This window comes from Micromonospora sp. NPDC049230, from assembly GCF_040647875.1.
GTDB lineage: Bacteria > Actinomycetota > Actinomycetes > Mycobacteriales > Micromonosporaceae > Micromonospora.
Genome location: NZ_JBEZCZ010000008.1, coordinates 1 through 56,702 on the forward strand (window position 1 = coordinate 1; position 56,702 = coordinate 56,702).

Sequence of the window (56,702 nt, forward strand, 5' to 3'; positions counted from 1 at the left end):
GACAACCCGGTGGCGCCGCCTCCGGTGCGCAACGACACCCCCGGGTCGGGGTTCTGGGACATCCCGATCGACGAGGTCTACGTGGTCAACGCCACCCGCTGGCGGCAGGGCCGGTCACTGGTCGGCGAGCGCCTCGACGACCGGGCGGGACAGCGCGCGGCGGGCCGGCAGGACCGACGCGAGCAGGGCGGCCAGCACCGCGACACCAAGGATCAGCCCGAGCTGGCCGACCGGCAGCACCAGGTGGAAGTCACCGCCGAGGCGGGTCAGCAGCGCCATCGTGGAGGCGCTGACGCCGGTGCCCAGCCCGACGCCGAGCACCGCGCCGACCAACGCCATCAGCACCGCCTCGACGGCGAGCACCGCCCGCATCCGCCCCCTGGTGAGCCCGACCGCCCGCAGCACGGCGTTCTCCCTGGTCCGCTCGACCACCGACAGGCTCAGCGTGTTCGCCACGCCGACCAGGGCGATCACCACGGCCAGGCCGAGCAGCGCGGTGACGAAGGCGAGCAGCATGTCCACGGTGCCGGTGAGCATCTTCTTGTACGCGCCCTGATCCATCAGGTTCACCGTCGGGTAGTTGCCCAGCACCGCCTCGATCGCGTCCCGGGCCCGCTCGGCGCTCACCCCGGCGGCGGGGTCGATCTCGGCCAGGAAGCCCCGCTGGCCGGGGAAGAGCGCGGCGAAGTCCGCGTCGGACATGTCGATGACGTGGCCCGCGGGTGCGCCGTCGGTGGACGAGTCGTCGGTGACCACGGCCGCCACCTGGAACGACCGGTCCGCGACGGTCACCGGAGAGCCGACCCGCAGGCCGCGTGCCTGCGCCAACTCCCGGTGCACAAGCACCTGGCCGGGCCCGACCCCGGTGGCGTCGCCGGCCAACACCTCGCCCAGGGTCCGGGCGACGAGCGCCGGGTGGGCCGCCCGGATCTCGACGTCGGCGACGACAGTGTGGCGCTGCTCGTGCACCACACCCAGCTCGGGGCGGGCGGCCAGCTCGCCGGTGAGCGCGGCGGGGAGGTTCTGACCGATTCCGCTGACCACGAAGTCCGTCCCGATCTGGGCGTCCACGCTGCGTTCGATGCCGTCCTTGGTGCTGCGCGCCCCGACCATGAACGCCGACACGAGTCCGATCCCGATCACCAGCGCGGTGGCGGTCGCGGCGACCCGCCGCGGGTTGCGGACCGTGTTCGCCACCGCCAGCGCGCCGGTCGTCCCGAGGACACGGCGGGCCGGCCAGCCGAACACCCGGGCCAACGCCGGGACGAGCACCGGCCCGAACAGCACGATCCCGAAGAAGGTCAGCACCCCGCCGGCCGCCACCAGCACCAACTGGCCGGCGCTGGCGGCACCGGCCAGCGCGGCGACACCGAGGGCCAGCAGCACCGCGCCGAAGGCCAACCGAACCCGACCGGCGCTCCGGCTCGGCTGCACGGCGGCGTCGGTGAGCGCGGCCACCGGCGCGATCCGGGTGCCCCGCCAGGCCGGGAGCAGGGCGGCGCACACGGTGAGCGCGGTGCCCAGCAGCAGGCCGGTCAGCACCGTCGAAGCGGTCACGGTCAGGCCACTGGTGCCCGGCACGTCCAGGTGCGACATCAGCAGCCGCATTCCACCGGCGAGGCCCACCCCGAGCAGCACCCCGAGCGCGGAGGCGACCAGACCGAGCACCGCCGACTCCAGCACGGCGGCCCGGAAGACCTGACCCCGGGTGGCGCCGATCAGGCGCAGCAGGGCGGTGCGCCGGGTGCGCTGGGCCAGCACGATCGCGAAGGTGTTGGCGATCACGAAGCCGGCCACCACCACGGCGACCCCCACGAAGATCAGCAGCAGCATCCGGAACTGGTCCGCGTTGCGGACCGCCTCCTCGACGGCCTCGTCGAGGATCCGCTGGCGACTCTTCACTGTGCCGTCGCCGCCGACCACGGCACGCACCCGCTCGGTCACCGCCGCGACGGAGGCACCCGGCCGGGCCGCCACCAGGATGCGGCCGTAGCCCCGCTGGCCGGTGAGGGCAAACGCGTCCGGCCCGACCAGGCCGACGAACGGGCCACCGATGTCGCGGACGGTGCCCGCCACGTCGACGGTCCCCACCAGGGTGTACGGGCGGGCCGCACCGCCACTGCCGCCGACGCGGACCTCGGAGCCGAGCGGGAAGCCCTCCTCGGCGACGGTCGGCGCGTCGAGCACCACCTCTCCGACCCGGTCGGGCAGCCGACCGGCGACCACGTCGTACGAGCGCACGGCCTGCTCGGTGGGGATGGCCACGAGCATGGTGAAGCCGAGCACCGGACGACCGTCGGAGCCGAGGAGCCCGCCGGTGTCGGTCAGCTCGCCGTCGGCGGCGGCCACCCCGTCGACCGCACGCACCCGGTCGACCAGAGCCGGGGACAACACCTCCGCGCCTGTCGCGTAGACGCCCAGGTCGGTGTGCCGGTCGAAGGTGCCGGCCCGCTCGTACGCCCCGTCGCGCATCCCGTCGACGAAGATCATCGTGCCGGCGACGAACGCGACACCGAGCACGACGGCAAGTGCGGAGAGCAGCATGCGCAGCGCCTCGGCACGCAACGAGCGCAGGGTCAGGCGGATCATGCGGGGCTCCCGGTGCGGGTGGCGGATCGGACCCCTCCGACGCTATGGCCGGAACCGGTCGGTTGATCTCCACCGGAGTGCTCGACCTGCGTGCGCCCCGGGTCGCGCCGCACCGGCCGCCCGCTACGACCCAGGTCGTACGCGGCGTCATCCGCCGGGCGTCACCAGGCCGCTCTCGTACGCCAGGACGACCGCCTGAACCCGGTCGCGCAGGTGGAGCTTCGCCAGGATCCGACCGACGTGGGTCTTCACCGTCGCCTCGGCCACGTGCACCCGGGCGGCGATCTCCGCGTTCGACAGGCCCTGCGCGACGAGCAGCAGCACCTCCCGTTCCCGGTCGGTGAGCTGGGTGAGGCGCGGGTCGGCGCTCGGGGCGGCGCCGAGTTGCCCGGCGAACCGGTCCAGCAGCCGCCGGGTGATCGACGGCGCCACCACCGAGTCGCCCTGGGCCACCACCCGGATCGCGGCCAGCAGCTCCTCCGGCGGGACGTTCTTGAGCAGGAACCCGCTCGCCCCGGCCTGGAGTGCGGCGAACGCGTCCGCCTCGGTGTCGAAGGTGGTCAGCACCAGCACCCGGGGCCCGCCGGCGGGCCGGTCGGCGCAGAGCCGCCGGGTCGCCTCCACCCCGTCCATGGTGGGCATCCGGATGTCCATCACGACCACGTCGGCCTCGGTGCGGGCGAGCACCCGCAGGGCGTCCGCGCCGTCGATCGCCTCCCCGACCACCTCCAGGTCGGGCTGGGAGCCCAGCACCATCCGGAACCCGGCGCGCACCAGCGCCTGGTCGTCCACGATCACCACCCGGACCGTCATGCCGCGATCACCTCCGTCGCCAGGTCCGACGGTAGCGGTAGCCGGACCTCGAGCTGCCAGCCCCCGGCCGGTCGGGGGCCGGCGGTGAGGCTGCCGTCGTACACCGTGACCCGCTCCCGCATGCCGAGCAGACCGTGACCGCCGGACGGCGCCGGGCTGACCAGCGGGCGGCCCCGGCCGTCGTCGCGCACCCGGACCACGACGGCCTCGGGGGTGTAGGTGAGGGCAACCTCGACGACGGCGCCGACGCCCGCGTGTTTGAGGGCGTTGGTCAGTGCCTCCTGCACCACCCGGTAGACGGTCAGCTCCAGCCCCGGCGGCAGGGACGGCTGGTCGCCGGTGACGGTGCTGCGGATGTGCAGCCCGGCGTCACCGAAGCGGGTCAGCAGGTCGGGCAACTCGGCAAGCGCCAGCCGCCGGTGCTCCGGGTCGGCGGCCACCGCGAGTTCGTCGTCGCCGGCCGGGCCGGCGTCGCGCAGGACGCCGACCAGCCGGCGCATCTCCTCCAGCGCCGCCCGGCCGGTGTCCGCGACGACCTTCACGGCGGTGCGGGCCTGGGCGGGGTCCCGGTCGAGCATGAACCGGGCGCCGTCGGCCTGGACGATCATCACGGCCAGGCTGTGGGCGACCACGTCGTGCAGCTCGCGCGCGATCCGGGTGCGCTCCTCGGCGACCGCCGCCCGGGACTCGGCCTCCCGTTCGCGTTCCAGAGTGGCGGCCCGCTCCTCCAGGCTGAGCACGTAGAGCCGGCGGGTCCGCACGTTCAGCGCGACAAGCCACACCGCGCCGGTGACGAGCGCGTACCACAGCGCGGTGACCCACCAGCTGATGACACCCGGGGTCTGCACGGCGGCGAGCACCACGCCCACGGCGGCGGCCGCGCCGGCGAGCACCGCGGCGCGCAGCCGCTCGCCGTACTTCACCACGCTGTAGAGCGCGATGAGGACGGCGACGTCGAAGGGCAGCGGGCCCCACCGGGCGATCACCTGCACCAGCCCGAGCGCCGCGACCACCACTGTCACTGCGCCCGGGTGCGCGCGGCGGAACAGCAGCGCCACGGCCATCCCGACACAGACCAGCGCGGCCGCCCAACCGCCCGCCAGGTTCGCCGCGCCGGCCAGGCCGATGAGGGCCACCGCCGCGGAGACGGCCACGTCGAAGGCGAGGCTGCGCAGCGGGCGACCGACCATCGTGCGTCTCACGGTCACCCAGCGTACGTGCCGCGAGAGGCGGCCCCGCGCCTCGGCCGGGTCGGCTCGTGCGCGCTCCCGGCCGGCGCGGCTCAGCGGGCGAGAACCTCGCGCATCCGGTCGATCTCGACGGTCTGCTCGGTGGCGAGCGAGGTGGCGTACTCGTTGAGCGTCAGGTCGGAGCCGACAGTGAGCAGGTTGGTGGCCATCTCGATGGCGCCCTCGTGGTGCGCGGTCATCATCCGGACGAAGAGCCTGTCGAAGTCCGGGCCACTGGTGGCGGCGAGCTGCCGCATCGCCTCGGGTGACTGCATGCCGCGCATGGTGTCGTGGTCGTGCCCCTCGGTCTGCGCCGGGAGGCCGCGAGTCTGCAACCAGCCCCGCATCATGCCCATCTCCGGCCCCTGGCTCGCCTGGATGCGTTCGGCGAGGGCGCGTACGTCGGGATCGGCCGCGCGGTCGGCGGCGAGTTCGGCCATGGCGAGGGCCTGCGCGTGGTGCGGGATCATCATCCGGACGAACAGGACGTCCAACGAGTTGTGCGGCGCGGGGCCGGCGTCGCGGACCTCGTGGGCGGCGCGGGTGGCCGCCGCCTCACCGGGGCGGCCGGGCGCGATGACGGTCAGGTCGGTGGGGACCGGGCTGACGGTCGGCGTGGGTGACGCGGAGGCGGCCGGCGCGGCGCCGTTCTCGGTGTCGCCGCCGGAGCGGTGCACGACGACAGCCACGAGCGTGAGCATGAGCGCGAGTGTGACGCTCGCCAGGGTTCGTGCGCGCCGGTTGGTCATGGGCCACTCCCTGGAGTCGAGGTCACCGCGATGCTATCCATTGACGAAGGCACTTTGATGTGACCTGGATCACATCGACGTTCATCGTCGGACGGTAAGGTGTCGACAATCATCTCCCCCTTGCGAAGGGCCTCGCCGATGATCAGACCTCACCTGCCACGCCCACGCCAACTGCGCATCGTGGCGCTCGCCACGACCGGCCTCCTCGTCGCCAGCGCGCTCGTCGCTCCGGCGAGCAACGCCCAGGTGGCGCCGCCGTCGGCCCCCACCGCCAACGCGATCCCCGGCGTCGACGAGATCGTCAGCAGCCCCAACCTGCGGCAGATCGCCAACGTGCCGAAGGTCGCCCCACTGGACGCGACGAACAGCGACATCGCCTTCCAGGGCAGGTACGCGTTCGCCGGCAACTACAACGGCTTCGTCATCTACGACATCTCGCGGCCCAGCGCCCCGACGGTCACGGCCCGGGTGCTCTGCCCGGGGTCGCAGAACGACATCTCCGTCCACGGCGACCTGCTGTTCCTCTCCACCGACTCGTCGCGCAGCGACGACTCCTGCACCAGCACCACGCAGGGGGCGAACGTGAAGGAGTCCTGGGAGGGCATCAAGGTCTTCGACATCAAGGACAAGGCCAACCCGCGCTACATCAAGTCCATCGAGACGGCCTGCGGCTCGCACACCCACACCCTGGTGCCGGGCAAGGACCGCAAGGCCATCTACCTGTACGTCTCGTCGTACAGCCCGCGGGCCGACTACCCGGACTGCCAGCCCCCGCACGACTCCATCTCGATCATCAAGGTGCCGCTGAAGAAGCCCACAGACGCGGCGGTGGTCGCCACACCGAACCTCTTCCCGGACGGCGGCTTCCCCGGCAGCGAGACCGGCTCGGCGACCGCCGGTTGCCACGACATCACCGCCTACCCGTCGAAGGACCTCGCCGCCGGCGCCTGCATGGGTGACGGCATCCTGCTCGACATCAAGAACCGGGAGGCGCCCCGGGTCATCAACCGGATCCGGGACACCGTCAACTTCGCGTTCTGGCACTCGGCCACCTTCAACAACTCCGGCACCAAGGTGGTCTTCACCGACGAGCTGGGTGGTGGCGGGGCGGCGACCTGCAACGAGGCCATCGGCCCCAACCGGGGCGCGGACGCCATCTACGACATCACCGGCCGCGGTGACGCCCGGACGATGACGTTCCGCAGCTACTACAAGATCCCGCGCGTCAACGCGGACACCGAGAACTGCGTGGCGCACAACGGCTCGCTGGTGCCGGTGCTCGGTCGGGACATCCTGGTCCAGGCGTGGTATCAGGGCGGCATCTCGGTCTGGGACTTCACCGACTCGGCCCACCCGAAGGAGATCGCCTTCTGGGAGCGCGGCCCGCTCTCGGCAACCTTGCCCGTCGGTGGTGGCACCTGGTCGGCGTATTACTACAACGGCCACATCTACTCCAACGACATCGTCAAGGGCCTCGACGTCCTGGAGCTCAACGACTGGCGTACCTGGTCGGCGAAGCTGACCCGCTACAACGAGCTCAACGTGCAGACCCAGCCCAGCTACCTCGGCTGGTAGGCACCGCGCGGCACACACCGGGCCCGGTCCTCCGATCCGCGGGGGCCGGGCCCGCTCGCGCGGTGGGACCCGTCACCTCGACAGGGGTTGCCGAACGCCCGGTCGGCAGCTGTGCCAACGTGAGCAGACGTGAAACCCGCAGCCCCGCCCGAGCCGTCCGTGCGTTGGCGCCCGCACCCGCTCGACGTGGTGGCTGTCGTCCTGGCGGTGGCCGGCGCCGGCTGCGCGCTGAGCGGGCTGCTGCCCCGGGCGGAGACCACCGCCACCCTGCACCGGATCCTGCCGCTGCTGCTCTTCCTCGGCACCGTGATCGTGCTCGCCGAGCTGACCGCCGTGGCCGGCGTCTTCGACGTGCTGGCCAGTCGGCTGGCCATCGCCTCCCGGGGCAGGTGGGCGGCGCTGTTCCTGCTCTGTGGTGGCCTGGCCACGCTGACCACCCTCGTGCTCAACCTCGACACCACCGCCGTGCTGCTCACCCCGGTGCTGCTCGCGTTGGCCCGCAACCTGCGCGTCCCGGCCGCCCCGCTCGCGGTCACCACAGTGTGGCTGGCGAACACCGCAAGCCTGCTGCTGCCGGTGTCGAACCTGACAAACCTGCTGGCCGCCGACCGGGTCGGGCTGACCCCGTTGGCGTACGCCGAGCGGATGGCGCTGCCGCAACTCGCCGCGGTGGCGGTCACCATGGCGTTGCTCTGGTACGCGTGGTGGCGGCGGGACGGGCCGGTCGGCGGACGGTTCGTACCGCCGGCCCGGCGCGTGCCGGCCGACGCGGTGCTGCACCGCGTCGCGCTCGCCGGCTGCCTGCTCTTCATCGCCGGCATCCTCGCCGGGGTGGAGATCGGTCTCGCCTCCACCGTCGCGCTCGCGTTGGTGCTCGTCGGGTTCGCCGTCCGATCCCCCGCCACGCTGCGCCCGCACCTGGTGCCGGTACGGCTGCTGCTCTTCGTCGTCGGCCTGTTCCTGGTGGTGCAGACCCTCGGCCAGCACGGGCTGGACGACCTGGTCGCCGGCCTGCTCGGTGCCGACGGCGGTGCGCTCGGCGCGCTGCGGGCCGGCAGCACCGGGGCGGTGCTGTCGAACGCCGTGAACAACCTGCCGGCCTACCTGGCCGGCGAGGCGGTGCTGCCGGCCACCGACCACACCCGCCTGCTGGCGCTGCTGATCGGCACCAACGTCGGCCCGCTTGCCGCTCCCTGGGCGTCGCTGGCCACCCTGCTGTGGTTCGAGCGGTGCCGGGCGGCCGGGGTGGCGGTGCCGTCGACCCGGTTCGTGCTGACCAGCACCCTGCTCGCGGCGACCGGCACGCTCGCCGCGGTCGGCGCGTTGCTGCTGGTGAGCTGAGCCCGCTCCGACCACTGTCGAATGGTTCTCACCCTGTTGCGACGTATGACCGCCCCCGTCGTGTTATCTACCTGAAGCGCGAGATGACCGTTTATGCTGGGTCGACACCGATTCGAGTAGGAGACCCGATGACATCGCACCGCGAACTGGACACAGTCCCGACGGCCGCTTCGGACTACCGGCCGCCGACGATCCAGCGCCTGGGCACCCTCGCCGAGCTGACCAAGGGCGGCACCGTAGGTCCGGACGACGGCCTGGGTGGCGGCGGCGACGGTTCGCTCTGAGCCGTCGCCGCCCGACGTCGTGGGAGCACCGCCGTTGCTCACGATCCGCCGGGCCCAGCGTCGGTTCGGTCGTCGGGTGATCTTCGCCGACCTGGACCTCGACGTCCCGGTGGGAGCCCGGGTGTTCCTGGGCGGCAGCAACGGATCCGGCAAGACCACGCTGCTGCGGTGCCTGTCCGGCACGCTGACCCTCAGCGCCGGACAGGCCACCGTCGGTGGCCACCCGGTCGGCTCACTGCCCGCCCGGCACCTGACCAGCGTGTGCCTCGCCCCGGAACAGGGCCTCTACGAGACACTGTCGGCACGGGAGAACGTGGCACTCGTCGCCCGACTCCGGCTGCCCCGGCGAGCCGTCCGCGCGGCCGTCGCCCGGGTCGAAGCCGAACTGGACCTGGCCGGCTACGCGACGGTCCCGGTGCAGCGGTGCTCGGCGGGGATGCGGGCCCGGGTCAGCATCGCGCGGGCTCTCGTCGCCGATCCCGCGCTGCTGCTGCTCGACGAGCCGGGCCGCTCCCTCGACGAGACGTCGCGGGAGCTGTTGTGGCAGGCGCTCGACCGGCGACCCGAGCTGACCTGCGTGATCGCCTCGCACCTCGCCGACGACCGGGACCGGTGCCAGTCCGCCCTGACCCTCACCGGGCAGCCGACGACGCCGCCGCACACCGCGGCCACGTCGTGACGTCGACCAGCGGGGCCGCGTCGTGACGTCAGCGGGCTCGGCCGCGACCACCAGCCGGCCGGTCGGTCGCCGGGCCGCTGGCGCCAGTCCGCTCGCGATGATCCTCGCCCTGGTCCGCCGCGATCTCGGCGACCCGCGACAGTTCCGGCTGCCGCTGCTGCTGGACCTCGCCTTCGGGGTGGTGAACCTTGTCGTCTTCCTGTTCATCTCCCGGGTGCTCACCCCCTCGTCGGGCACCGACCTCGCCCACGCGGCCAGCTACTTCGACTTCGTGGCGGTCGGCATCACCTTCCTGCTCGTCCTGCAGGCCGCCACCACGCAGCTGACCGGTCGGGTGATCCGGGAACAGCGCAGCGGGACACTTGAGGTGTTGGCCGCCCAGCCGATGCCGGTCATCGCGCTGACCATCGGGACCGCCGGCTACCCGTTCCTGTTCGCCCTGCTGCGCTCCTGCGTCTACCTGGCGATCCTCGGCACCGTGCTCGGCCTGCACACCGGCCGCGCCGACTGGTGGGGAGTCGCGGTGCTGCTGATCGCCGGCACCGCGTCGGTGCTGGGCATCGGCATCGCGCTCGCGGCGTTCACCGTGGCCGTCGGGCACGGCGACGCCGCCGCCCGACTCTTCGTCGTCGCGCTCACCTTCGTGTCCGGCACGTACTTCCCGGTCTCCGAACTCCCCGGCCCCCTGCCCGAGCTGACCGCGGTGCTGCCCAGCCGGATCGCCCTGGACGGCCTGCGCGCCGCGCTGGCCGGCGGCGACTGGGCCGGGTCGGCCGGCGCGCTGCTGGGTGCCACCGCACTGCTGTTGCCGGTGTCGAGCTGGGCCTTCGCGGGGGCGCTGCGGGTCGCCGCCGGCCGCGGCGCCCTGAAACGCGATTGAGGTACGACATGCTCCGTCCGACACCGTTCGACCTCGCCACCGGAACGCTGCTCGGTGTCGCCGCGCCGCCACCACGTCGACCTGTCCCGGCCGGCGTACCGGACCCGTTGGGCGCGCTCGACACCGCCGTGCTGGCCGGTCTGACCCGCCCACCGTGCGTGGTCAGCTTCTCCGGCGGGTTGGACTCGTCGCTGATCCTGGCGGTGGCCGTCCGGGCGGCCCGCCGGGAAGGGCTGCCCGGCCCGGTCCCGGTCACCTGGCGGTTCACCGACGCCCCCCGGGCCGACGAGTCGGACTGGCAACACCGGGTGATCACGGCGCTGGGGCTCGGCGGTTCGTGGCAGATCCTGCGGGCCGCCGACGAGCTGGACCTCATCGGGCCGGTGGCCCGCCGGCTGCTGCACCGCCACGGCGTGGTCCATCCGGTCAACCTGCACCTGCACCTGCCCATCGCCGAGCTGGCCACCGGCGGCGCACTGCTCACCGGTGCCGGCGGTGACCAGATCCTGGCCGGGTGGCGTCGCCCACCGGCGGCCTCGCCGCGCGCCCGCCTGTGGTGGCTGCGGCACGCCGCGCGTACCCGACAGGGGCCGGCGGAGGCGTTTCCGTGGCTGCGCGCGGAGGTCGCCCGGGAGGCGCACCGCGCGCAACGCGCCGAGCAGCGTGCCGAACCGCGCCGCCTGCGGCAACGGATCGCCTGGCACACCCGGCGCCGGGACCTGCGGATGACCTGCTCGGCGCTGAGCACGTTGGCCGCCGAGCACCGGGCGACGGCGATCCAGCCGCTGCTCGACGAGGGTTTTCAGGCCGCGTTGGCGCTGCGGTTCGGCGGCCACCGCGGGATCGGCCGGGACCGGTTGCTCGCGGAGATCGTCCGGGGAGCCCTCCCGGCCGAGGTCACCGCGCCCCGCCGCAAGGCCCGATTTCTCGAGGTGTTCTTCCGGACACCGACCCGGGAGTTCGTCAGCTCCTGGGACGGCTCCGGCGCCGATGAGGAGCTTGTCGACCCGGAGGCCCTGCGGGAGATCTGGTCGCGTTGGCCGATCCCCGGCGGCACCGCCAGCCTGGTCCAACAGCTCTGGCTGGCCGCCAACCCGCCCGACCCCGCCGGCCAGCCGGAGCGTTCCGCTATCGACATGGAGGTCACGCCGTGACAGAGCAGGAGATCGTGCACCGGGTCGACCCGGACCGGGTGGCCTGGCGGGTCGCCGGCGAGGAGGTCGTCGTGCTGGACACCAGCAACTCGGTCTACTTCGGACTGGACGCCACCGGCGCGCTGCTGTGGCAGCGACTGGTGACCGGCGCCACCAGCACCGAGCTGGTCACCGCACTCGTGCAGACCGCACCGGTGGACCGGGAGCGGGCCCGCGCGGACGTGGCCGCGTTCCTGGCGGACCTGCGCGGGCACGGGCTGCTGGTCCACCGGCCCTGACCGGCTCCGTCGGCAGGACGCGACGACAGGTCACGCCGGGCGGGTTGACGCCGCGCCCGCCAGCGGTCAGCCGTGATCGCCGCGTTGCGCCGCGCGTACCTCGTTGAGCGCGGCCGGGAGCCGCCCGACGTTGCGGGCCAGCCGGGCCAGGTGCGCCAGCAGCAGACCGACCGGGCCTCGGCGGGCCAGCGGGCTGGAGTGCCGCATGGACGCCGGTGTCGGAAACAGCCGCGGGCCCAGGTGCCGCAGCCGGTCTGCCACACCGGGCAGCTCGGCGAGCTGTGCGATCGTCAGGGCGGCCGGTGAGGACCGGTGGGCCCGCAGCCACAGCGCCGGCGTGCCCTGCCGGGGCAGGGCCAACGTGGTGGCCAGGGCCGCGCCCGCCGGCGTCAGGCGCAGACCGAGCGCGAACGACGGCAGCGCCCCGGCCCGCTTGGCGAGGCCGGCCGCCGATCGCCAGGTGTCGACGGGTAAGACCTCGAGCGCCCGCAGCAGGTCGGCACGCGGCCGGTCGGAGCGGCCGGGCGCGGCGGCGTGCAGGGCCACCAGCAGGGCGGCGCCCGCCTCGTCCGGCACCGCGACCAGGCCGCCGGCCAACCCGATCCGTCGCGCCGAGGCGGACAACCCGGTCCACAGCGCCTCCGGATCGGTCACCCCGTGGAAGCCGCGGTGCAGATCGATGGTGAGCGACAGCGGGCCGGGCATCCGCCACGGTCGCTCGTACCAGTGCGACCGATGGTCGGGGCGACCCTCCGGGAGCGCGCTGTGGCAGCCGAGGTCGGCGAGGGTCCGCTGTGCGAGGTCGAACGAGGCGGGGGCGACCAGCAGGTCGACGTCGGTGTAGAGCCGGTGCCGCTCCTGGCCCAGCCGGCGGGCCAGCCCCGCCCCCTTGAGCAGGATGGCCTCCACGCCGCGGGCGGCCAGCGCCTCGGTGACCCGGACCGCGGCCGTGTCGAGGCTCAGACAGCGGACCGCCGACGGCAGGTCGTTCACCGGGTCGCTCCCACCGCCGAGCTGGTGGCCACGGTGTCGACCACCAGCCGGTAAGTGTCGTCGAGGGCGGCCCAGTCGCGCGGCCGGGTCAGCTCCCACGCCGGCAGGGCGGCGAGCGACAGCAGCGCGCCCGGGTCGGAGGGCAGTTGCCCGAACGACCGCCGGCTGGCGAGCCGAGCCAGCAGGGCGGCGGCGGGCAGCCGGGTCAGGGTGACCGCGTCGCCCCAGCGCGGGAACAGCCAGCCGCCCAGGGGAACGTGCGGCGCGATCGGGGGCAACCCCACCCGCAGCCGGTCGCCGGCCCGGACCCCCCGGGCGGGCAGCGCCACCCCCGGCACTGGGTGCCGCAGATCGACGCAGCGCGGGCCGGCGAAGGCGTCGACTCCGTCGACGACCAGGATGTCGTCGGTCAGGACCGAGACATCCCGGGCGGCCAGGGCGGCGAGCAGGCTGCTCTTGCCGGCGGTACGCGGGCCGAGCACCGCCCAGGCGCGACCGGCGAGCACGAACGCGCCACTGTGGAACGTCTCCCGCCCCGCCCACCTGTTGACTGTGGTCGCCACCGGCGCGAGGTACGGGTGGGCCAGCACGTCCGGGGCGAGCGGTGGCCCGTAAAAGGTGGCGGTGCCGCGCAGTCGGTCCACCGAGAGGGTCCGCCCGTCGGCGAGGATCCGGGTGCTCCGGCGGTCGTCCAACGGCACCGGCGGCGGTGGCGGCACGTCGAGCTGGTCGACCCGCACGGCAGGCCACCCGAGGGCCCCGCCCTCGGCCGGGGGCAGCTCGGACGACTCGTCCAGCCCGTGCACCCGCAGCCCGTAGACGCCGCGTCCGGCTGTCGGCATGATCTCCCCGCTCATCGCCTACTCAACGATCATGGGCAACGGCACGGTGCGGGTGGCGCTCGTCGTGACGCGCCACCCGCACCCCTGTTCGCTGGGCGTCAGCGGAACGTGCCGCTGTCGATCGTCAACTTCTGCGACTCCTTCAGCCGCTTGGCGTCCGCCGCGCGCTGCTTGGCCGCCTTGGCGTCCTTCGCCGACGGCGCCACCGTCGGGACCGTTCCCCCGCCGAGGGCGTCCACGTCGTACGCCACCCACCACGAGCCGGGGGTGTCCACCGCGAAGGTCAGTGCGACGTGCACCGACGCACCCGGCGCCAGACCACCCAGGTCGAACGGGATCGTCAGGGTGGTGCCCAACCCACCACCCGGCGGGCTTGTCGCTGGCGAGTCCATGGACAGGTTGCGCGACAGGAGCGTGCGGCCGTCACTGATGATGATCGGGGTCGTCGGGTTGGTCGGGTTGACCACCCTCAGGTTGGAGTGCAGCGCGGGCGACGGCCCGCCGGGGTACGGCGCTCCGTTCTCCGCACTCAGTGACGTGATCCGGATCCTGGCCTGGGTGATCGCGGCGTTGGACCGGTTGGTCAGCGTCCGCCGGATCACCAGGCTGTTCGCGGTGCGGACCCGGTTGGGAGCCGCCGACGCGGCCACGTTCGGGTCGAACAGCGTCGACTGGATGGACGCGTTCTGCTGGTAGGTGCCGAGAGTGTTCTGCGGCGACGGGCTGCCGAGTGTGGACGGGACCCCGTTGATCGGGCCGAGCACTGTGGCGACCAGCCGGAAGTCGGCCTGGTTGTTGGCGGTGTCCTGGAGGTTGCTGGCCACCCGCAGTCGGTTCCACGCGTGGGGCACGAACGGCGGCGCGTTGAAGGCGGGCAGTGGTGGGCCTTCGGAGAAGCCCGGCGTCGAGCCCGCCCGGTCGGTGACCGTGTTCGCCGCGTCCGGTGCGACAAGCCGCAGCCCGCCCTGGCCGAGGCTGGGGACGATGAGGTCGGGCTGGATGTTGAACAGGGAGTAGTTGGTCGCCGCGATCAGATAACCGCGTCGGGGACCCAGCGGCCGGGCGGTGCCCGGGATGGTGATGGACAGCCCACCGGGCGCCTCGACCTTGAAGCCGGCGATCGGCAGGTTGATCGAGGTGCTGTTGACGACCGAGACGAACTGGTCGGTGAGCCCGCTGATGCCGGACTGTGCGAACTGGTCGATGACCACCTGGCGGGGCGCCGCCGAGACCTCGACCGTGATCTCGTTGGACACCGCCTCACCCAACGGCCCGGTTCCGTCGTACTGGGCCCGGAACTGGTTGTGCCCGAACGCCGGTACGTAGATCTCGAAGTTGGCCACGTTGAGGGCCAGCGGGAAGGTGCCGAGTGGGGTCTCCACCCCGTTGGGCAGCTCGTCGATGAGGGTGACGCTGCCCTCGGCGACGCCGGGCCCCACGATGACCTGGAACTGCACCGCCGTACCGAAGGTGGTGGCGTTCGTGGAGGCGGTCAGCGTGGCCACGCTCTCGGCCTGGACCAGGATGCGGATGGCGCGGGTGGCGCTGCGGCCGTTGGCGTCGGTCACCTTCACCGTCGCCGGGTAGGCGCCGACCGCGGTCGGTCGGCCGGACAGCAGGCCGGAGGCCGCGTCGAGGGTCAGGCCGGGCGGCAGCGAGCCGGCGGACAACCCCCAGGTGAACGGCGCCGTGCCGCCCACCACGTTGAGCTGCTCGGCGTACGGCGCGTCGACCTCACCGAGCGGCGGCGCGGGGAAGGTCAGCGTCGGCGCCAGGTTGACCACCAGCACGATCAGCCGGGTGCCGGTCTGACCGTTCGCGTCGACGACCCTGATCACCACCGGGTATTCCCCGGGGGTGTTCGGTACGCCCGAGATGCCGTTGGTCTGCGGGTTGAGCAGCAGCCCCGGTGGCAGGACGCCCGAGGCGACGGACCAGGTGAACGGGGGCACACCGTGGGTGATGTTCAGGGTGGCCACGTAGGCGATGCCGACTGTCGCCTCGGTCGGGTGGTCGAACAGCAGCGTCGGTGACACGTTCGCGATCACCTGATCGGACAGTGGCGACTCGGGGCCGGTGCCCTCGGCGGTGTGGGCGGCCACGGTGAACCGGTAGGGGGTGGTGGGGACGAGCCCGGTGACGGTGTTGGTGGTGGACGGTCCGAAGGTCTGGGCGGGCTGACGCACGCCGTTCACCCAGGGCGTGACGATGTAGTTGGTGATCGGTGAGCCGCCGTCCGAGCCGGGCGTCCAGCTCAGCAGGGCCGTCGCGGTGTCGGCGGTGACCGCGGTGACGGTCGGCGCGGCCGGCAGCGCCATGATCTTGGCACCCGTGGAGGGCTTGCTGGCCGGGCCGGTGCCCTCGGCGTTCTTCGCGGCGACGGTGAAGGTGTAGGTGGCCCTGGCGGTCAGACCCTCGATCTTCCGGGTGGTCGTCGACTCGTCGAAGGTGACGGTCTTCGCCTTCTTGCCGTTGCGGTACGCGGTGACCACGTACCCGCTGAGGGCCGAGCCGCCGTCAGCCGGCGCCTTCCAGTTCACAGTTGCCGTGCCGGCACGCCAGGACGCGGTGGGCCGGGCCGGCGCGGCCGGTGGCTGCGCCGGGGCGGCCAGCTCGGCGATCCGCTGCGTGGCGGCGGCTGTCGCGGCCACCGCCGTTACTGGTGTGGGGGTGCGACTCGGGGCGCGAGCCGAGGCCGCCGTGGGGGCGACGAGCAGACTGACGATCAGCGCCAGGATTGCGGCGCATGCCGTGACGGCCCGTGGACGGGCACGGAGCACTGGGGACATGAATGGTTTCTCCCTCTCCCGGGGATGCGGGCCACCGCGAACGGGGGAAGGAGGCAGGCGACCGGCTGATGGTCCTCGGCGGCCACGCGCCCGCTGCCCCCGGCCGCAGGGCGACTGGCGGAAATCCGACCGGCACTCACGGAATGGATTTCGCGTATTGAGTGACGGATCTCTATCAACTCCTACCAGTTTTCCCAGGTCAGGCCACATTCGGACGGGGAAAGTGTCCAGCCGTGGGCGGAGGCTGTCCGAATTGCGACTGCCGTCGCGTCCTTTTGCGGCGGACGCGACGGCAGGGCCGCGTCAGTCCCGGTGCACCGCGAGCTGAAGCTCGGTGACACCCTGCTCCGGCTGCTCCGGGCAGTAGTCCAGGTACACCTCGCGGGCGAAGCCGTCGGCGCGGTAGCCGTTGTCGTCGATCCAGCGGGCGAGCACCTGCATGCTCTGGTCGGCGTCGTCCATCGCGCCATGATGGACGATCGTCGCGGCGGCGCCCAGCGCGGGCAGGTCGCGTACCTCGACATCGACACCTGTCGACGCGCCGACGGCGACGGTGACCCCGGCGTGCACCAACACCGCGTCGCCGTCGCCGTCGGGCTCGTACCAGGCGATGGTCGGCCCCACCGGGGTGATCCCGGCGGCGGCCAGCCGGCGGAACAGCTCCGGGTAGAGCGGCCCGATCACCGGGCTGATGTCCTGGCTCTGGTAACTCGACGCGACAGCGGTCAGCTCCGCGACCCGCACCGGTGCGATCTCCTTCAGGATGACGTCCTGGGTACTCATCGTGCCCTCCGACTCGATCATCCGGAGCCTCGCCTCGACCGCCGCCAGCCGGGCGGCGTCCGCGGCCAGTCGCTCTTCCAACTGGGTACGACGCAGCCGCAGCATGCCGCGCAGCTCGACCACGTCGACGGCGTCGTCGACGATGACCCGCACCTGCTCCAGGGTGAGGCCCAGCTCCTTCAGGGCGATCACCCGGTTGAGCCGGCGCAGCTGGTCCGCGCGGTAGAACCGGTATCCGGTGTGCCTGTCGACGGCGGCCGGCCGGAGCAGCCCGATGCTGTCGTAGTGGCGCAGCATCCGCACCGACACCCGGCCCAGTCGGGCGAAGTCTCCGATGGTGAACATGGTCCCCTCACGCTCGTCCCTGACACGGTGTCAGAGTCAAGCGTCGGGTCAGCCGCTCGACGAGCGGCGGGCCGGGCGCGGGCCGACCAGCCGGCGGACCATCGGCGCGGCGTTCCACCTGGCGGCGCCGACCAGGTCGCGGGCGTGCTCCAGCACCGTGTAGTCGGGCCGGTCGAGCCCGTCGGCGATGGCCCGGTCGAGGTCGTTGCCACACCGGCTCAGCACGCTGTCGAAGTCGCGGCGCACCGGCTGCTGGAGGTCGTAGCCGAAGGAGCGGTGCAGCCGGGCGAAGAGCGGCTTGTACAGCCGGACCCGCTCGTGCAGGCCGGACGAGTACGACATCGGGTTCTTCGGCCGGCGCAGGACGTAGTCGGGCAGCACGTCGGCGAACGCCCGCCGGACGATCCACTTCTCCTGCCCGTCGCGCACCTTCAGACCCAACGGCAGCCGCATCGCCAACTCCACCACGCTGAGGTCGAGAAACGGCACCCGCGCCTCCACCCCGTGGGCCATGGCGGCCCGGTCGACCCGTTGCAACTCGGTCCGACACAGATTGCGGATCCGGTGCAGGAACAGCCGGCGCGCCGCGGTCGGGCCGACCTGGCGGTACATCGGATACCCACCGAACAGCTCGTCGGAGCCGTCGCCGGTCAGCACCACCTTGATCCCCAGGTCACGCAGGCGACGGAAGATCGGCACCGACACGACCGCGTTGATGATGTCGCCGTACTCGGTCAGTTCGCAGATCCGGATCGCCTCGCGCACGTCGGCGAGCCGGATGTCGCGCGGACGCAGCTCGACCACGACGTGCGGCACGTCGAGGTCGGCGGCGAGCCGCCGCGCGTACGCGACGTCGGGGCTGTCCGCGACGCCCACCGTCACCGCGACGCAGTCCGGGTGGATGTCACGCACCTGGCGCAGGATCAGCGAGCTGTCCAGCCCACCGGAGAGCACCACCCCGACGGTCAGGTCGGTCTCCACCCGCATCCGGATGGCGTCGCTGAGCGCCGCACGGACGAGCAGGCGGGCCTCGTCCGGGTCGTCGACGACCGGCAGGCCCGCGCCGATGGTGAGCAGGTCGACGTACGGGTCCAGGCGGACGTGCCCGTCCGCCTCGGCCCAGCCGTGGTGCCCGGGTGGCACCTCGACGATCGGGGCGCCGTGCCCGACGAGCGCCTTGACCTCGGAGGCGAGGTGCAGACAGCCGGGCCGGCGGGACCAGTACAACGGTTTGACCCCGAGCGGGTCGCGGGCCAGGTAGGCCCGGCCGGTGGCCCGCTGCACGACGGCGAACGCGTACTCGCCGCGCAGCCGGGTCACCGCCGCCTCGCCCCACTGCTGGAACGCGGCGAGCAGCACCTCGGTGTCGCTCTCGGTGCGGAACGCCTGACCGAGGCGTGTCAACTGCGCCCGCAGCTCCCGGTAGTTGAAGATCTCGCCGTTGAAGCAGAGCAGCCAACTCTCGTCGGTCGACGTCCACGGCTGCACCGCCCGGTCCCGGTCGACGACGCGCAGGCGGCGGGTGCCGGCGAGCAGCCCGCTCTCGCAACGGGTCTCGGTGACCTCACCGCGCGGGGCCAGGACGGCAAGCATCCGCCGGAAGGTCGTCGGGTCGGCCTCGGGGCCGATGCTCAGGGCGATGCCGCACACCGGCTCAGACCCCCATCTCGGCCTCGTACGCCTGGCGCAGGCGGCGGCGGGCGACGGGCGCGAGGCACAGGTGCCACGCCTGCCCCTCGTCGATCACGTTGATCTCGCCGGCCTCCTGCCGGGCCAGCAGCAGCTCCGCGAGGGCCTGGCGCGCACCGAACCGCTCGAACCAGCTCAGCTCGACGTCCACGGAGTAGCCCAGACAGTGCCCGCTGGGCAGCATCGCCGCGTAGCCGAGGCGTCGCAGCCGGTACTGGTGCTCGGTGCTGCGGACCAGGCTGGTCACGAACAGCGGCGGGGTGTGCGGCGGCGCGGCGGCGGCGAACTCCCGCGCGAGGTCGTTGAGCAGCGCCACGACCTCCCGGCGGGCACGCCGAAACAGCAGGCCGGCGGTCTGCGGGGCGGCGTCCGGACGCAGCCGACGGCGCAACCCGCGGGCGGCGCGGCCCAGCAGGGTGGCGGGCTGCTCCTGGTAGCGGAACCGCAGCAGGTCGCGGCGACGCAGCCACTCCAGGTCGACAAGCTCCGCGCTGCCGTTGACCTGCTCGTCGGTGCGGAACGTCGGGGCGTCCTGCCACCACAGCACGTCGATGCGGGAGAGCAGGTAGATGCGCACCAGCGCGCTGAGGTCTCGCGCCGAGGTGCGCTCGTTCGGCTGGTAGCGGGCCATCTCCAGCAGCAGCGTCTCGCGCGCCCCGAGCAGCCCCTGGGGGGTGGCGTCGAGGACGGCGGCGAGCGCCGGCTCCCGCAGGCGCTCGTCGATCAGCACCTGGCGGGCCCGGGTGCTCGGCGCGTCGGCCAGGGCGCCCACCTCGACGAGCAGTTCGGCGACGGCGACCCGGTAGGCGGCGAGGTCGGGCTCGGTGGCGGGCCGGCGACGGGGGGTCGTGCCGGAGGGTCGGCGGCGGGCCGGCGCGGTGGGCGAGACGGGCGACCCCGGCTGCTGACCCGGACTACGGCTGGGCACTCGCATGACGGGGGTCCCTTCTGGCACTGGGTGGATCGCCCTGAACACACCGTAATCAGCCGGACCGGACCAGATCGAACAATCCTCCGATTCACCCCGAAAAGAGCCGGACATCGCACCCGACTATGCGCCGAACGACGGAACGCGTCGTACCAGCGCGTGATCAGACGCTGACGGATTGCCGCCATACTTCGTGAATGGCTGACGACATCGCAACGACACGATGGGCGGGGGCGGCTTCCACCTCGATGGCGGCGAACGACCCGGTCGACGGGGCGAATCCCTTCGCGACGACCGCACTGCGGACCGCGCTGGTGATCGTCGCGCACCCGGACGACGAGGCTCTCCTCTGCGGCGGCACCATCGCCCGCATGACCCGGGCCGGGATGGACGTCCACGTCGCCTCCCTGTCGCGCGGGAGCCAGGGCAGGGACAAGGCGTTCGACGCCTGCTGCGAGATCCTCGGGGCAACCGGCGAAGTCGGCGACCTGGATTCCAACGACCTGCGTACCGACGGGGATCTGGTCACCATCACGGATGCGTTGATCGACGCTCGCCGCCCGGATGTCGTGATCACCCACGGCCCCGGTTCCGGGCAGAACCAGGACCACAACGCGATCTGTCACGCCGTACGGATCACCGTCAGCCGCAGCCGTCATCCGACGATGCTCCTCCTCGGCCACCCGACCTTCGCCACTACCGACTTCCGCCCGACCTTCTTCGTCGACGTCACGAACGTCTGGTACGCCAAGATCGAGGCGCTCGCCGCGTACCGGCAGATTCTCGACCGGGACTACATGAGCGAGGAGTACCTGCGGGTCAAGAGCCGGTGGTGGGCACAGGTGGCGGGCCGCGAACGAGGGCTGTGCGAAGCCTTCGAGATAGGCCTGTGGCGTCCCGCGCCGGCCTAGCCCTACCGCCCGGCCACCACGATCCGCCGCGCCCCGCCCCGTTCCGCCGCGCCGCGCCGCGCCGCGCAAAGATCCGCGCAACTTCGGTGAAGTTGGTGCCTCAGCACGCCAGGACCCAGCACTTTTCCCGACGTTGTACAGATCCTGCCGCCGCGAGTGGGTGGCGCCGGGGGCAGCAACTAGGCGAACGCCAGGACGAGGCCCGTCACCGTGGCGACGACGGTGAGCCCACCGACCAGATAGATCCAGCCGGCGTTGAGCCCGATCCCCTTGCCCTCGAGCTTGTCCAGTCGGCTGGCCAGATCGGCGAGGTGCTTGGCCTGGCTGTCCCGCACCACCTCGAACTCGACCCTGGCGATGAACGTCTTGGTCTGGTCGGAGAGGGTCTGCCGGAACTCGTTGACGCTCTCGAAACGTTTCTCGGTGGCGATCTCCGCCTTCGTCACCGCCTTGTCGGCCGCCGCGAGACCCAGCCCGACATGTGCCGCCTGCGCCTCGATCTTGGTGGTGAGGTTCACCAGCTTGGCGTCGAACAGCCGCTCGATGGCGTTGAGATGCTGCTCCATCCGCCACTCCAACAACTGACGGGCGTCATCGGCCGGGTCGCGGCTTCTCGGGGCTGATCGTTCCCTGTTCACTGGTCGACCTCCTTCCCTGCCGATGCCCCCCAACGGTCCTGTCCATCGATCATCACTGCCGACGGGGAAGGAGGCTGATGCGAGCCCACCATAAGCCCGACAGCGAGCAAAAGACCAGGTCAGGGCTCATATGCGACAACTACGATCCCACGTTGCGGCTGCCTCTCGGCGGCGGAATCGACTCGCCGACAGGTATCAATGGAGCTGTGACACATCGCCCACTCCCAGGGGCCACCGCTTCCGACAGCCGGTGCCTAGAGTCGGCCCATGAGCACCGACGAAGACGTTCGGGCCTGGCTGCGCCGGCAGGGGGCCGAACAGATCACACATCCCGGCGGCAACCTGTACACCCACCTGTGTCGAGTCAGCCAACGACTCGCCGTGCTGGGCTGCGGCGGTGACGTGCAAGCCGCAGGCCTCACCCACGCCGTCTACGGCACCGACGGGTTCGACCTCGCCCTGCTGGATTGGGCCGATCGCGCAGTGCTGCGAGATCTTGTCAACGAACTGGACGTCATCGAGCAGGATCCCACGGTGGCCGACCGGCACGGCGCGTACTTCCGGGACGTTTTCGTCTCCTGGGCTCCGCTGGCCTCTGCACAGGTCATTCGCGATGCGCAGCGGGTCCTGCGGCCGTGACGCGCGGGCCACATTCGACAGCATCCACCCCCGGCCGCGTGCGAGCCGTCTATCCCGGCAGCTTCGCTCCCCTCACTCCCGGCCATCTGGACGTGGTGGACCGGGCACGCGCCCTCTTCGACGACCTGGTCGTGCTCGTCGCGGTCAACAGCGGCAAGCATCCGGGCACCGACCCGGAGCGGCGGGCCGCCGCCGTTCGGGCCAGTCTGCCCATCGAGTGGACCTCCGTCACCGTGGCGGCCTGGAGCGGGCTGACCTCCACCTACTGCCGTCGCCACGAGATAGCGGTGCTCGTCCGCGGCCTGCGTAACACCACCGACCTGCGGGCCGAGTACCAACTCGCCGCGATGAACCAGTCGCTGGGTGTCGCCACGGTGTTCCTGCCCGCGCGGCCCGACCTGGCCGCGGTGTCCTCGACCGCGGTACGCGCGCTGGGCACGCTGCCGTCGCCACCGGGGTCGTAGCGCAGCCCTCGCCACCAGTCGGGCGGGCTCGGGCCGGTGACCGTCGCGACGATCCGCCGTACGTGGGGCCCGGTCCCGCTATGACCTCAGCCGAGCCGGGTCAACGGGGTCACCGTCCGATCCGTACCGTCATAGCTGCGCGCGCCGACGAAGTCGCCCGCCGGGCGCTGCCCACCGCTCACGGCGCGGGCCCGGCGCAGGTCCGCGTCGCGGAACCGCAGGGCCAGGCTCAGGTGTGGCACCCACTCCCCCGGCGCGTGCCACGGCCGCTGCCCGTCGGCCTCGGCGAGCACGTCCCAGACGGCCGCGTGCAGCGTGGTCAGGGCGGGCGTCGGTCGCACGAGCCAGACCAGCGGGGCGCTGCCGTCGAGGACGACGACACGTTCGAGGGTGACCGGCACCGGTAGCGCGGCGTCGAACAGCTCGGCCAGACGGTGCGCGACGCCGGGCGGGAAGTCGTCCACCGCCGCGAGCGTGAGGTGCGGCCGGTTGGTCGGGTGGATGTTGCGGGCCAGACTGGGCAACCCCGCCGCCGCCAACCGGCCCCAGACCGCCCGGACCGCGACGTCCAACCCGGGCGAGCAGACCAGTTCCACGGTACGCACCCGCCCACGCTAGCCCGGCGGCCGGCGTCACCCGTCCAGCCGTCGCCGCGCCGACCTGCCCGCCCGCCTCGCGCGACGGGGCAGCCAGAGCCCGCCGACAACCAGCGCCACGATCACCAGGAGGAGCAGCCAGCGCATCTCGGCCTCCGATCCAGGACGCCCGGCAGACCCCGGGAGTTCGCTCCTGATTGCCCGGCCACTGGCCCCTTCCAAACACTTCCGGGTCGACGGTGGAGATCACCCGATCCGGATCACCTGCCTCCAGGTTCTGGCCGAGGACGGTGGCCAGCAGCCGCATCGCCTGACACCCCGGTTCCGGCAGATCGGTCAGACCGCCTAGGACGGCGAGCAGGGCGGCCCGAGCGGAGTTCAACGCGACCTCGAAGATCCGGTCCGGCCGTCCGAACGACGCAGCCGTTCCCGCATGTCGACCAGCACGGTGTGGACGAACCCAACCCGACCCGCAGCGTCCCAACCGCCCACCGGCGCGGTGTAACGCCAGCGAGCGTCGAACGTGAACCGGTCCACCGCCTCCGGGTCCGACACGCTGATGCCTGTGGGTCATCTTGATGACTCACAGGCATCACGCTCGTTGGGGATACCCCGGTCCGCCCCCGCCCCGCTCATGATCCACACAAGTTCGGGGAAACTGCTGCCTCAGGCGTCCCGCAGGCAGCAGTTTCCCCGAACTCGTGCGGATCTTGCGAGGGCGGGGCGCGCTCGTGGGCGCGGCTCGCGGGGTGCGCTCGTGGGGTTGTGCCGGTCGGCGCAGCGGGCCGGACGGCGTAATGAAAGGCTTGGCACATGAGTTCCGCACCTGCACAGCACGACGCACCGACCGACGCACCGATTGACGCCAGCCCCGGCGGCACCGACGAGGTGAGCGCCTTCACCGACCTCGGGCTGCGCGCCGAGTTGCTGGGCGCGCTCGCCGCCCTCGGGTACGAGGAGCCGACCCCCATCCAGCGGGAGGCGATCCCGCCGCTGTTGGAGGGGCGGGACCTGCTGGGTCAGGCGGCCACCGGCACCGGCAAGACGGCGGCGTTCGCGCTGCCGCTGCTGAACCTCATGACGCCCCACCGCCGCGACGGCGACCCGGTGGCGCTGGTGCTGGTGCCGACCCGGGAGTTGGCGGTGCAGGTCTCCGAGGCGTTCCACCGCTACGGCAAGGACCTCGGCGCGCGGGTGCTGCCCATCTACGGCGGGCAGCCGATCGGGCGGCAGTTGCGGGCACTGGACAGCGGTGTCGACGTCGTGGTGGCCACCCCGGGGCGGGCGCTCGACCACATCGCCCGGGGCACCCTGCGCCTGGGCGGGCTGGCCACGGTGGTGCTCGACGAGGCCGACGAGATGCTCGACATGGGCTTCGCCGAGGACATCGAGGCGATCCTGGAGCACGCTCCGGCGCAGCGTCAGACTGTGCTGTTCTCGGCCACCATGCCGTCGCGCATCGACGGGATGGCCCGGCAGCACCTGCGTGCACCGGTCCGCATCGAGATCGGCCGGGAGCAGACCGTCGCGGGTGAGGCGCCCCGGGTGCGGCAGAGCGCGTACATCGTGACGCGGGCCCACAAACCGGCGGCGCTGGGCCGGGTGCTGGACGTGGAGTCGCCCACCGCCGCGATCGTGTTCTGCCGCAGCCGCGAGGAGGTGGACCGGCTGACCGAGACGATGAACGGCCGGGGCTACCGCTCCGAGGCGCTGCACGGCGGGATGAGCCAGGAGCAACGCGACCGGGTGATGGGCCGGCTGCGGGCGGGCACCGCCGACCTGCTGGTGGCCACCGACGTGGCGGCCCGGGGGCTGGACGTCGAGCAGCTCACCCACGTGGTCAACTACGACGTGCCGTCCGCCCCGGAGTCGTACGTGCACCGGATCGGTCGGGTCGGGCGGGCCGGCCGCGAGGGCGTGGCGATCACCCTCGCCGAGCCGCGTGAGCACCGGATGCTCAAGACCATCGAGCGGGTGACCGGCCAGCGGATCACCATCGACAAGATCCCCACCGTGGCCGACATGCGTACCCGCCGGTTGGAGCTGACCCAGGCGGCGCTGCGGGAAAGCCTGCTGGAGGACGACCTCGACCCGTACCGGGTGATCGTGGAGACGCTGACCGACGAGTTCGACCTGATGGAGGTCGCCCTCGCCGCCGTGAAGCTCGCGCACGAGGTGACCTCGCCGGGCGCCGACGACGAGGAGGAGATCCCGCAGGTGCCGGTGCGCGCTCCCCGCGAGGGTCGACCGGAGACCGGCGGCCGGGGCGGCGACCGGCGGGGCGGGGGCCGGCCGCGATCGGGCGGCGGCAACACCGTCCAGGTCTTCGTCGGCCTGGGCCGCCGGGCGGGGGTGCGTCCGCAGGATCTGGTGGGTGCGATCACCGGGGAGACGGGGATCCGTGGCCGGGACATCGGCTCGATCGAGATCGCCGATCGGTTCTCGCTGGTGGAGGTGCCGCAGGGGGTGGCCGACGAGGTGATCTCCGGGCTGCGGCAGAGCACGATCAAGGGCCGCAAGGCCACGGTGCGCCGCGACCGCGGGGGCGACGAGCGCTGAGCACTGAGCACACCGCCGGCGACCGCCGGGGTACGACGGTCGCCGGCGGTGTGGATCAGAAGGAGTACGGGCCGAAGCGGCCCCAGGCCACCACCGCGGCGAGCACGAGCAGCACCGCACAGGTGATCGCGCCCTGGATCTCCGTGCGACGCTCGGCCGCCGTGTCGCGCTTCTTCCTGTCGCGCAGGTGCACGGCGATGCCGCCGATCATGACGATGACCAGCCCGACGGCGGCGAGCGGGGTGAGCACCGTGGCGATGCCGGTGAGTGGGGGCAGCACCAGCCCGACGGCGGCCAGCAGCTCGACCGCGCCGAGTGCCTTGACCTGGGTCGGTGGGACCGGGTCGACCCACCGCATCTGCTCACGCAGTTTGTCCTTGGCTTGGGTCAGCTTGGCGAAGCCGGCGCCGGCGAAGGCGACGGCGAGCAGGATCTGGATGATCCAGAGCACCAGGTTCACGGGGGTTCCTCCAGGGGACCGCCTCGCGGCGGAGAGGCAGTTGAGGGCTCACGCGGCACAGTAGACCTTTGCCCGCGTACCCGAGAACCCCCGCCGTCTCGAAAGACGGCGGGGGTTCCTGTGGTCGCGGCGTCAGACCGTGAACAGTGCCGGACCGTCCAGCGCCTCGACGTCGGCCGGGCGCAGCGCCAGGGCGAGCACGTCGGCCACGTCGGCCAGGGTGTGCACGGTCAGCGCCTCGCGCACCTCGGTCGGCAGGTCGTCCAGGTCGGGCTCGTTGCGCGCCGGGATGATCACCTCGGTGAGGCCGGCCCGGTGTGCGGCGAGCAGCTTCTGCTTCACCCCACCGATCGGCAGCACCCGACCGGAGAGCGTCACCTCGCCGGTCATCCCGAACTCGGGGCGGACCGGGCGGCCGGTGACCAGTGACGCCAGGGCCGTGACCATGGTGATGCCGGCGCTCGGGCCGTCCTTGGGCACCGCGCCCGCCGGGACGTGCAGGTGGATCCGCCGTCCCGCCAGGGCGTTCGGGTCGATGCCGAGCCGACGCCCGTTGGAGCGCAGGTACGACAGCGCGATATGCGCCGACTCCTTCATCACGTCGCCGAGCTGGCCGGTCAGGGTCAGCCCCGGCTCGCCCTCCATGCTCGTCGCCTCGATGAAGAGCACGTCCCCACCGGCGCCGGTGACGGCGAGGCCGGTCGCCACACCGGGCACCGCGGTGCGCTCGGCCGACTCCGGGGTGAACTTCGGTCGGCCGAGGTAGCCGGTGAGGTTGTCGGTGTCGACGCGTACCGGGGTCGGGTCGGTCGCCAGCGTCACCGCCACCTTGCGCAGGATCTTGGCCAGGGCACGCTCGAGTTGCCGGACACCGGCCTCGCGGGTGTACTCCCCCGCGATCAGCGCGAGCGCCTCGTCGGCGACGCCGACCTCGTCGGCGGTCAGCCCGGCCCGATCCCGCTGCCGGGGCAGCAGGTGGTCGCGGGCGATGGCGACCTTCTCGTCCTCGGTGTAGCCGTCCAGCGTGACCAGCTCCATCCGGTCCAGCAACGGGCCGGGGATGGACTCCACCACGTTGGCGGTGGCCAGGAACAGCACGTCGGACAGGTCCAGGTCGACCTCCAGGTAGTGGTCCCGGAAGGTGTGGTTCTGCGCCGGGTCGAGCACCTCCAGCAGGGCGGCGGCCGGGTCGCCGGCGTAGCCGGCGGAGACCTTGTCCACCTCGTCGAGGAGCACGACCGGGTTCATCGAGCCGGCCTCGCGCAGCGCGCGGACGATCCGGCCGGGCAGAGCGCCCACGTAGGTGCGCCGGTGACCGCGGATCTCCGCCTCGTCACGGACACCGCCGAGCGAGACCCGGACGAAGTTGCGCCCGAGTGCCCGCGCCACGGACTCGCCGAGACTGGTCTTTCCCACTCCGGGAGGGCCGGCGAGGGCGAGCACCGCGCCGGAGCCGCGACCGCCGACCACGCCGAGGTTGCGCTCGGCCCGCCGGTTGCGCACGGCCAGGTACTCCAGGATGCGGTCCTTCACGTCGGCCAGGCCGGCGTGGTCGGCGTCGAGCACCGCCCGGGCCGCGGCCAGGTCGGTGTTGTCCTCGGTACGCGTGCCCCACGGCATCTCCAGCACCGTGTCGAGCCAGGTACGGATCCAGCCCGCCTCCGGTGAGGCGTCACTGGCCCGCTCCAGCTTGCCGACCTCGCGCATGGCCGCCTCGCGGACCTTCTCCGGCAGCTCGGCGGACTCGACGCGGGACCGGTAGTCGGCGGAGCCGTCCGGCTCGTCCTCGCCCAGCTCCTTGCGGATCGCGGCGAGCTGCTGACGCAGCAGGAACTCCCGCTGGGACTTCTCCAGCCCCTCCCGGACGTCACTGTTGATCTGCTCGGTGACCTCCTGCTCGGCCAGGTAGTCCTTCACCCAGCCGACAAGCAGCTCCAACCGGGCGGTGACGTCCGGCGCGGCGAGCAGTTCGTTCTTCTGGTCCAGGGTCAGCCAGGGTGCGTAGCCGGCCGAGTCGGCCAGCTCGGACAGGTCGGTCATCCGCTCCACCGCGTCGATGACCTGCCAGGCGCCGCGCTGCTGGAGCACGGAGGTCACCAGGGCGCGGTACTCGCGGGCGAGCTCCCGGGCGCGGCCGGCGGGAGCGGGTTCGTCGAGTTCGGTCGCCTCGACCCAGAGCGCGGCGCCGGGGCCGGGCACGCCGGAGCCGATCCGGGCCCGGGACAGGCCACGGATGACGGCCGCGGGCTCACCCTCGGGGAGCCGGCCGACCTTCTCGATGGTGGCGACGACGCCGACCGGGCCGTACTCGCCGTCGATGCGCGGAACGGCCAGCAACTTGCGGTCGCCGGTCGCCCGTGCCGCGTCGATCGCGGACTGGGTGGTCGGGTCGAGGGTCACCGGGATGACCATGCCGGGCAGCAGCACGGCGTCGGTCAGGGGAAGTACCGGAAGAGTTGCCATCGAACACCTGCTATCGCGTTGAGTTGAGCGTGTCTCACTCAAGTAACAAAGCGTTCCCCTTGTTCCGGCTTGTGACCCAGGCCACTCCCGCTGCGTGCCGGGTTCCGGCGTGCGTGCGGGTCTGGGCGTGCGTGCGGGCTCCGGCGTGCGGGCTCGCCGATGGATGATCGACTCGGCTTTCTTGACATCGGGGCGTCCGGAGGGGGCGGGATACCGCGACTCCATGAACGCGAGTGGATCATGCCCGGCGGCCCGCCCAACTCCCCTCGTTCGGTGCGTACCCGGGGTCGACCTCGACGGCGAGGAACGGCGGCTACCGCGGACGATCGCCGCCGGCCGCGAGACCGTCGACATCGCCGAAGAACTGCACGTCTCGGAACGGACGGTGAAACGGATGACCGCCGCGTCGCCGCACAGGCTGCGGGTGTCCAACCGGGCCGAGGCGGCCGCCGTGGCCGGGCACACCGGCCTCCCCGACGATTGCCGCCCCACCGATTTCCGGTTTTTCTCGGTAACGAACGGAATCACGACGCGCCGAATGGGGCGCATATTGTTGCGGAATACACCGCTGATAGGTCAGACTTTGGACACATCCCGCCGCACACAGGGAGTAATCGGCAATGGCGAGAAAAGTAATCACGGTCCTGACCGACGACCTCGACGGCGGCAAGGCCGACCGGACGGTCGAGTTCAGTCTCGACGGCGTGGCCTACACGATCGACGTCTCGGACGAAAATGCCGGCGTCTTGCGCAAGGCCCTGGATCCGTACATCAATGCGGGCCGGCGGATCGGCCGCGGCCCGGTGGAGAGCGCCCGATCGATCCGGAGGCCGGGGCGACCCACCGGCGCCGGAATGGATCGGGAGCAGAACCGCGCCATCCGGGAATGGGCCGTCAACAACGGCTACAAAATTTCCGAGCGTGGCCGGATCCCGGTCGAGGTCGTCGAGGCGTACAAGGCGCGCTGACGCGCGGGTCGCCGACGGGGTTGCGCTGGACACGGCGAGGCCCCGTCGGATTGTCCCGGCACGACATGACGGTGGCCGGTCACCCAGGGTTTTCGCCCCGGGTGACCGGCCACCGTCGGTCGTGCTGGGTCAGTTGACGTCGATGCGTACCGAGTCGAACGCGGGGGTCTGGTTCGCCCGCTCCATCATCGGCAGCCGGTGCGAACCGTCACCGGCCCAGACGGAGCACTGCGCGGTGCCCGCCTCCGGCAGGCCCGGAATCTGGATCGTCACCTCGTCGGGCTGCGCGCCACCGCGGCCGTCCTCGGTCGCGACGAAGAAGGCGGGCACCTCCTGCGGCTCCGGCGGGGTGGTCAGGCTGTCCAGCATCCGGCACGCGGTATGGAAGTGACCCCGGACCAGGCCCTGGGCGTTGAGCAGCGAGCTCTCCACGTAGTAGCCACCCTGACCGGCGGCCAGGAAGCGGTCGCGGACCAGGTTGCGGGTGCTCACCCGCAGGGTGAACGCCTGGTTGCGGCCGACCTGGTCGGGGAACTGCGTGATCAACAGGGACGGGTTGTTGGCGGCGGCGCCGACCTCGCCGAACTCGGTGCTGACGCAGCGGTTGCCGATCTGGAAACCGTCGTGCGGCTGGAGTCGGCTCTCGTCGCAGTCGTTGGCCAGCACGCCGAGCCCGGCACCGGGGGCATTGCCACCGTTGTTGTTCCCGCCGCCGTTATTGCCGCCGCCGTTGTTTCCACCACCGTTGTTGTTGCCGCCACCGTTGTTCCCGCCGCCGTTATTGCCGCCCGTGTTGCCGGTCGGCTGCACCTGGCAGTCGGCGAGCTGCGCCAGCCCCTGCGGTCGAGGCCCGACCCGGTCGATCGCGGTCGTGATCCGGTCCAGTACCGCGCGCCGCTTGCCGGCCAGCGGTTGCAGGATCGCGTTGCGGATGAAGGCCTCACCCTTGTTCCCCTCGGCGGCCAACCGGCGGTCCGCCTCGGCGATCTGGGCCTGCAACTGGGCGAGGCCACGATCCACCTCGGCCCGCGCCTGGGCCGGCACCTGCGGCAACTTCGCCGTCACGTCCGGACAGGCGATGGCCGTTCCGGTGCCCACAGTGCCGTCCTTGCCGTCCTCACACTCGGGAACCGACTGCTGCCCGTCACCCCAGTGGTTACGCACCCAGCGGCCGTTCTGCCAGGTCCGGCTGGTCGAGGCGCCGCCAGCCGGCGCGGTCGAACCGGGGCTCGGCTCCACGCACTGCCCGGCAACCGGACGAGGCTTATTTGTCCGCCGGTCCTGGGCCGACGAAATCTGGGTCACGGCGACGACTCCGCCGAAGACCACGAGCGTGCCGACAACGGCCAGCAGACGCTTGCTCCGCGCGTTGCCGGATGACCGGCGCGCCCGTGTGGACCTGCGCATCGAATTGCTCTCCTTCTCGATCCGGTAGTGGATTCCTGCCCTCGGCGGACCGACGGATGTGAGATCGCACGCCACGGTGGCGAGCACCGCGACCTACCCGGTAATGCGTCGATGGCCGACGATGCCCTTTCCGCACCGTCTCCCGCGCCCGTAGACGCGGATGGGGAGATCCTGTTCATTCGCGCAGGAGTACGGGCCGGCGACCGGGAAGGTTCAACCGTTGCGCAGGAAATTGCCGGGACCGGAGACGGAGCCGATCACGGGCAGGAACCAGCAGGTGGAACGGGCGCCGTCAGTCGGCGCAGAGGTGGTCGAAGGCGAATCCGCCGACGAGTTCGTGGCGGCGTCGACTCAGCGCGGCGATCCGCGCGGTCAGTTCGGCACGCGGCAGCAGGTCCGTGCCGGCGTCCGCCCGCAGCCGCTCCCCCACCGCGACGGTGGCGAGATCCTCGGCCAGTCGGGCCGCGTCGATGCCGCACGAGAAGCGTTGCTCGGTCACCGAGACCTCCTCGACGAGGCAGGCGTCGGGGCGGACCTGCACCCAACTCCACCCCTGCGCCGGCCCGTCGGCCCAGCGCACGTGCAGCCCGCGCACGATCGGGTCGGCCACCCGACCCGCCACGTACGCCTCGACCGCCGCCGCCCGGGTCAGCGCCCCGAGGTCGTTGACCGGCCCGGTACGGCCGTCCGGCAGCCGACCGAGGATGTCCCGAAAATTCACCGGGGCCGGGTCGTCGCCGACGACTGTCACCCCGGCGGCGCCGGCCGCGTAGGCGCGGGCGTCGATCACGTACTCCACCAGGCGTCGGCCGTGCTCGGCGGCGCGCAACGTCGGCGATCCGATCCGCAGCACGGGCAGGCCGACGGCCGCGCTCACCGCGTCCTTCAGTCGCTCGACGCGCTGCTGCGCGGAGCCGGCGGACGCGACCGGGCCGATCTCCACGGCGACGACCGCTCGGCCGGTGTCGGCGGCGCAGACCACGAAGTCGAAGCTGGCACGGCTGGCCGAACTCCACTGGCTGCCGGTGACCCCAGGCGGGCGGCCCTGGACCAGATCGCTGAGCCGGCGGGCCGGATAAACCCGGAGGCCGGCGCGGCTGAGCGTCGTCTCGCGCCCACCGTCGGCGGGCAGCGCCCGCAGCCAGCCGCGGTCGTCGCTGCCGATGCTCGTCATCTGCCTGATCCATCCGCCGGTCGGTCGAGCCGCGCCGAGTCTAGGTGCTCGATCATGGGACACCCACTTTGAATGTGACCTGTATCACAGGCGAGTGACGTTCCGGGGGCGGCCGGCGGGTGTATCCAGCGACCGCCGGTACCGAACCGGCCGGAGGTGACCATGTCGCGTCAGCAGTTCGGCTTCCTCGCCGGGTTCCTCGCCGTGGCGGTCTGGGCACTCGCCGGCATCGGCGTGACCGCCGTCGCCGTGCTCGCCGGCCTGCTCGGCTGGTTGGTGGCCCGGGTGCTCGACGGTGACCTCACGGTGACCGGTCTCGGCGACCGCCGCATCGAACCACGGCGACGCCGATGACCGGCCGCCCGTCCGACGCCGCGACTGTCGCGCGGATCGCGGTCCAGGCCGCCGGCCTGGTGCCGGGCGTCTCCGTCGTCCGTCCGGCGGCGGTCCGCCTCGACGACCGGTCCGTCGGACTCGACCTGCACCTGATCACCTGGTACGGGCACAGCGTGCCCACCATCGCCGAGACGGTCCGGGCGGTGGTCGCCGACCGGGTGGGCGCCACCACCGGCCTCCGCGTGGCGGCGGTCACTGTCACCGTGGACGACCTGCTCGTGCCGGGCGTCGACGTCTCCGCGGCCCCCGCGGCCGAGGCCGGCTGAGATGCGCACCGTCAACCGGGTCGCCTCGCTGCTGCTGGCCACCGCCCTGCTCGTCGGCGGGGCACTGGCAGCCGTCCAGGCACTCCTGCTCGCCCTGGACCGGTCGGCGCCGCTGGACACCACCGGCTGGTTCGACGCCCTGAGCGGCACCCGGTGGCGTGACCCGACGGTCCGGGCGGTGGCCGGCGGCGCCGTACTGCTGGGACTTGTCACCCTGGTCGCCCAACTGCGTCCCTGGACACCTGTGCGGTTGCGCACCGACGACCACGACGGCTGGCACCTGCACCGCCGCAGTGTGGAGCGGCGGCTGGCCGACGCGGCCGGCGCGGTGCCGGGCGTACGCCGCGCCCGGGTGCGGGTCCGACGGCGCGGCGGGCAGTGGCGCCCCCGGGTGCGCGCGACAGGCGATCCGGCGGCCCGGGCGGAGATCGAGTACGCGGTGCGCCAGGAACTGCACCGGCTCACCGCGCCCCGCCCCGGGCGCATCGACGTCCGGCTACAGCCCCGCCGGCGCCCGGCATGACAAACGCCGGCCACCGCCTTCTGTGGACGATCGTCGCGCTGCTGCTGGTGGCGGGCGGTGGCGCGGCGCTGGCGGCCGGCAACGGCACCCTGCCCGGCGCCGATCCACAGGCGACCCTGCTCAGCGCCGGACTGCTGGACCGGTGGCGGACGGCCACGCCCTGGAGCACCCTGGCCGCGGCGGTCGGCGGGCTACTACTCGCCCTGGCCGGGCAGCGCCTCCTGACCCGGGAGGTGCGGCGACCCGCCGGTACGCTGCGCGGCACCCTGAGTCACCCCGGGCGACGACCGGGCCGCACCCGACTGACCACCGATGTCCTCACCGACGCGCTGGTCCGCGACCTGACCGCCAACCCCGCGGTACGCCGGGCCCGGGTGGTGCTCACCGGCGAGCCGCCGCACCCCGACGTGTGGATCCGGGTGGACCTGACGGCCGACGCGGCGACCGCCGGTGTACGCGAGCACGTCCGCGCCGCGGTCCGCCGGTTCGCGGCGACGACCGACTGCCAGCCGGCGCACCTCGACGTGACCGCCCGCATCGAGCCGGGCCGGCCCTGACCCGCGCCGCGAGCCGGAGACGGCGGCGTTTCCCGGCGTACCGTGTGCCCTGCTCTCCGGCCGACACCCCATCTGGCACGGCCCGTCCCTGGCCGAGGAGCTGTCCCGGCCGGTGCTGGGCGACCGACGCGGGCCGGTCGGCGGCTCAGCCGTGGACGCCCGGGCGGCGCGCGGCCACGACGCTGGCCCCGATGGAGACCACCAGGGTCAGCACCACCACCGCCAGTGTCGACCAGACCGGCAGCTTGCCCACCGGCGTCTCGGCCAGGACGAGCTTCAGTCCGGCGAAGCCGAGCAGCAGCGCCAGCCCGTAGCGCAGGTAGCCGAAGCGTCGCAGCAGGCCGGCGAGGCAGAAGTAGAGACTGCGCAACCCCAGCACGGCGAACGCGGTAGCCGTCCAGACCAGGAAGGTGTTGGTGGTGATGGCGAGGATCGCCGCCACCGAGTCGATGGCGAAGACCATGTCGGTGGCCTCGATGGCGACGAGCGCCACCAGCAGCAGTGTCGCCACCCGTCGGCCGGCCACCCGGGCGGTGAACCGGTCGTCGTGGTACCGGGCGTCGGTGGGCACCAGCTTCCGGAACAGCCGGACCACGACGTTGCGGTCCGGGTCGACGTCCGGTTTTCCGCGTACGGCCAGCCGCCAGCCGGTCCAGATCAGGAAGGCGCCCAGCGCGAATCCGGCCCAGGTGAGCCGGTCCAGCAGCTCGGCCCCGGCGAAGATGAACAGCAGGCGGAAGACGAGCGCCCCGACGACACCCCAGAACAGCACCTTGTGCTGATAGCCCGACGGCACCTGGAAGTAGCCGAAGAGCAGGGCGAAGACGAACACGTTGTCCACCGAGAGCGCCTTTTCCAACAGGTAGCCGGAGAAGTACGCGATGGCCGGATCGCCGCCGAGGCCCCACCACACGACCAACCCGAACAGCAGACCCGCGCCGACCCACACGGCGCTCCACAGCAGCGCCTCGCGGAGCCCGATGACGTGGTTGTCCCGATGCAGCAGCACGTCCACGGCGAGCAGCACGGCGATCACCGCACCCACGCCCGCCCAACCCCACAGCGGCACCGCAACCGTCACCTCAGCCACCAACGCCCCCGCCCGCCCCCGCGCCCCCGCCCCGTCGATCTTGCGCTTTCTGCCCCGGTGAAGAGTGCGAAACGCGGCAAATAGGCGACAGGAAGCAAGATCGACGCGTGGGTGGGGTTCGGCGGGTCTGGCGGACATTGGTGGGGGGTGATCCGGCAGGATCGAGGGTGACCGGAAACATCAATCGACACGGCAGGAGATCCCCGCATGAACCAGGCAGCAGGCGCCCGATCCGGCAAGCCCGAGGTGGGTCCGATCGAGGGTGCGCCGCCGGCCGACCTCGTGATCGAGGACATCACCGTGGGCGAGGGGCCGCAGGCCCAGGCGGGCCAGTTGGCCAGCGTGCACTATGTCGGCGTGTCGCACTCCACCGGTGCCGAGTTCGACTCGTCCTGGAACCGGGGCGAGGCGTTCGAGTTCCCGCTCGGCGGCGGTCAGGTCATCGCCGGCTGGGACCGGGGCGTCGTCGGCATGCGCGTCGGCGGCCGTCGCCGCCTCACCATCCCGCCACACCTGGGGTACGGCGACCGCGGTGCCGGCGGCGTCATCAAGCCGGGCGAGACGCTCGTCTTCGTCGTCGACCTGCTCGACGTGCGCTGACCGAGGCTCGGGGGTCGTCGGCGCGTGCCGGCGGCCCCACTGCCGTCCTCGAACAACGACCGGGCTCAGGGGCCGACGGCGGTAGCAGCCCTCGAACGGCGATGCGGCTCAGGGTCGACGGCGCGCCGTCAGCGGCCTTCGAACAGCGACAGGGCTCGCGGGGCCGCGGGTCAGGCGGCCAGTCGCAGGTTGGCTGGCTCGACCGCCGGGCGACGGGCGGCCTCGACGACCCGGGCCGGCTCCAGAATCGGCATCACCCGGTGCAGCCCGGTGGCACGCAGCACCCGGGCCACGACCGGGCTCGGGTCGACCAGGACCAGCTCACCACCACACGCCCGGACCCGCAGGTGCGCGGCGAGCAGCGTGCGGACGCCGGCGGCGGAGAGCAGCCGCAACCCGGACAGCTCCACCTGGATCACCGGACGGGCCGGCACGGACCACAGCGCGGACCGGAACGCGGCCACCGTGGCGATGTCGACCTCACCGGCCACCCGCACGAGGACCACCTGGTCACCCACGCTGACCTGCACGTCGAGCCGGTCGATCCGTTCTCCCATGCCGAGAAATCTAGCCTCCCCCACCGACAGTTTCGGCCTCCGCGGGAGTGATTCCGGGTACGCCCAGGGTCTTACCCCGAGGTGCCCCCCGTCCCCCTCGGGGTAGGGGCCGGGGCCCAGCTCCGCACCGTGCCCCGACCGGGCCGTGCGTTGATCGACTCCAGCTCCAGGAAACCGGGGTGTCCGCGGCAGCCGGACGCCACGACGGCACGGATACCGTGTCGATCATGGGCGGCGGTCGGCGCCGGCGGTGGAGAATGGGCCGATGCTGCTCCCTCGGCCCCGGCCGCCACTGCTGATCCGGCCCGTCCGCGAGCCGGCCACCGTGCCTCCGCCGCTGACCGGGGCCTGGGCTCCGACGGACCGGCGGCTCGACCGAGCCGAGGTGCTGCCCCTCCCCGACGGCGCCGTCGGCCCGGAGGACGTGCTTGTCGACGACGCCGGCCGGGTGGTCAGTGGCGACGAGGACGGCCGGCTCTGGTGCTGGCCGGTGGACGCCCCGGTCGGCACCCACCCCCGGCTGCTGGCCGAGACCGGTGGCCGACCGCTCGGCATCGAGGTGGACGCGTCGGGTGAGGCTCTGGTCGTCTGCGACGCGTACCGCGGTTTGCTGCGGGTGACGCCCGACGGCGCGGTACGCGAACTGACCGGGGCCGCGCCCCTGGTGCACCTGGCCAACAACGCGACGGTGGCGCGCGACGGCACCATCTACTTCACCGACTCCTCCGACCGGTTCCCGGTGTCGCACTGGAAGCGGGACCTGCTGGAGCATCGCCCCAACGGTCGGGTGCTGGCCCACCATCCGGGCAGCGGCCGCACCGACGTGGTGACCGACGGGCTGTACTTCCCCAACGGGATCGCGCTGACCCCGGACGAGTCGGCGCTGATGCTCGTGGAGACCAGCACCCACCGCCTGCTCCGCGTCGAACTGGGCGGTGGCGTCCGGGTGCTCGCCGACCTGCCCGCGTACCCGGACAATCTGTCCGCCGTCGGCGACGGGACGTACTGGATCGCGTTGCCCAGCCCGCGGGTGCCGATCGCCGAGCGGCTGCTGCCGCACCCGCGACTGCGTCAGGTCGCCGCGTTGCTGCCCGACGCGTTGCAGCCGCAGCCGCGCCGCTACGGGCTGGTCGCGCTCGTCGACGGCGCGGGCGCGGTCCGCCGGACGCTGCACGGCCCGACCGGGCACTACCGGATGATCACCGGGGTACGCCAGCACGGCGAGCGCCTCTGGCTGGGCAGCCTGATCGGGTCCGGGGTGGCCCGCGTACCCCTGGACTGACAGGCCCGGGCCGGCCCGCGTGGTGGCGGGCCGACCCCGGGTGTCGGTGCCGGGTGTCTCAGCGGCCGCTGACCGAGGGCGCCGGGGCGGGTGAGCCGCCGGCCACCGCGCCCGGGTGCGCCGGGGGGACCGGCGCGGGTTTGAGCCCGGGCGGCACCGGCAGGGCACTGCCCCGGGCGAACTCGTCCCAGCTCACGTTCCACGCCGTCCAGCCGTTGCCCGGTTGCAACTCCACCTCGGTGCCCTTGACGGTGATCAGGTCACCGACCTGCGTCACCCCCATCAACCAGTCGGCCGCGGTGGCGGAGACGTTGGCGCAGCCGTGCGAGACGTTGGTGCTGCCCTGGTCCCCCTCCGACCACGGCGCGGAGTGGATGAACTCGCCACCCCAGGTGTAGCGCTGGGCGTCGTCGACGTCGACCACGTAGCCGCCGTTCGGCTCACCCCGGGTGTCGAAGGTGGTCCGCTCGTGCTTCTCCATGATCACCATCTTGCCGCTGGAACTCGGCGTGCTCGGTTTGCCCAGGCTGACCGGGATCCGGCGGATCTGTTTGCCGTCGCGCAGCACCGTCATCTGCTTGGTGGCGTTGTCGATCTCCAGCGCGAGCTGGCGTCCGATCTTGGAGGTCGCGGTCCGCTCGGCGTCGCCGACCCGGTCCTTGCCGATCGGCAGGCCCTCCAGCCCGGCCCGGACACTGATCGACGTCCCCGGTTTCCAGAAGTCGGGCGCCCGGTAATAGACCTGACTTCCGTCTTCGAGCCACGACCAGGTGCCGGGCTGCGGAGGATTCGTCTTCACGAACAACCGTCGCTGGACATCCGCTCTGGCCTCTTTCGGAATTGCCGGGTCGAACGCGACGGTTACCGGCATCGCCGTGCCGTACGTCCGATTACCCACGAAATAGAGAGTGCTGGTGATGTGCGGTTTGGTCGATGTGGCCATGGTGGTGAACGTGGTGGTGCGGGTGGTGGTGGCACCGGAGTCCCCGGTGGCGGTCACCTCGGCGGTGTACGTCCGCCGTGGTTGCAGCGGCCCCTTCGGCACCCACCCCGAGCCGTCCTCGCGCGGCTCGGCGTCGACCAGCTTGCCCTTGTCGTCGGTGAGGCGTACGCCGGTGACCCGGCCGCCCTTGACCACGGTGCCCACCTCGGCGCTGACCGGAACGTCGCGGGCCTTGTCCCCCGGTGTCACGGCGAGTTCCGGCCCGGCGACGTGGTGCTTGGCCGAACCATTCGCCGTCTCCCGGTCGGCGGTGCACCCACCCAGGACGAGCGGTGCGGCTGCGATGGTTACCGCCAACAGCGTCAATCGCCGCCTAGACGTCATGTTCAGTCCCCCCGTTTTCGACTTCCCTCCGCCACATTCTCGCCCGCTCGACAGGGGCGTCCACGGCATTCGGAAATAATCGCCCGCGCATTTACCGACGCAATTTCCGGCAATGTTCCGCTTGTTGGAACAGCGGCTGGAGCGACCGCTGTCGGGCCCTTTGCCCTGCTTGCGCGACCCCAGGCCGGCTGTCCGGATGACGGCGTCTGCGGGGGATGCGACGTGAACGGGGCGTGCGAGCGGTCCGCTTTCGTCGCCCGATGGGAAACTTCTGCCGAACGCGACGAAGCTTTGCCTTCGTCCGAGGGCAAGGGTAAGGTCACCTTCCAGATAGAGGGTTGCCCATTAGTCGATCAGCTTGCCGCCACTCTGCCGGGTTCGCTGTGTTCCGCCCCCACGGGGGGCTGGGCCGCACCGGCGCGTCGTTCTCACCGTCCAGCCGGAGTCCGCCTCCGGCCGGTTCGGCGCGCCCGGGTGACGGCAGCCAGGTCGACCGCCGCCGACGGCGTACCTGCCGTCAGGAAGGGACCACCACCATGGATCAACAGCTCAACCGTCCGATATCGGCGTCCGAGTCGATCAGCCGGCGCGGAGTGCTGCGCGCCGCGACCGTCTCCGCCGCCGCCGCCGGCGCCGCCGGTCTGCTCGCCGGCCCGGCCACCGCCGCGCCAGCCGGGCAGTCCCAGGGCCGACGTCGGGTGCCGGTCGACCGGATCAGCATCCAGCTCTACACGCTGCGTGACCAGCTCGCCGCCGACCTGCCCGGCACCCTGGACGCGCTGCGCCGGATCGGCTACCGGCGGGTGGAGCACGCCGGATTCGTCGGACGCACCGCCGCGCAGTTCCGGGCGGCGCTCGACGAGGCCGGGTTGCGGTCCACCTCCGGGCACACCGGCATCCCGCAGCCCTTCGACGCCGCCACCTGGGAGCAGTCCCTCGCCGACGCCAACATCGTGGGCTGCGAGAAGATCGTCCACCCGTACTTCGGTCGGGACGCCAGCGGTCAGGCGATCCGGGACCCCAACGTCTACCGGGCCCTGGCGCGCGACCTGAACAAGGCCGGCCGGTTGGCCGAACGCGCCGGGCTCGACTTCGGCTACCACAACCACCAACTGGAGTTCGTGCCGTTGACCGACGGCTCGACCGGCTTCGAGATCCTCACCGGGCAGACCGACCCGCGCCTGGTCCACTTCGAGCTCGACCTCTACTGGACGTGGCGGGGCGCGCACGACCCGGTCGACGTGATCCGGGCCAACCGCGGCCGGATCCGCCAGGTGCACGTCAAGGACCTCGACGTCGAGGGCGGTTTCGCCGACCTCGGCGACGGTGTCGTCGACTTCGGCCGCATCTTCGCCCACGAGCGGGAGGCCGGCATCGAGGAGTACATCGTGGAACGCGACGACGCGGGCACCACGCCCCGCTCCCCCGCCGACGCCCTGGACACCGCTCGGGTCGGCTTCGACTATCTCGCCTCACTTCGGTACTGAAACACCGCTGGCCGGCGTCGGCGCTCAGCTCCAGTCGCTGTCGACGTGGTTGTCCCGCCAGCGTCCGCCCACCGGCGGGGTGTCCAGCAGCATCCCGTCGCCGACGTTGCCGGCCAGGTCGTTGTCCTCGACCCGGCAGTCCACACAACTGCCGCGCTCGGTGATCCACAGCCCGTGCGTCTGGGTCTGCTCGTCGTGGTTGTCCCAGATCCGGTTGCCGCGGACCGTTGCCGAGTCGAACGCGGCGTCGATCGTGATCCCGGCCCGCCGCTGGGGTGCGGGAGACAGTTCGTATCCGCAGCCGGGCGGCGGCACGTCCCCGCTCCAGGCGGTGAACCCGTCGGGGCGTACCGGGGCGAGGGTGAGTTCGTCGCCGGTGTTGGAGGCGACCATGGCCACGGCGCGTCCGACCCGCAGGACCTTGCCCCGGTGCCCGTCGTGCGGCCAGTTGGCCGACCGGTCCACCAGGCACCGCTCGCTGTAGCGGACGGCGTCGCCGATCCCGCCGGCGCCCTGGGCACACTGCCGGCCGTTGTTGCGGATCCGGTTGTTGAGCAGCACCGCGTCGGTCATCTGGTGGTCGATCCGGACCGCGTCCAGGCCGTTGCCCCAGAACTCGTTGCTCTCGATGACGACGTCCCGGACCGAGCCCTGGTAGCCGCGTCCGAGGTTGTGCGCGTGGTAGCCGTGTCGACCGTTGCCGCTGATCCGGTTGCCCCGCACCGTGTACGGGCCGGGGCTGTTGCCGATGCTGACCCCGTCGCGCATGTTGCCGTCGATGACGCAGTCGGTGAGCAGCCCACCCCGACCGGCCACCGACGAGGTTCCCTGCGCCGACACGTCGAAGCCGGTCTCCAGGTTGCCGGTCATGGTGCAGGCCGAGACGATCAGACCGTCGGCGCCCCAGTCGGAGATGCCGAACCGGTTGCCCTGGCTGTGACAGCCGATGATGCGGTAGCCGCGCGGCGGCGCCCAGAAGTCCTTCTGCAACTCCAGGAAGATTCCGTTGGTGCCGTTGGCAAGCGTGGTGCAGTTGGCGATGGTCAGCCGCTCCACAGTGCCCCAGCCGCCGATGCCGACCCCGATGCCGGCGCCGCCCATCTGCTCGCCGTTGTCCAGTCGGCCGCAGCCGACCACCACCACGCCGTCGATCAGGGAGTCCTGGAGGAAGTCGCAGCCCAGCCCGGTGGCCGCCGTGTGGTGGATGTAGAGGTTGCGGAACACCCCCCGCACCACGTACTGGAGACCGAGGCCCTTGGCCAGGTAGTTGTACTCGGCCATCGCCACGCCGGAGCCGTCGATCTGGAAGTCGGAGAAGGTGCAGTCGGCGATGTGCCGGTCCCGGTCGGCACCGTGCTGCACTGTGGTCCAGAAGGCCAACGGTGTCGGATCGGCCCGGTTGCCCTCGTTGCTGAGCATGAACCGGGTCGCCGCCGGGCCTGCCCCGACCAGTGACACTCCGCTGCGCCACACCGTGCCCGCGTCCCGGATCGAGTAGATGCCCGGCGGGCAGTAGATGACCCGGGCCCGCCCGTCCGAGGCGTACCCGGCGCCGAGACGGTCCACGAGGGCGGCAAGCGCCGGTTGGTCGTTCGTGGCGCCGTCGCCGGTCAGCCCGTACTCCAGCGCGTCGCAGTAGAGGGGCGCGCCGGCCGAGGCGGGCCGCCGTACCCGGACCGAGTTCAGTAGCAGTTCGTTCGCCACGGCCACGGGCTGGCTCCCTTCGACGCGTTCGGTGCGCTCCGGCGGGGCCGACTTCCCGATCACACCGCCGGGAAACCCCCGGCACGACGACCTGCCGGGGAAACCCGGACGCGCGCCGGCCCCGGCGCGCCGCAGGGGGCAGCGCCGGGGCCGGGGCACGCGGCTCAGACGGCGGCGATCAGCAGCGCGGGGCGCTCCACACAGTCGGCGACGTGCCGCAGGAAGCCACCGGCCACCCCGCCGTCGCAGACCCGATGGTCGAAGGTGAGGCTGAGCTGTGTCACCTTGCGAACCGCGAGTTGCCCGTCGACCACCCATGGCTTGTCCACGATCCGCCCGATCCCGAGCAGCGCCGCCTCGGGGTGGTTGATGATCGGTGTGGAGCCGTCGACGCCGAACACCCCGTAGTTGTTGAGGGTGAACGTGCCGCCGGTCAGCCGGGCCGGTGGCAGGCTGCCCGCCCGCGCGGCGGCGGTGGTCGCCGCCAGTTCGGCGGCCAGCTCGGCGGTGGTGAGTCGCTGGGCGTCGCGCAGCACCGGCACCAGCAGACCCCGGTCGGTCTGGGCGGCGATGCCGAGGTGCACGCCCGCGGACTGGACGATCTGCTGCGCCTCGGTGTCGACCCGGGCGTTGAGCTGCGGGAACCGGCGTAGCCCGCTGAGGCAGATCCGGGCCAGCAGGGCCAGGATGCTCACCGGCGCGTCGGGCGTCGCCGCGTTGATCGCGGCCCGGGTCTCCAGCAGCCCGGTGGCGTCCACGTCGACCCAGATGGTCACCTCGGGGATCTCCCGCCGGCTGCGGGAGAGCTTGTCGGCGATGACCTTGCGAACGCCGGTGAGCGGCACGATCACGTCGCCGTCCCCGGACGGCACCGGCACGGCGGGCGCGTCCGGCACGGCGGCGAGCCGGGCGGCGGGCACGGTCGGCGCCGCCTCCACGTCGGCACGGCGGATCACCCCGCCGGGCCCGGAGCCCCGCACCGCGTTCAGGTCGACACCACGCTCCCGGGCCAGCCGCCGCACGATCGGCGAGATGACCAGGGCGGTCGGCCGTACTGGGTCCCCGGGCGCGTCGCCCGCGCCCGGGGAGCCGCCGGCAGCCGCGCGGATCCCACCGGTCGGAGCGCCACCACCGGTCGGGGCAGCACCGGTCGGGGCAACACCACCGGTCGGGGCAGCACCGGTCGGGGCAACACCACCGGTCGGGGTAGCACCGCCCGTCGCGGCGGCACCATCGGTCCGCGCGGTGTCGGTCGGCGTGGCGTCGGCCGGTTCGGGGGCGAGCGTCAGCCGAGGTCGGCGTCGACGGCGGGTGGCGCCGCCGTGGCCGGTGCCGTAGCCGATCAGCACGTTGCCGGAGCCGGCCCGCTCCTCCTCGCGGTAGGTGGCGTGCCCGGCGGGCTCGTCGCCGCCGTCCAGCGGCGCGATGGTGATCAGCGGCTGGCCGACCGGGCGTACCTCACCGGCCGCGCCGTGCAGGGTGACGACCCGGCCGGCGTACGGGCACGGCACGTCCACGACCGCCTTCGCGGTCTCCACCTCGACCACGCTCTGGTCGACGGTGACCACGTCGCCGACGGCGACCCGCCACTCGACGATCTCGGCCTCGCTCAGCCCCTCGCCCAGGTCGGGCAGGAGGAAGACCTGGGTCCGTTCGACTGTGGTCATGCCGCCGCCCAACGCGCGTCCGGCTGGTCGTCCCACTGGAGTCGGGCCACCGCGTCGAGCACCCGGTCCACGCCGGGCAGGTGGGTGTGCTCCAGCATCGGCGCCGGGTATGGGATGTCCAGCCCGGCGACCCGCAGCACCGGGGCGTGCAGCGCGTGGAAGCAGCGCTCCTGCACCCGGGCGGCGATCTCCGCGCCGACCCCGGCGAAGCCCTGCGCCTCCTGGATCACCACGCAACGGCCGGTGCGGCGGACCGAGGCGGCGATGGTGTCGTCGTCGAACGGCACGATGGTGCGCACGTCCACCACCTCCAGGTCCCAGCCCTCCTCGCGGGCGGCCTCGGCGGCCTCCAACGCGACAGGCACCGCCGGCCCGTACGCCACCAGTGTGGCGTCGCGTCCCGGGCGGCGCACGACGGCCCGGCCGAACGGCTCGGTCCGGGTCGGCAGGGCCGCGTCGGCGCTGCCGAAGTAGAGCTTCTTGGGCTCCATGAAGACCACCGGGTCGGGGTCGTCGATCGCCTCACGCAGCAGCGAGTACGCGTCCTCGACCGTCGCCGGGGTGACCACCTTCAGACCGGGGGTGTGCGCGTAGTACGCCTCGGACGAGTCGCAGTGGTGCTCGACCCCGCCGATGCCGCCCGCGTACGGGACCCGGATCACGATCGGCACGCTCAGCGCGCCCCGGGTGCGGTTGCGCAGTTTAGCCACGTGCGAGGCGATCTGCTCGAACGCCGGGTACGCGAACGCGTCGAACTGCATCTCGACCACCGGCCGCAGACCGGACATGGCCAGGCCGACGGCGAACCCGACGATGCCAGCCTCGGCGAGCGGGGTGTCGAAGCAGCGGTCCTCGCCGAAGCGGGCCTGGAGGCCGTCGGTGATCCGGAAGACGCCGCCGAGCGCGCCCACGTCCTCACCGAAGACGACGACCCGGTCGTCGGCGGCGAGCGCGTCGGCGAGCGCGGTGTTGAGCGCCTTCGCCATGGTGGTGGCCATCAGGCGTCCCCCTCCTCGTCGCGAGCGGCGGCCAGCTCGGCGCGGACCAGCTCGCGCTGTTCGACGAGTTGCGGGGTGGGCTCGGCGTAGACGTGGTCGAACAGGCTCAACGGGTCGACGCTGGGCTGCTCGTTCATCCGGGTCCGCAGGTCCGCCGCGTACGCCTCGGCCTGCTCGGCGACAGCGGCGATCGCCGCGTCGTCGAGGATCCCGCGGGCCCGCAGGTAGGTCTCCAGCCGGGCGATCGGGTCGCGGTCACGCCAGGCGTCGACCTCGGCGCCGTCGCGGTAGCGGCTGGCGTCGTCGGCGTTGGTGTGCGGCTCCATCCGGTACGTGTGCGCCTCGACGAGGAACGGCCCGTTGCCGGCTCGGGCGTGCGCGACCGCGCGGGTGAGCACGGCGAGCACCGCCACCGGGTCGTTGCCGTCGACCTGCTCGCTGGGTACGCCGTAGCCGACGCCCTTGTAGGCCAGCGACGGCGCGGCGGTCTGCCGGGACAGCGGGACGCTGATGGCGTACCTGTTGTTCTGCACGAAGTAGACGACCGGCGCCTTGAACACGGCGGCGAAGTTCATTCCCTCGTGGAAGTCGCCCTCGCTGGTGGCGCCGTCGCCGATGAAGGCCAGCGCCACTGTGTCGCGACCCTGGTACGCCTCGCCGTGCGCGAGACCCGCGGCGTGCACGCACTGGGTGGCGAGCGGGGTGCACTGCGGCGCGGTGCGAACCTCGGTCGGGTCGTAGCCGCAGTGCCAGTCGCCGCGCAGCAGGGTGAGCACCTCGACCGGGTCGATGCCCCGGGCAACCAGCGCCATCGACTCACGGTAGGTGGGGAAGACCCAGTCGGTGTCGCGGACCGCGAGCGTCGCGCCGACCTGGCACGCCTCCTGGCCCCGCGAGGAGGGGTAGACGGCCAGCCGGCCCTGCTTGGTCAGCGCTGTCGCCTGGGTGTCGAACCGGCGGCCGAGCACCATCCGGCGGTACAACTCGCGCAGCACCTCGACGGGTGGCTCCGGATAGTCGCCGCGGGCGGGCAGCGGCGTGCCGGTCGGGTCGAGCAGGCGGACGGGTTCGGTGTTCGGCAGCAGCGGGCGCGCGGGGTCGGGCGGGGTGACCGCTCGACGCGAACGCGGGGATGCCCTGCGGACCGCCTGGGGAGTGGTCGTCACGGCGGAACCTCCTGGGACGTGTGGTGAGCCTATGCTTCCGCCTGTCGGATGATTGACTCAAGATCCACGCAGAAGGCGGGACGGTTGGCATGCGGAGGGACTACCAGTGAGCCAGGAGACCGGCGAGGACGCAGACCGGGTGGCGGGATCGGGACGATCGGTACGAGCCCTCGACGAGGTGGACCGGCGGATCCTCGACGAGCTGGTCCGGGACGGGCGGACGTCGGTGCGCACCCTCGCCGAACGGATCCACATCTCCCGCACCAACGCGTACGCGCGGGTGGAGCGGTTGCTGCGCGACGGGGTGATCACCGGGTTCCACGCCCAGGTGGCGCCCGAGGCGGCCGGGTTGGGCACCTCGGCGTACATGGCGTTGACGATCGAGCAGAACACCTGGCGGGAGGTGTCGGCCGAGCTGGCCCGGGTGCGCTACGTCGAGCATGTGGCGTTGCTCAGCGGCGAACACGACGTGCTGGCCCTGGTCCGGGCCCCGGACAACGCCGCCCTGCGGGACGTGGTGTTGGACCGGGTGCAGCGCATCGCCGGGGTGTTGTCGACGCGGTCCTGGCTCGTCTTCGAGGAGTTCGGCGGAACGCAGAGCCCCTGGCGGTAGGGGCCATAACACGAATTCATTAGCACGATGACGAAACAGCCGAATCACCGCAGAACGCCGCTACTATCCGCGACGTGGCTATATCGAATGAGTTGTGGGAGCAGGCCAGGGTAGCCGCCCCGCCACCGACCCGGCCGACGTCGACAAGGCCGACGTCGACCGGCGGGCGGTCCTTCCGCGGGGACATCGAGGGCCTGCGGGCAGTGGCAGTGCTGCTGGTGCTCCTCGGTCACGCCGGAGTGCCGTACCTGCCCGGCGGTTTCGTCGGTGTCGACGTGTTCTTCGTGATCTCCGGCTTTCTCATCACCGGTCTGCTGCTGGAGGAACTCGACAACCGTGGACGGCTCTCGCTCACCGACTTCTACGCCCGACGGGCGAAGCGTCTGCTCCCGGCCGCCGCGACAGTCCTGCTCGCGACCCTGGTGCTCACCTACGTCTTCCTGCCCCGTGGCCGCTGGTCGTCCACCGCCTGGGACGTCATCGCCAGCGCCTGCTACGCCATGAACTGGCGGCTGGCCGAGCAGTCCGCCGACTACGTCGCCGCCAACGACGCCGCGAGCATCGCCCAGCACTTCTGGTCCCTCGCCGTCGAGGAGCAGTTCTACCTGGTGTGGCCGCTGCTGCTGATCGCGCTCGGGTGGTTCGCCCGCCGCCGGGGGCATGGTGGCCGCGGCCTCTACCTGCTCGGGTTGGCGCTGATCGCGGTCCCCTCGTTCGCCTGGGCGCTGTACGTCTCGCCGACCGACCCGTCGGCGTACTTCGTCACCACCACCCGCATGTGGGAGCTGGCCCTCGGCGGCACCGTCGCCGTCACGGCGATCTGGTTGCGCCGGTCACCGCGCCTGGTGGCAGTGCCGCTGGCCTGGGCCGGGCTGATCGCCGTCGGCGCCTCGGCCGCGCTGATCACCACCGAGGCCGGCTTCCCCGGCTACGCCGCGCTCGGCCCCACCCTCGGCACCGCCACGGTGATCGCGTTCGGGCCGGCCGCCGGCCGCGCCGGACCCGTCCTGCTGCTGGGCCGCCAGCCGCTGCGCTATGTCGGTGGGATCTCCTACTCGCTGTACCTGTGGCACTGGCCGGTGCTGGTCGCCGCGCAGGCGCAGTTCGGTGACCTCGGCGTTGGCCCCGCGCTCGCCGTCGTGGCCGCCTCGGCGGTCCCCGCCGCGCTCACGTACCACTTCATCGAGAACCCGGTGCGCCGGTCACCGACCCTCGCCGACCGGCCAACCTCCGCCCTGCGCATCGGGGCCGTCTGCACCGGTGTGGCAGCGCTGGCCGGCCTGACGTTCCAACTGGCCATCCCGTCGTCGGCGGGTACGACGCCACCGTCGTCGGTCATCATGGGCCAGGTGCCCGGCGGCTCCGCGCAGACGACGCCACCGGCCGCGCCGGGCGCGGCGGCGCTCGGCGCATCCCCCCGCACCAGCCGGGCCGGGGTGCCCGTCGACACCGTCGACTCGATCACGCCCCAGCCGGCGCGGGCGGCCCAGGACGCGCCGCTGTTGCAGGCGACGAAGAGTTGCCACGTGTCGTTGGAGTCCGCGACGCCGGAGGTGTGCGTCTACGGGAAGATGAACTCGGCGACCACGATCGCGCTCGCCGGCGACTCCCATGCCGATCAGTGGGTCCCCGCCATGCGACTGGCGGCGGAGACCAACGGGTGGCGCCTCGCCACCTACACCAAGGGCGGCTGCCCGTTCCTGACGGCGGAGATCTCCCTGAACGGCAGGCCCTACACCTCATGCACGGAGTGGAACAGAAAGGTGCGGGAGACGTTGCTCGGCGCGGGTCGCCCCGACCTGCTGGTCGTGACCAACGCCGAGTACCCGGTCCACGGCGAGCCCACGTCCAAATGGCGGTCCGCGCTGGTCCGCGAGCTGCGCGAGACGTGGAGCGGCATGATCGCGGAGAAGATGCCGGTGGTGGTGCTGCGGGACACGCCGCTGCACCTGAAGGACGTCGCCGAGTGCGTGTCGAAGAACCCGAACCGCCTGACGAAGTGCGCCGACAGCCGGGACGAGGTCCTGGGTCGCGGGGGCGGTCCCGCTCAGGAAGAGGCGGCCGAGGGGCTGACCGGCGCCCACCTGATCGACCTGAACGACTGGATCTGCCCCGCGGACCGGTGCGCCCCCGTCATCGGCGGCGTGCTCGTGTGGCGCGACGCGCACCACCTGAGCGCCACCTACTCGACGACCCTCGCACCCCAGGTGGGCGCCGCGCTCAAGCCCGTGCTCGCCGACCTGTGACCCGCCGGGCCGGGCCGGACCTCACCGTTCGGGTGGGGCCTCCAGCCCCTCCCGGTCGGCCAACTCCAGCAGCGGCGCCAACGAGTGCCGGTCGCCGTCCAGGCCGGCGTGCGGGTCGCCGCGCTCGGCGAAGCGGGCCGGCACGGTGCGCACGTCGAAGTCCTCCGGCCGGGCGTCGTCCAGCTCCGCCCAGGTCAGCGGTGTCGACACCAGAGCCTGGGGCGTCGGTCGGATCGAGTACGCCGAGGCCATCGTGTGGTCCCGCGACATCTGGTTGTAGTCGACGAAGACCGGGCGGTCCCGCTTGTCGCGCCACCAGGTGGTGGTGACCAGCTCCGGCAGCCGGCGCTGCATCTCCCGGCCCAACGCGAGCACCGCCCGACGGCACTCGCCGAAGCTCCACCGCGGCTCGATCGACAGGTAGACGTGCAGGCCCCGCCCGCCGGTGGTCTTCGGGTAGCCGGTCATGCCCAGCTCGGCCAGGAACGCGTTGACCTCGCGGGCCACCGGCACCACCTGCTCGAAACCGACGCCGGGCATCGGGTCGAGGTCGATGCGCAACTGGTCGGGGCGTTCCACGTCGGCCGCGGTGACCGGCCAGGGGTGAAACCGCAGGGTGCCCAGGTTGGCCGCCCAGATCACCACTGCCAACTCGCTGGGCGCGACCTCGTCGGCGGTCCGGCCACTGGGGAAGGTGATGTGCGCGGTGCGCACCCACTCGGGCGCGCCCGCCGGCAGCCGCTTCTGGTAGAACGCGTCGCCCCGGTTGGTCTGCCGGGTGGCGATCGTCGCGCCCTCGAAGACGCCACGCGGCCAGCGTTCCAGCATCGTCGGCCGGTCCCGCAACGCGCGCAGGACCCCGTCACCAACGGAGAGGAAGTAGCGCACCACGTCCAACTTGGTGAGCCCCAGCTCCGGGAAGTACGGCTTGTCGGGGCTGGAGACGCGGACCAGCCGCTCCCCCACCTGGATCTCCTCCGCCGCCGTGGCCACGCCCCCGAGCGTACGGCTCGGGGGCGGGCACGTAGGCCCTAGCGGCCGGGAACCAGCGTGGCGGATTGCTGTGGCAGCTCCTCGGTCGGACCGCCGACCTGCGCCGGCGGCGTCGAGGGCGGCTCCTCGGCCACCGCGGTCTGCTGTTCGACGGGCACCCGCTGCGACGACCGGCGGGCCACGAAGCCCGGCGTCCAGTCCTTCAACCGCAGCGCCGGCTGCTCGACGAGCTTCCAGGACAGGAACGCGGCGGCGAAGGCGACAGCGACCGACATGGCCGCGAACGGCACGTAACCCCAACGGTTCCAGCCGAGGCTGGCCATCAACTGCTGGAAGATGAACCCGTAGATGTAGATGCCGTACGAGTAGTCGTTCTTGCGGCCCACCCAGTGCACCTGGCGCGGCAGCCGCACCGACAGCCACACCAGCAGGTACGCGAACGCGGGCAGCCCGATGACGAAGAACCCACCGACGAGCAGGGACAACCCGAGCGCCACCGCCGCGCCGATGCCCAGCACGTCGCTGATCGGCACCCGCTCCCGGTAGAGGTCGAAGGTCGCGCCGAGGGCGAAGAGGAAGCCGAGGTAGACGATGTAGTGGAAGCTCATCGGGCCGACCAGTGGCGCATCGAAGGTCCAGCCCGCCGTCGACGCCGGGCCGCTGATCTGCCCGGTGTTCACCCAGTCCTGAAGGATGCTCAGGTAGAGCACGACGGTCAGGACCAGCACGAACCGGCGGGCGTGGCGCAGCACGGCGGTCGCCGCCAGCACGCCCACCACGACGTAGCAGAACATCTCGTACTTCAGTGACCACAGCGCGCCGTTGAAGACGCTGGTGCTGGTCTTGCGACCCCACGGGGTGGACTGGATGAACAGGTCGTGGATGCCGTACTGCTCGACACCTGTCCACCAGTTGCCGCGCAGGTAGGCCAGCGGGCCGCCCGGCTCCCCGGGATTGTCGAAGTAGCCGGCGGTGGTGCCGTGCTCGCGCAACGCGACGAGCGGGGCGATCACCAGCGCGGTGATCAGCAGGCAGACCCAGAGACCGGGCAGGATCCGCAGGGCGCGGTGCCAGGCGTAGCGGATCAGGCCGGTACGCCGGGCGCTGCGGGTGATCAGCAGGCCGGAGAGCACGAAGAAGCCGTACACGGCCATGGTGCCGACGTTGGTCTGCCGACCGGTCAGGGTGTAGCCGAGGTCGGCGGCACCGAAGCCGAGCGGCTTGGAGTGCGACAGCACGACGCCGACGGCGAGGCAGAGCCGGATCAGCCCGATGCCGTTGCTCCGGCCAGAGAGCAGGTCGGCCAACGTGCCACGGGACCGAATGAGGGCGGGGGTTGTCATACGGTCAGGAAACCTCTCGGCATCAGGCGGGCACCTCGGCGCCGGCGTGCTCCCACAGTTGCTTCATCTCGGTGTGCAGGTCGTCGCTCGGCGACCAGCCGAGCACCTCGGCAGCCAACCTGACGTCCAGTCGCTGCCAGCTGGTCTCGGCGGGGCCGGTCTGCTCGGCCTCGACCAGATCGGTCGGCACCTCACTCACGTCGATGAGGAGCCGGACCATATCACGCGCGCTGGCCGCCACCCCCCGACCGATGTTGATCACGCGGCCGGGCGCGTCGGGGCGGGTCGCGGCCAGCAGCACGGCGGCGACCACGTCGCTGAGGCCGATGAAGTCACGCCGGGAGCCGAGCGGAGCGAGTTCCAGCCGGGCCCGCGTACCGGCCCGCTGGGCGTCGCGCAGCCGGCCCGCGACCACCCCGAGCAGGCTGTGCCCCGGCTGGCCGGCGCCGATGACGTTGCCGACCCGCAGCGTGACGCCCTCGATCAGACCCTGCCGGTCCGCCGCCGTGATCGCCTCGGTGCAGCGCAGCTTGAACTCGCCGTACGGCATCACCGGCGCGGGGGTCAACTGCTCGGGCATCGACGTGTCCACCGGGACCAGCCCGTACTCGTGCACGCTGCCCATCTGGACCACCCGGACCCGCCCGGGCAGTCGGCCCGCCGCCTGCACCAGCCGCTCGACGAGCGTGACGTTGACAGCGAGCATCTGGGCCTCGGACAGACCCCACATCCCGCCCGCCGCGTTGATCACCACGTCCGGGTCGAGGTCACGCAGCACCGCGCTGATCTCGTCGACGTCGGCGGCGGCCAGGTCCAGTGCGCGGACCTCGACACCCGGGCCGATCGTCTTCGGGGTACGCGCGACAGCGACAACGGAGTGGCCCTGGTCGGCCAGCGCGCGGCAGATCGGTCGGCCGAGGAAGCCGGTGCCGCCGAGCACCACCACCCGCACCGGCTGCGGCGCCGCGTCCTCCGCCGGACGTCGTGGTCTGACGGTCATGGCGTCCCCCTGGCTGTCGTCGGTCATCGGCCCGGCCCGAACGCGTGCCGGGACAGGCTGCGCACGCCGGCCATCTTGCCGGAGAGGACAGCCGTCGGCAGCAGGGTGATGGCGTGTAGGCGAGAAGAGGTGTAGCTGCGGGCCGCGCGGGCCGCGCGCGGCCAGCCCTGCTCGTCCATCCGGCGGGCGACGTCGAGGAAGAACGCCCGCGCCTCGGTGAACCGGGAGCCGTTGACCGCGTCGGCGGCGGACTTGCTGACCGCGTGCCGCCGGTACTGGAAGCAGAGGGTGTCGTCGACGGCCATCTGCTCACCGCGCTGGATCAGGTCGATCACCAGGGCCAGGTCCTGGATGACCTGGAACTCCTCGCGGAAGTCGACGGCCTTGAGCGCGTCCGTCCGCCAGCAGATCGACGGGAAGTAGAACCAGCAGCCCCGCAGCAGGCTGGCCGCCAGGTCCTCACCTCCCATCAGTTCGCGGGAGTCGATCCGGGGGGCGTAGATCCGCCGCTTCGCCTGGTCGACGATGGTGTTGACCACCGTGCCCTCGGCGTCGATGATCTCGACCCCCGGCTGGACCATGCCGACGCCCGGGTACTGCTCGATCACCGATCGCACTGTGGCGACGTAGTTGGGGTGCATGATGTCGTCGGTGCCCATCATCACCAGGTACTCGTGCTCGGCGAGACCGACGCACTTGCGGTAGTTGCGGGTGATCCCCAGATTGCGCTCGTTGCGCTGGTAGCGGACCCGCTCGTCGTCGATGCCCGCGAACCACTCCGGCACGCCCGGCTCGGTGCCGTCGTCGACCACTGTGAGACGCCAACCCGGGTCACTCTGCGCCATCACGCTGCGCACCGCCGCCTGCATGAGGGGCACGCTTCCGTAGTACGGCAGCATAATGTCGACAATCATTGGGTCGGTTGGCCTCACTGTGCGTGGTGGAAATGCTCGACGGGCGCGGCCACATTATCAGGCCCGTCCCCACGATCGGCCATCGCCGAACCGAGCGGGCACGCTCCCGGATCGGGCCGATCACGCGCGGGAGCCGGCCCTCGTGGGCGCTATCATCGTCGCGCCCCGTAACCCGCCCCCCGATCGGACGCCGATGTCGAACCGCGCCGTTGCCACTGACGCGCAGCCCGCGCAGACCGACGCGGGGAGTCCTCCCCCGCCCACCGGGCCGGACCGCCGGCCGGTCCCGCTCGCCCGCCGGCTGGCGCTCAGCGTCTGGTTCTGGCCGACGGCGTTCGCCGCGGTCGCCGTCGGGTGGCGGCTCGGCAGCCCGGAGATGTGGCACGACGAGCTGGTCACCATCGACGTGGCGACCCGCTCCACCGGGCAGATCCGGGGCATGCTGGCCAACGTCGACGCCGTGCACGGGGCCTACTACCTGTTCATGCACGCCTGGACGACGCTGTTCGGCACCGGCCCCATCGCGGTACGCCTGCCGTCGGCGCTGGCGATGACCCTGGCCACCGCCTGCGTGGCGCTGGCGGGGCGGCGGCTGTTCGACCACCCGACGGGTGTCGCCGCCGGGTTCGTGTTCGCCCTCGTGCCCACCGTCACCCGGTTCGGGCAGGAGACCCGCTCGTACGCCTTCGTCGTCCTCGCCGCGGCGGCGGCCACCCTGTTCCTGCTCCGCGCGCTGGAGCGGCCCGGGTTGCTGCGCTGGGCGGCGTACACCCTCGCGGTGGCCGGCATCGGCCTGGTCAACGTGGTCGCGCTGACCCTCCTGGTCGGGCACGGCACCGCCGTCCTGCTCCACTGCTGGCGCAAACGCGCCTGGTGGTCGCTGGCCTGGTTCCCGCTCGCCGCCCTCGGCGGGGTGGCGCTCGCCGCGCCGGTGATCCTGCGGGGGATGAAACAGGCGGGGCGGCAGATCAGCTGGATCCCGGACAGCTCGCCCTGGACGGTCTGGGAGCAGGCGTACGGCTCGACGCTGCTCGCCGCCGCGGTGACCGCGCTGGCCACCATCGGTCTGCTGACCCACCTGCGCCGCGACGCCCTGACCCGGACGGTGAGCGCGACGCTTGTCGCGGTGCTGCCGGTGCCGGTGATCCTGGTGGCCTCGACCGGCGAGATCAACTACTTCTTCTCCAAGTACCTGCTGTTCCTGCTGCCGGCCTGGGCGGTCCTGGCCGGCTCGGGGCTCGCCGTGCTGCGCCGTACCCCGCTGGTGGCCGCCGGGCTGGTGGTCGTGGCCGCGCTGTCCGTGCCCGGTCAGCTCGCGATGCGCGGGGAGTACTCGCACGGCTGGTACACCTACCCCCGGGCGAGGGCCTTCGAGCCACTGTCCTACTCGCAGGCGGCACGGGTCATCGAGGCGGGCTACCAGCCCGGTGACGGCCTCGTCGTGGGCGACGTCTGGTGGTGGCTGACCGAGCCCGGCGTCCGGTACTACCTCCCGGCGGACGTTTCCCCGCGCAACGTGTTCCAGGCGCGGACCGCGGCCCAGCGCAACGAGCTGTTCGCCGCGGACTGCGCCGACCCGGCGAGCTGCCTGCGGGACGAGCCACGGCTGTGGTTGGTGCAGCCGACGGTCACCGACACACCGATGACCGGGCTGTCGAAGAAGGCGGCCGCCGTCCTCGGCGAGCGGTACCAACTGGCCCAGCTGACCCACGTGACCGGGATGACCGTCGCCCTGCTGCAACGGCGCGGCTGAGCGGGCGCGATTACCGCCGCCGGCCCCCGGGTAGGGGGTCGGCATGGCGGAACTGGCAACGCTCTGGATCATCCGGCACGGTGAGAGCACCGCGAACGTGGCGGCGACGCACGCCGAGGCGTCCGGCGAGGAGCTGATCGGGCTCAGTCACCGCGACGCCGACGTGCCGCTCTCCCCCACCGGCGAGGAGCAGGCGCGGGCCACCGGCCGCTGGCTGGCCGGGCTGCCCGCGGACCGCCGGCCGGACGTCGCGGTGGTCTCGCCGTACCTGCGGGCGGTCAACACCGCCGAGTTGGCGCTGCACGGCACCGGGGTGCCGGTGAGCCGCGACGAGCGGCTGCGCGACCGGGAGCTGGGCATCCTCGACGGCCTGACCGGGCACGGGGTCCGCCGGCGGTATCCCGACGAGGCCGAGCGGCGGGCCCGGCTCGGCAAGTTCTACTACCGTCCGCCCGGCGGGGAGTCCTGGACCGACGTGGCGCTGCGGCTGCGCACGCTGCTCGGCGACCTGCGCCGGGACCACGAGGGCCAGCGGGTCCTGCTCTTCGGCCACGACGCGCTCGTCTTTCTGCTGCGCTATCTGGTGGAGGGGCTGACCGAGGCGGACCTGATGGCGCTGACCCGCGAGCACGTGATCGCCAACTGCTCGATCACCGACTGGTCCGCCGACGCGCGGGACCGGCTGGTCCTGGGCGGATTCAACGAGGTCGGCCACCTGCACCGGCAGGGCGCCCAGCCGACCAGGGAGGACGAGATCCATGCCGAACCGGTCTGAGGTGAAGGTGATCACGCCGGCGTTGCTGCGGGACTGGGCGCTACCGGTGCCGGTCGGCGGCAAGGAGAGCCGGGGCACAGTGCTCGTCGTCGGCGGGTCCCGCTTCACCCCCGGTGCGGTGCTGCTCGCCGGGGTGGCCGCGCTGCGCGCCGGCGCCGGGGTGCTCCAGCTCGCCGCCGCCGAGTCCACCGCCGCCACGCTGAGCATCCAGGTGCCCGAGGCGCTGGTGGTCGGGCTGCCGGAGACTCGCGACGGCGCGGTCGCCGCCGACCGGGACGGGCAGCTCGACGAGCTGGTCGCCCAGGCCGACGTGGTGGCTCTCGGGCCGGGGCTGAAGGCGATCGACGAGACCAACAGGTTGCTGAGCCTGGTCCTGGAGGCCGCCCGGCCGCAGACGTCGCTGGTGCTCGACGCGTACGCCCTCGGTGCGCTCAGTCACGCACCGGACCTGCTGGTCGGCTCGGGCCGGCCGGTGGTGCTCACCCCGAACCTCACCGAGGCCCGGCACCTGCTCGGCCGGGACCCGGGCGACGACCTGGACGCCGAGGCCGCCGAGTTGGCCGGCCGGTACGAGGCGGTCGTCTCGCTCTACGGGCACGTGGCCGCGCCGGACGGCCGAGGGTGGCGGGAGGAGAGCGGCGACGCCGGGTTGGGCACCTCCGGCAGTGGGGACGTGCTCGCCGGGTTGCTGGCGGGGCTGCTGTCCCGGGGCGCCGACCCGGCGCAGGCCGCCTGCTGGGGTTCGTTCTCGCACGCGGTGAGCGGCCAGCGGTTGATCCCCCGCTACGGCCGGATCGGTTTCCTCGCCCGGGAACTGCTCGACGAGATCCCCCGCACGTTGGCGATGGTCTGATCCACCCATATCCGTTGTTTCCGCGCCGACCACCTGGGTACCGATCACCCCACCAGACGAGATCCAGGGAGGTCACACCCGTGTCGACAGATGCCATCGTCCTGCTCAAAGAGGACCACAAGGAGATGCGTCGCCTGTTCAAAGCCTTCCAGGATGCCGAGGAGGGCCCGGCGAGCCAGCGGCAGAAGCTGGTGGACCAGATTCTGGAGGCCCTCACCGTGCACACGTACCTCGAGAACGAGGTGATGTACCCGGAGGTCCGCCGCCTGCTGCCCGACCTGGAGGACGACATCCTCGAGTCGTACGAGGAGCATCACGTGGCCGACGTGCTCTGCGCCGAGCTGGCCAGCATGGACGCCGACGACGAACGCTT

At 72.4% G+C, this 56,702-nt stretch carries 52 protein-coding genes and 1 pseudogene (1 of these 53 running past the window's edge); 26 read left to right on the top strand and 27 right to left on the bottom strand.

The window, feature by feature from the left end; translation table 11 throughout:
• Positions 1-114 precede the first annotated feature (114 nt).
• The 4 genes from AB0A95_RS09655 to AB0A95_RS09670 all read right to left on the bottom strand — a co-directional run bounded on the left by AB0A95_RS09655 (position 115) and on the right by AB0A95_RS09670 (position 5,380).
• The gene (locus AB0A95_RS09655) at positions 115-2,589 is read right to left on the bottom strand and encodes an ABC transporter permease (protein ID WP_357555200.1); all 2,475 of its coding nucleotides are present in this window, start codon (positions 2,587-2,589) and stop codon (positions 115-117) included.
• Between the two features lie 147 nt (positions 2,590-2,736).
• Positions 2,737-3,402 (bottom strand): response regulator transcription factor, encoded by a 666-nt coding sequence (locus tag AB0A95_RS09660; RefSeq protein WP_357555202.1) that lies wholly within the window; start codon positions 3,400-3,402, stop codon positions 2,737-2,739.
• Positions 3,399-4,610 (bottom strand): sensor histidine kinase, encoded by a 1,212-nt coding sequence (locus tag AB0A95_RS09665; protein ID WP_357555204.1) that lies wholly within the window; start codon positions 4,608-4,610, stop codon positions 3,399-3,401. The genes AB0A95_RS09660 and AB0A95_RS09665 overlap by 4 nt, the downstream gene beginning before the upstream one ends.
• Before the next feature lie 74 nt (positions 4,611-4,684).
• Positions 4,685-5,380, bottom strand: a complete 696-nt coding sequence (locus AB0A95_RS09670) for a DUF305 domain-containing protein (RefSeq protein WP_357555205.1) — start codon at positions 5,378-5,380, stop codon at positions 4,685-4,687.
• A 138-nt stretch (positions 5,381-5,518) separates the two neighbouring features.
• Between AB0A95_RS09670 and AB0A95_RS09675 the strand changes: the two genes are divergently transcribed.
• The 7 genes from AB0A95_RS09675 (at position 5,519) to AB0A95_RS09705 (ending at position 11,571) form a co-directional block, all read left to right on the top strand.
• A complete protein-coding gene (locus tag AB0A95_RS09675) occupies positions 5,519-6,955 on the top strand; it encodes a hypothetical protein (RefSeq protein ID WP_357555207.1) in 1,437 nt (478 codons plus the stop codon).
• 129 nt (positions 6,956-7,084) lie between these two features.
• A complete protein-coding gene (locus AB0A95_RS09680) occupies positions 7,085-8,296 on the top strand; it encodes an SLC13 family permease (protein ID WP_357555208.1) in 1,212 nt (403 codons plus the stop codon).
• A gap of 128 nt (positions 8,297-8,424) precedes the next feature.
• Positions 8,425-8,580: a lasso RiPP family leader peptide-containing protein gene (locus tag AB0A95_RS09685; RefSeq protein WP_357076804.1), complete on the top strand. Its 156-nt coding sequence runs from the start codon at positions 8,425-8,427 to the stop codon at positions 8,578-8,580.
• A gap of 34 nt (positions 8,581-8,614) precedes the next feature.
• Positions 8,615-9,259: an ATP-binding cassette domain-containing protein gene (locus AB0A95_RS09690; RefSeq protein WP_357555209.1), complete on the top strand. Its 645-nt coding sequence runs from the start codon at positions 8,615-8,617 to the stop codon at positions 9,257-9,259.
• 22 nt (positions 9,260-9,281) lie between these two features.
• Positions 9,282-10,139 carry an ABC transporter permease gene (locus tag AB0A95_RS09695; protein WP_357555210.1) on the top strand — a complete coding sequence of 286 codons (858 nt, stop codon included), beginning with the start codon at positions 9,282-9,284 and terminating at the stop codon, positions 10,137-10,139.
• Between the two features lie 8 nt (positions 10,140-10,147).
• A complete protein-coding gene (locus tag AB0A95_RS09700; protein ID WP_357555212.1) occupies positions 10,148-11,293 on the top strand; it encodes an asparagine synthase-related protein in 1,146 nt (381 codons plus the stop codon).
• Positions 11,290-11,571: a PqqD family protein gene (locus tag AB0A95_RS09705; protein ID WP_357555213.1), complete on the top strand. Its 282-nt coding sequence runs from the start codon at positions 11,290-11,292 to the stop codon at positions 11,569-11,571. Before AB0A95_RS09700 ends, AB0A95_RS09705 begins: the two co-directional genes overlap by 4 nt.
• Before the next feature lie 66 nt (positions 11,572-11,637).
• Here the strand turns inward: AB0A95_RS09705 and AB0A95_RS09710 are convergent, their stop codons facing one another.
• From AB0A95_RS09710 to AB0A95_RS09735, 6 genes are all read right to left on the bottom strand, one after another.
• The gene (locus tag AB0A95_RS09710; RefSeq protein WP_357555214.1) at positions 11,638-12,564 is read right to left on the bottom strand and encodes a nucleotidyltransferase family protein; all 927 of its coding nucleotides are present in this window, start codon (positions 12,562-12,564) and stop codon (positions 11,638-11,640) included.
• On the bottom strand, positions 12,561-13,421 hold the full coding sequence (locus AB0A95_RS09715) for a hypothetical protein (protein ID WP_357555215.1): 861 nt from the start codon (positions 13,419-13,421) through the stop codon (positions 12,561-12,563). The genes AB0A95_RS09710 and AB0A95_RS09715 overlap by 4 nt, the downstream gene beginning before the upstream one ends.
• Before the next feature lie 83 nt (positions 13,422-13,504).
• A complete protein-coding gene (locus tag AB0A95_RS09720) occupies positions 13,505-16,195 on the bottom strand; it encodes a fibronectin type III domain-containing protein (protein ID WP_357555217.1) in 2,691 nt (896 codons plus the stop codon).
• 303 nt (positions 16,196-16,498) lie between these two features.
• The gene (locus AB0A95_RS09725; RefSeq protein ID WP_357555218.1) at positions 16,499-17,323 is read right to left on the bottom strand and encodes a MerR family transcriptional regulator; all 825 of its coding nucleotides are present in this window, start codon (positions 17,321-17,323) and stop codon (positions 16,499-16,501) included.
• Between the two features lie 48 nt (positions 17,324-17,371).
• Positions 17,372-18,973, bottom strand: a complete 1,602-nt coding sequence (locus tag AB0A95_RS09730; RefSeq protein WP_357555219.1) for an asparagine synthase-related protein — start codon at positions 18,971-18,973, stop codon at positions 17,372-17,374.
• 4 nt (positions 18,974-18,977) lie between these two features.
• On the bottom strand, positions 18,978-19,946 hold the full coding sequence (locus tag AB0A95_RS09735) for a DUF5715 family protein (RefSeq protein WP_357555221.1): 969 nt from the start codon (positions 19,944-19,946) through the stop codon (positions 18,978-18,980).
• Positions 19,947-20,137: 191 nt separating this feature from the next.
• Between AB0A95_RS09735 and AB0A95_RS09740 the strand changes: the two genes are divergently transcribed.
• Positions 20,138-20,851: a PIG-L deacetylase family protein gene (locus AB0A95_RS09740; RefSeq protein ID WP_357555222.1), complete on the top strand. Its 714-nt coding sequence runs from the start codon at positions 20,138-20,140 to the stop codon at positions 20,849-20,851.
• A 179-nt stretch (positions 20,852-21,030) separates the two neighbouring features.
• Here AB0A95_RS09740 and AB0A95_RS09745 read toward each other — a convergent pair whose 3' ends face one another.
• Complete coding sequence (locus tag AB0A95_RS09745) at positions 21,031-21,417, bottom strand: hypothetical protein (protein WP_357555223.1); 387 nt, start codon at positions 21,415-21,417, stop codon at positions 21,031-21,033.
• 339 nt (positions 21,418-21,756) lie between these two features.
• On the opposite strand from AB0A95_RS09745, the gene AB0A95_RS09750 reads away from it, so the two are divergent.
• Entirely contained in the window at positions 21,757-22,128 is a 372-nt protein-coding gene (locus AB0A95_RS09750) for a DUF6817 domain-containing protein (protein ID WP_357555224.1), read from the top strand.
• Positions 22,129-22,166: 38 nt separating this feature from the next.
• Complete coding sequence (gene coaD / locus AB0A95_RS09755; protein WP_357555225.1) at positions 22,167-22,592, top strand: pantetheine-phosphate adenylyltransferase; 426 nt, start codon at positions 22,167-22,169, stop codon at positions 22,590-22,592.
• Between the two features lie 86 nt (positions 22,593-22,678).
• On the opposite strand, the gene AB0A95_RS09760 is transcribed toward coaD, so the two are convergent.
• Positions 22,679-23,197, bottom strand: a complete 519-nt coding sequence (locus AB0A95_RS09760; RefSeq protein ID WP_357555226.1) for a 2'-5' RNA ligase family protein — start codon at positions 23,195-23,197, stop codon at positions 22,679-22,681.
• Positions 23,198-24,001: 804 nt separating this feature from the next.
• Between AB0A95_RS09760 and AB0A95_RS09765 the strand changes: the two genes are divergently transcribed.
• Entirely contained in the window at positions 24,002-25,747 is a 1,746-nt protein-coding gene (locus tag AB0A95_RS09765) for a DEAD/DEAH box helicase (RefSeq protein WP_357555227.1), read from the top strand.
• 55 nt (positions 25,748-25,802) lie between these two features.
• Here AB0A95_RS09765 and AB0A95_RS09770 read toward each other — a convergent pair whose 3' ends face one another.
• Entirely contained in the window at positions 25,803-26,207 is a 405-nt protein-coding gene (locus tag AB0A95_RS09770) for a DoxX family protein (protein WP_357555228.1), read from the bottom strand.
• Between the two features lie 132 nt (positions 26,208-26,339).
• Positions 26,340-28,670 carry an endopeptidase La gene (gene lon / locus AB0A95_RS09775; RefSeq protein WP_357555229.1) on the bottom strand — a complete coding sequence of 777 codons (2,331 nt, stop codon included), beginning with the start codon at positions 28,668-28,670 and terminating at the stop codon, positions 26,340-26,342.
• Positions 28,671-28,893: 223 nt separating this feature from the next.
• On the opposite strand from lon, the pseudogene AB0A95_RS09780 reads away from it, so the two are divergent.
• Positions 28,894-29,067: pseudogene (locus AB0A95_RS09780) on the top strand (hypothetical protein); the annotation flags it as partial.
• Positions 29,068-29,290: 223 nt separating this feature from the next.
• Complete coding sequence (locus tag AB0A95_RS09785) at positions 29,291-29,638, top strand: Lsr2 family protein (protein ID WP_357555231.1); 348 nt, start codon at positions 29,291-29,293, stop codon at positions 29,636-29,638.
• Positions 29,639-29,767: 129 nt separating this feature from the next.
• On the opposite strand, the gene AB0A95_RS09790 is transcribed toward AB0A95_RS09785, so the two are convergent.
• Positions 29,768-31,045 carry a hypothetical protein gene (locus tag AB0A95_RS09790; RefSeq protein WP_357555233.1) on the bottom strand — a complete coding sequence of 426 codons (1,278 nt, stop codon included), beginning with the start codon at positions 31,043-31,045 and terminating at the stop codon, positions 29,768-29,770.
• Positions 31,046-31,337: 292 nt separating this feature from the next.
• Complete coding sequence (locus AB0A95_RS09795) at positions 31,338-32,219, bottom strand: DUF2726 domain-containing protein (RefSeq protein ID WP_357555234.1); 882 nt, start codon at positions 32,217-32,219, stop codon at positions 31,338-31,340.
• Between the two features lie 162 nt (positions 32,220-32,381).
• Here AB0A95_RS09795 and AB0A95_RS09800 point away from each other — a divergent pair, with 162 nt between their 5' ends.
• The 4 genes from AB0A95_RS09800 to AB0A95_RS09815 are packed head-to-tail and all read left to right on the top strand — an operon-like array spanning position 32,382 to position 33,961.
• Positions 32,382-32,573 (top strand): hypothetical protein, encoded by a 192-nt coding sequence (locus tag AB0A95_RS09800; protein ID WP_357555236.1) that lies wholly within the window; start codon positions 32,382-32,384, stop codon positions 32,571-32,573.
• Complete coding sequence (locus AB0A95_RS09805) at positions 32,570-32,881, top strand: Asp23/Gls24 family envelope stress response protein (protein ID WP_357555237.1); 312 nt, start codon at positions 32,570-32,572, stop codon at positions 32,879-32,881. Before AB0A95_RS09800 ends, AB0A95_RS09805 begins: the two co-directional genes overlap by 4 nt.
• Before the next feature lies 1 nt (position 32,882).
• Positions 32,883-33,404 carry a DUF6286 domain-containing protein gene (locus AB0A95_RS09810; protein WP_357555238.1) on the top strand — a complete coding sequence of 174 codons (522 nt, stop codon included), beginning with the start codon at positions 32,883-32,885 and terminating at the stop codon, positions 33,402-33,404.
• The gene (locus AB0A95_RS09815; protein WP_357555239.1) at positions 33,401-33,961 is read left to right on the top strand and encodes a hypothetical protein; all 561 of its coding nucleotides are present in this window, start codon (positions 33,401-33,403) and stop codon (positions 33,959-33,961) included. The genes AB0A95_RS09810 and AB0A95_RS09815 overlap by 4 nt, the downstream gene beginning before the upstream one ends.
• Positions 33,962-34,106: 145 nt before the next feature.
• Here AB0A95_RS09815 and AB0A95_RS09820 read toward each other — a convergent pair whose 3' ends face one another.
• Complete coding sequence (locus AB0A95_RS09820) at positions 34,107-35,042, bottom strand: TerC/Alx family metal homeostasis membrane protein (protein ID WP_357555241.1); 936 nt, start codon at positions 35,040-35,042, stop codon at positions 34,107-34,109.
• 216 nt (positions 35,043-35,258) lie between these two features.
• Here AB0A95_RS09820 and AB0A95_RS09825 point away from each other — a divergent pair, with 216 nt between their 5' ends.
• Positions 35,259-35,651 (top strand): FKBP-type peptidyl-prolyl cis-trans isomerase, encoded by a 393-nt coding sequence (locus tag AB0A95_RS09825; protein ID WP_357555242.1) that lies wholly within the window; start codon positions 35,259-35,261, stop codon positions 35,649-35,651.
• Positions 35,652-35,821: 170 nt separating this feature from the next.
• Here AB0A95_RS09825 and AB0A95_RS09830 read toward each other — a convergent pair whose 3' ends face one another.
• Positions 35,822-36,208 (bottom strand): STAS domain-containing protein, encoded by a 387-nt coding sequence (locus AB0A95_RS09830; RefSeq protein WP_357076709.1) that lies wholly within the window; start codon positions 36,206-36,208, stop codon positions 35,822-35,824.
• A gap of 265 nt (positions 36,209-36,473) precedes the next feature.
• Here AB0A95_RS09830 and AB0A95_RS09835 point away from each other — a divergent pair, with 265 nt between their 5' ends.
• Complete coding sequence (locus AB0A95_RS09835; RefSeq protein ID WP_357555244.1) at positions 36,474-37,490, top strand: SMP-30/gluconolactonase/LRE family protein; 1,017 nt, start codon at positions 36,474-36,476, stop codon at positions 37,488-37,490.
• A gap of 58 nt (positions 37,491-37,548) precedes the next feature.
• Here the strand turns inward: AB0A95_RS09835 and AB0A95_RS09840 are convergent, their stop codons facing one another.
• Entirely contained in the window at positions 37,549-38,817 is a 1,269-nt protein-coding gene (locus AB0A95_RS09840) for an Ig-like domain-containing protein (protein WP_357555245.1), read from the bottom strand.
• Between the two features lie 536 nt (positions 38,818-39,353).
• On the opposite strand from AB0A95_RS09840, the gene AB0A95_RS09845 reads away from it, so the two are divergent.
• Positions 39,354-40,304 carry a sugar phosphate isomerase/epimerase gene (locus tag AB0A95_RS09845; RefSeq protein WP_357555247.1) on the top strand — a complete coding sequence of 317 codons (951 nt, stop codon included), beginning with the start codon at positions 39,354-39,356 and terminating at the stop codon, positions 40,302-40,304.
• A gap of 24 nt (positions 40,305-40,328) precedes the next feature.
• On the opposite strand, the gene AB0A95_RS09850 is transcribed toward AB0A95_RS09845, so the two are convergent.
• From AB0A95_RS09850 to pdhA, 4 genes are all read right to left on the bottom strand, one after another.
• Positions 40,329-42,008 carry a right-handed parallel beta-helix repeat-containing protein gene (locus AB0A95_RS09850; RefSeq protein ID WP_357555442.1) on the bottom strand — a complete coding sequence of 560 codons (1,680 nt, stop codon included), beginning with the start codon at positions 42,006-42,008 and terminating at the stop codon, positions 40,329-40,331.
• Between the two features lie 164 nt (positions 42,009-42,172).
• Complete coding sequence (locus AB0A95_RS09855; RefSeq protein WP_357555248.1) at positions 42,173-43,675, bottom strand: dihydrolipoamide acetyltransferase family protein; 1,503 nt, start codon at positions 43,673-43,675, stop codon at positions 42,173-42,175.
• Positions 43,672-44,676: an alpha-ketoacid dehydrogenase subunit beta gene (locus AB0A95_RS09860; RefSeq protein ID WP_357076912.1), complete on the bottom strand. Its 1,005-nt coding sequence runs from the start codon at positions 44,674-44,676 to the stop codon at positions 43,672-43,674. The genes AB0A95_RS09855 and AB0A95_RS09860 overlap by 4 nt, the downstream gene beginning before the upstream one ends.
• Positions 44,673-45,872, bottom strand: coding sequence for a pyruvate dehydrogenase (acetyl-transferring) E1 component subunit alpha (gene pdhA / locus AB0A95_RS09865; protein WP_357555443.1), 1,200 nt, complete (start codon positions 45,870-45,872; stop codon positions 44,673-44,675). The genes AB0A95_RS09860 and pdhA overlap by 4 nt, the downstream gene beginning before the upstream one ends.
• A gap of 106 nt (positions 45,873-45,978) precedes the next feature.
• On the opposite strand from pdhA, the gene AB0A95_RS09870 reads away from it, so the two are divergent.
• On the top strand, positions 45,979-46,452 hold the full coding sequence (locus AB0A95_RS09870) for an Lrp/AsnC family transcriptional regulator (protein WP_357555444.1): 474 nt from the start codon (positions 45,979-45,981) through the stop codon (positions 46,450-46,452).
• Between the two features lie 74 nt (positions 46,453-46,526).
• Positions 46,527-48,698, top strand: coding sequence for an acyltransferase family protein (locus tag AB0A95_RS09875; protein ID WP_357555250.1), 2,172 nt, complete (start codon positions 46,527-46,529; stop codon positions 48,696-48,698).
• 21 nt (positions 48,699-48,719) lie between these two features.
• Here AB0A95_RS09875 and AB0A95_RS09880 read toward each other — a convergent pair whose 3' ends face one another.
• Genes AB0A95_RS09880 through AB0A95_RS09895 form a run of 4 tightly spaced genes read right to left on the bottom strand, consistent with a single transcriptional unit; the run spans position 48,720 to position 52,948 of the window.
• Positions 48,720-49,691, bottom strand: coding sequence for a DNA primase small subunit domain-containing protein (locus AB0A95_RS09880; protein WP_357555251.1), 972 nt, complete (start codon positions 49,689-49,691; stop codon positions 48,720-48,722).
• A gap of 38 nt (positions 49,692-49,729) precedes the next feature.
• On the bottom strand, positions 49,730-51,034 hold the full coding sequence (locus AB0A95_RS09885; RefSeq protein ID WP_357555253.1) for an acyltransferase: 1,305 nt from the start codon (positions 51,032-51,034) through the stop codon (positions 49,730-49,732).
• Positions 51,035-51,056: 22 nt separating this feature from the next.
• Positions 51,057-52,034 (bottom strand): NAD(P)-dependent oxidoreductase, encoded by a 978-nt coding sequence (locus AB0A95_RS09890; RefSeq protein WP_357555255.1) that lies wholly within the window; start codon positions 52,032-52,034, stop codon positions 51,057-51,059.
• 23 nt (positions 52,035-52,057) lie between these two features.
• Positions 52,058-52,948, bottom strand: a complete 891-nt coding sequence (locus AB0A95_RS09895) for a glycosyltransferase (RefSeq protein ID WP_357555256.1) — start codon at positions 52,946-52,948, stop codon at positions 52,058-52,060.
• A gap of 193 nt (positions 52,949-53,141) precedes the next feature.
• Between AB0A95_RS09895 and AB0A95_RS09900 the strand changes: the two genes are divergently transcribed.
• The 4 genes from AB0A95_RS09900 to AB0A95_RS09915 all read left to right on the top strand — a co-directional run.
• The gene (locus AB0A95_RS09900) at positions 53,142-54,701 is read left to right on the top strand and encodes a glycosyltransferase family 39 protein (protein WP_357555257.1); all 1,560 of its coding nucleotides are present in this window, start codon (positions 53,142-53,144) and stop codon (positions 54,699-54,701) included.
• 43 nt (positions 54,702-54,744) lie between these two features.
• Complete coding sequence (locus AB0A95_RS09905; protein ID WP_357555258.1) at positions 54,745-55,476, top strand: histidine phosphatase family protein; 732 nt, start codon at positions 54,745-54,747, stop codon at positions 55,474-55,476.
• The gene (locus AB0A95_RS09910) at positions 55,460-56,329 is read left to right on the top strand and encodes an NAD(P)H-hydrate dehydratase (RefSeq protein ID WP_357555260.1); all 870 of its coding nucleotides are present in this window, start codon (positions 55,460-55,462) and stop codon (positions 56,327-56,329) included. The genes AB0A95_RS09905 and AB0A95_RS09910 overlap by 17 nt, the downstream gene beginning before the upstream one ends.
• Before the next feature lie 80 nt (positions 56,330-56,409).
• Positions 56,410-56,702, top strand: the 5' portion of a protein-coding gene (locus AB0A95_RS09915) for a hemerythrin domain-containing protein (RefSeq protein ID WP_357555261.1). It continues 208 nt past the right edge of the window; the window shows 293 of its 501 coding nt (coding positions 1-293); the start codon lies at positions 56,410-56,412; the stop codon falls past the right edge of the window.

Bases quoted from the DNA above. Each gene is read 5' to 3' on its own strand.
- AB0A95_RS09655 (WP_357555200.1), bottom strand. From the start codon at position 2,589: ATGATCCGCCTGACCCTGCGCTCGTTGCGTGCCGAGGCGCTGCGCATG.
- AB0A95_RS09660 (WP_357555202.1), bottom strand. From the start codon at position 3,402: ATGACGGTCCGGGTGGTGATCGTGGACGACCAGGCGCTGGTGCGCGCC.
- AB0A95_RS09670 (WP_357555205.1), bottom strand. From the start codon at position 5,380: ATGACCAACCGGCGCGCACGAACCCTGGCGAGCGTCACACTCGCGCTC.
- AB0A95_RS09675 (WP_357555207.1), top strand. From the start codon at position 5,519: ATGATCAGACCTCACCTGCCACGCCCACGCCAACTGCGCATCGTGGCG.
- AB0A95_RS09685 (WP_357076804.1), top strand. From the start codon at position 8,425: ATGACATCGCACCGCGAACTGGACACAGTCCCGACGGCCGCTTCGGAC.
- AB0A95_RS09700 (WP_357555212.1), top strand. From the start codon at position 10,148: ATGCTCCGTCCGACACCGTTCGACCTCGCCACCGGAACGCTGCTCGGT.
- AB0A95_RS09715 (WP_357555215.1), bottom strand. From the start codon at position 13,421: ATGAGCGGGGAGATCATGCCGACAGCCGGACGCGGCGTCTACGGGCTG.
- AB0A95_RS09720 (WP_357555217.1), bottom strand. From the start codon at position 16,195: ATGTCCCCAGTGCTCCGTGCCCGTCCACGGGCCGTCACGGCATGCGCC.
- AB0A95_RS09725 (WP_357555218.1), bottom strand. From the start codon at position 17,323: ATGTTCACCATCGGAGACTTCGCCCGACTGGGCCGGGTGTCGGTGCGG.
- AB0A95_RS09735 (WP_357555221.1), bottom strand. From the start codon at position 19,946: ATGCGAGTGCCCAGCCGTAGTCCGGGTCAGCAGCCGGGGTCGCCCGTC.
- AB0A95_RS09740 (WP_357555222.1), top strand. From the start codon at position 20,138: ATGGCTGACGACATCGCAACGACACGATGGGCGGGGGCGGCTTCCACC.
- AB0A95_RS09745 (WP_357555223.1), bottom strand. From the start codon at position 21,417: ATGGAGCAGCATCTCAACGCCATCGAGCGGCTGTTCGACGCCAAGCTG.
- AB0A95_RS09750 (WP_357555224.1), top strand. From the start codon at position 21,757: ATGAGCACCGACGAAGACGTTCGGGCCTGGCTGCGCCGGCAGGGGGCC.
- AB0A95_RS09765 (WP_357555227.1), top strand. From the start codon at position 24,002: ATGAGTTCCGCACCTGCACAGCACGACGCACCGACCGACGCACCGATT.
- lon (WP_357555229.1), bottom strand. From the start codon at position 28,670: ATGGCAACTCTTCCGGTACTTCCCCTGACCGACGCCGTGCTGCTGCCC.
- AB0A95_RS09785 (WP_357555231.1), top strand. From the start codon at position 29,291: ATGGCGAGAAAAGTAATCACGGTCCTGACCGACGACCTCGACGGCGGC.
- AB0A95_RS09790 (WP_357555233.1), bottom strand. From the start codon at position 31,045: ATGCGCAGGTCCACACGGGCGCGCCGGTCATCCGGCAACGCGCGGAGC.
- AB0A95_RS09795 (WP_357555234.1), bottom strand. From the start codon at position 32,219: ATGACGAGCATCGGCAGCGACGACCGCGGCTGGCTGCGGGCGCTGCCC.
- AB0A95_RS09800 (WP_357555236.1), top strand. From the start codon at position 32,382: ATGTCGCGTCAGCAGTTCGGCTTCCTCGCCGGGTTCCTCGCCGTGGCG.
- AB0A95_RS09805 (WP_357555237.1), top strand. From the start codon at position 32,570: ATGACCGGCCGCCCGTCCGACGCCGCGACTGTCGCGCGGATCGCGGTC.
- AB0A95_RS09810 (WP_357555238.1), top strand. From the start codon at position 32,883: ATGCGCACCGTCAACCGGGTCGCCTCGCTGCTGCTGGCCACCGCCCTG.
- AB0A95_RS09815 (WP_357555239.1), top strand. From the start codon at position 33,401: ATGACAAACGCCGGCCACCGCCTTCTGTGGACGATCGTCGCGCTGCTG.
- AB0A95_RS09825 (WP_357555242.1), top strand. From the start codon at position 35,259: ATGAACCAGGCAGCAGGCGCCCGATCCGGCAAGCCCGAGGTGGGTCCG.
- AB0A95_RS09830 (WP_357076709.1), bottom strand. From the start codon at position 36,208: ATGGGAGAACGGATCGACCGGCTCGACGTGCAGGTCAGCGTGGGTGAC.
- AB0A95_RS09835 (WP_357555244.1), top strand. From the start codon at position 36,474: ATGCTGCTCCCTCGGCCCCGGCCGCCACTGCTGATCCGGCCCGTCCGC.
- AB0A95_RS09840 (WP_357555245.1), bottom strand. From the start codon at position 38,817: ATGACGTCTAGGCGGCGATTGACGCTGTTGGCGGTAACCATCGCAGCC.
- AB0A95_RS09845 (WP_357555247.1), top strand. From the start codon at position 39,354: ATGGATCAACAGCTCAACCGTCCGATATCGGCGTCCGAGTCGATCAGC.
- AB0A95_RS09855 (WP_357555248.1), bottom strand. From the start codon at position 43,675: ATGACCACAGTCGAACGGACCCAGGTCTTCCTCCTGCCCGACCTGGGC.
- AB0A95_RS09885 (WP_357555253.1), bottom strand. From the start codon at position 51,034: ATGACAACCCCCGCCCTCATTCGGTCCCGTGGCACGTTGGCCGACCTG.
- AB0A95_RS09890 (WP_357555255.1), bottom strand. From the start codon at position 52,034: ATGACCGTCAGACCACGACGTCCGGCGGAGGACGCGGCGCCGCAGCCG.
- AB0A95_RS09895 (WP_357555256.1), bottom strand. From the start codon at position 52,948: ATGATTGTCGACATTATGCTGCCGTACTACGGAAGCGTGCCCCTCATG.
- AB0A95_RS09900 (WP_357555257.1), top strand. From the start codon at position 53,142: ATGTCGAACCGCGCCGTTGCCACTGACGCGCAGCCCGCGCAGACCGAC.
- AB0A95_RS09905 (WP_357555258.1), top strand. From the start codon at position 54,745: ATGGCGGAACTGGCAACGCTCTGGATCATCCGGCACGGTGAGAGCACC.
- AB0A95_RS09910 (WP_357555260.1), top strand. From the start codon at position 55,460: ATGCCGAACCGGTCTGAGGTGAAGGTGATCACGCCGGCGTTGCTGCGG.